Source organism: Novosphingobium sp. ERN07 (assembly GCF_012641335.1).
Taxonomy (GTDB): Bacteria; Pseudomonadota; Alphaproteobacteria; order Sphingomonadales; family Sphingomonadaceae; genus Novosphingobium.
Map to the genome: position 1 here is coordinate 1 of NZ_JABAID010000010.1, position 56,768 is coordinate 56,768.

54 protein-coding genes (1 of these 54 running past the window's edge) are annotated in these 56,768 nt (G+C 63.0%); 25 read left to right on the forward strand and 29 right to left on the reverse strand.

Annotated features, from left to right (window positions below; translation table 11 throughout):
* Positions 1-300: 300 nt before the first annotated feature.
* A complete protein-coding gene (locus HGI47_RS13760; RefSeq protein WP_240950189.1) occupies positions 301-1,440 on the reverse strand; it encodes an FAD-dependent monooxygenase in 1,140 nt (379 codons plus the stop codon).
* A gap of 347 nt (positions 1,441-1,787) precedes the next feature.
* Between HGI47_RS13760 and HGI47_RS13765 the strand changes: the two genes are divergently transcribed.
* The 3 genes from HGI47_RS13765 to HGI47_RS13775 all read left to right on the forward strand — a co-directional run bounded on the left by HGI47_RS13765 (position 1,788) and on the right by HGI47_RS13775 (position 6,089).
* Positions 1,788-4,082 carry a TonB-dependent receptor gene (locus HGI47_RS13765; protein ID WP_168853344.1) on the forward strand — a complete coding sequence of 765 codons (2,295 nt, stop codon included), beginning with the start codon at positions 1,788-1,790 and terminating at the stop codon, positions 4,080-4,082.
* Positions 4,083-4,151: 69 nt separating this feature from the next.
* The gene (locus HGI47_RS13770) at positions 4,152-5,069 is read left to right on the forward strand and encodes an NAD-dependent epimerase/dehydratase family protein (protein ID WP_168853345.1); all 918 of its coding nucleotides are present in this window, start codon (positions 4,152-4,154) and stop codon (positions 5,067-5,069) included.
* A gap of 15 nt (positions 5,070-5,084) precedes the next feature.
* Positions 5,085-6,089, forward strand: a complete 1,005-nt coding sequence (locus HGI47_RS13775) for a LysR family transcriptional regulator (RefSeq protein ID WP_240950190.1) — start codon at positions 5,085-5,087, stop codon at positions 6,087-6,089.
* Between the two features lies 1 nt (position 6,090).
* On the opposite strand, the gene HGI47_RS13780 is transcribed toward HGI47_RS13775, so the two are convergent.
* Positions 6,091-6,513: a helix-turn-helix domain-containing protein gene (locus tag HGI47_RS13780; RefSeq protein ID WP_168853346.1), complete on the reverse strand. Its 423-nt coding sequence runs from the start codon at positions 6,511-6,513 to the stop codon at positions 6,091-6,093.
* A 94-nt stretch (positions 6,514-6,607) separates the two neighbouring features.
* Between HGI47_RS13780 and HGI47_RS13785 the strand changes: the two genes are divergently transcribed.
* The 5 genes from HGI47_RS13785 to HGI47_RS13805 all read left to right on the forward strand — a co-directional run bounded on the left by HGI47_RS13785 (position 6,608) and on the right by HGI47_RS13805 (position 11,583).
* The gene (locus HGI47_RS13785) at positions 6,608-7,417 is read left to right on the forward strand and encodes an SDR family NAD(P)-dependent oxidoreductase (RefSeq protein WP_168853347.1); all 810 of its coding nucleotides are present in this window, start codon (positions 6,608-6,610) and stop codon (positions 7,415-7,417) included.
* A gap of 1 nt (position 7,418) precedes the next feature.
* Positions 7,419-9,005 carry an NAD(P)/FAD-dependent oxidoreductase gene (locus tag HGI47_RS13790; RefSeq protein WP_168853348.1) on the forward strand — a complete coding sequence of 529 codons (1,587 nt, stop codon included), beginning with the start codon at positions 7,419-7,421 and terminating at the stop codon, positions 9,003-9,005.
* Entirely contained in the window at positions 9,005-9,238 is a 234-nt protein-coding gene (locus HGI47_RS13795) for a hypothetical protein (protein ID WP_168853349.1), read from the forward strand. The genes HGI47_RS13790 and HGI47_RS13795 overlap by 1 nt, the downstream gene beginning before the upstream one ends.
* A 119-nt stretch (positions 9,239-9,357) precedes the next feature.
* Positions 9,358-10,380, forward strand: coding sequence for a VOC family protein (locus HGI47_RS13800; RefSeq protein ID WP_168853350.1), 1,023 nt, complete (start codon positions 9,358-9,360; stop codon positions 10,378-10,380).
* Between the two features lie 114 nt (positions 10,381-10,494).
* Positions 10,495-11,583, forward strand: a complete 1,089-nt coding sequence (locus HGI47_RS13805) for a VOC family protein (protein ID WP_168853351.1) — start codon at positions 10,495-10,497, stop codon at positions 11,581-11,583.
* A 26-nt stretch (positions 11,584-11,609) separates the two neighbouring features.
* Here HGI47_RS13805 and HGI47_RS13810 read toward each other — a convergent pair whose 3' ends face one another.
* From HGI47_RS13810 to hisD, 6 genes are read right to left on the reverse strand one after another with little or no spacing between them, the layout of a single operon-like run.
* The gene (locus HGI47_RS13810) at positions 11,610-12,635 is read right to left on the reverse strand and encodes an aromatic ring-hydroxylating dioxygenase subunit alpha (protein WP_168853352.1); all 1,026 of its coding nucleotides are present in this window, start codon (positions 12,633-12,635) and stop codon (positions 11,610-11,612) included.
* A 56-nt stretch (positions 12,636-12,691) separates the two neighbouring features.
* Positions 12,692-13,348: a TetR/AcrR family transcriptional regulator C-terminal domain-containing protein gene (locus HGI47_RS13815; protein WP_168853353.1), complete on the reverse strand. Its 657-nt coding sequence runs from the start codon at positions 13,346-13,348 to the stop codon at positions 12,692-12,694.
* Positions 13,349-13,388: 40 nt separating this feature from the next.
* Complete coding sequence (locus HGI47_RS13820; RefSeq protein ID WP_168853354.1) at positions 13,389-13,796, reverse strand: VOC family protein; 408 nt, start codon at positions 13,794-13,796, stop codon at positions 13,389-13,391.
* Positions 13,796-14,947 (reverse strand): alpha/beta hydrolase, encoded by a 1,152-nt coding sequence (locus tag HGI47_RS13825; RefSeq protein WP_168853355.1) that lies wholly within the window; start codon positions 14,945-14,947, stop codon positions 13,796-13,798. The genes HGI47_RS13820 and HGI47_RS13825 overlap by 1 nt, the downstream gene beginning before the upstream one ends.
* Before the next feature lie 11 nt (positions 14,948-14,958).
* Positions 14,959-15,717, reverse strand: a complete 759-nt coding sequence (locus HGI47_RS13830; protein WP_168853356.1) for an SDR family NAD(P)-dependent oxidoreductase — start codon at positions 15,715-15,717, stop codon at positions 14,959-14,961.
* Between the two features lie 27 nt (positions 15,718-15,744).
* On the reverse strand, positions 15,745-17,076 hold the full coding sequence (gene hisD / locus HGI47_RS13835; protein ID WP_168853357.1) for a histidinol dehydrogenase: 1,332 nt from the start codon (positions 17,074-17,076) through the stop codon (positions 15,745-15,747).
* Between the two features lie 162 nt (positions 17,077-17,238).
* On the opposite strand from hisD, the gene HGI47_RS13840 reads away from it, so the two are divergent.
* From HGI47_RS13840 to HGI47_RS13865, 6 genes are all read left to right on the forward strand, one after another.
* Positions 17,239-18,183: a fumarylacetoacetate hydrolase family protein gene (locus tag HGI47_RS13840; RefSeq protein ID WP_168853358.1), complete on the forward strand. Its 945-nt coding sequence runs from the start codon at positions 17,239-17,241 to the stop codon at positions 18,181-18,183.
* Positions 18,180-18,695, forward strand: a complete 516-nt coding sequence (locus HGI47_RS13845; protein ID WP_168853359.1) for a cupin domain-containing protein — start codon at positions 18,180-18,182, stop codon at positions 18,693-18,695. Before HGI47_RS13840 ends, HGI47_RS13845 begins: the two co-directional genes overlap by 4 nt.
* Positions 18,692-19,462: an SDR family NAD(P)-dependent oxidoreductase gene (locus tag HGI47_RS13850; protein ID WP_240950191.1), complete on the forward strand. Its 771-nt coding sequence runs from the start codon at positions 18,692-18,694 to the stop codon at positions 19,460-19,462. The genes HGI47_RS13845 and HGI47_RS13850 overlap by 4 nt, the downstream gene beginning before the upstream one ends.
* A 182-nt stretch (positions 19,463-19,644) precedes the next feature.
* A complete protein-coding gene (locus HGI47_RS13855; protein ID WP_168853361.1) occupies positions 19,645-20,874 on the forward strand; it encodes a class I SAM-dependent methyltransferase in 1,230 nt (409 codons plus the stop codon).
* The gene (locus tag HGI47_RS13860; protein ID WP_168853362.1) at positions 20,871-21,230 is read left to right on the forward strand and encodes a hypothetical protein; all 360 of its coding nucleotides are present in this window, start codon (positions 20,871-20,873) and stop codon (positions 21,228-21,230) included. Before HGI47_RS13855 ends, HGI47_RS13860 begins: the two co-directional genes overlap by 4 nt.
* A 45-nt stretch (positions 21,231-21,275) precedes the next feature.
* Entirely contained in the window at positions 21,276-21,953 is a 678-nt protein-coding gene (locus HGI47_RS13865) for a hypothetical protein (protein WP_206066206.1), read from the forward strand.
* Between the two features lie 64 nt (positions 21,954-22,017).
* Here HGI47_RS13865 and HGI47_RS13870 read toward each other — a convergent pair whose 3' ends face one another.
* The 11 genes from HGI47_RS13870 to HGI47_RS13920 all read right to left on the reverse strand — a co-directional run bounded on the left by HGI47_RS13870 (position 22,018) and on the right by HGI47_RS13920 (position 33,763).
* Positions 22,018-22,866 (reverse strand): MBL fold metallo-hydrolase, encoded by an 849-nt coding sequence (locus HGI47_RS13870; RefSeq protein ID WP_168853363.1) that lies wholly within the window; start codon positions 22,864-22,866, stop codon positions 22,018-22,020.
* A gap of 17 nt (positions 22,867-22,883) precedes the next feature.
* Positions 22,884-23,795 (reverse strand): DUF1838 family protein, encoded by a 912-nt coding sequence (locus tag HGI47_RS13875; RefSeq protein ID WP_168853364.1) that lies wholly within the window; start codon positions 23,793-23,795, stop codon positions 22,884-22,886.
* 27 nt (positions 23,796-23,822) lie between these two features.
* A complete protein-coding gene (locus HGI47_RS13880) occupies positions 23,823-25,031 on the reverse strand; it encodes a CaiB/BaiF CoA transferase family protein (protein ID WP_370521725.1) in 1,209 nt (402 codons plus the stop codon).
* On the reverse strand, positions 25,028-25,948 hold the full coding sequence (locus HGI47_RS13885) for a hydroxymethylglutaryl-CoA lyase (RefSeq protein WP_168853365.1): 921 nt from the start codon (positions 25,946-25,948) through the stop codon (positions 25,028-25,030). The genes HGI47_RS13880 and HGI47_RS13885 overlap by 4 nt, the downstream gene beginning before the upstream one ends.
* Entirely contained in the window at positions 25,945-26,550 is a 606-nt protein-coding gene (leuD, locus tag HGI47_RS13890) for a 3-isopropylmalate dehydratase small subunit (RefSeq protein ID WP_168853366.1), read from the reverse strand. Before leuD ends, HGI47_RS13885 begins: the two co-directional genes overlap by 4 nt.
* Positions 26,547-27,920, reverse strand: coding sequence for a 3-isopropylmalate dehydratase large subunit (locus HGI47_RS13895; RefSeq protein ID WP_168853367.1), 1,374 nt, complete (start codon positions 27,918-27,920; stop codon positions 26,547-26,549). Before HGI47_RS13895 ends, leuD begins: the two co-directional genes overlap by 4 nt.
* 46 nt (positions 27,921-27,966) lie before the next feature.
* The gene (locus tag HGI47_RS13900; protein WP_240950193.1) at positions 27,967-29,007 is read right to left on the reverse strand and encodes a zinc-binding dehydrogenase; all 1,041 of its coding nucleotides are present in this window, start codon (positions 29,005-29,007) and stop codon (positions 27,967-27,969) included.
* Positions 28,994-30,622, reverse strand: coding sequence for an FAD-binding oxidoreductase (locus HGI47_RS13905; RefSeq protein ID WP_168853368.1), 1,629 nt, complete (start codon positions 30,620-30,622; stop codon positions 28,994-28,996). Before HGI47_RS13905 ends, HGI47_RS13900 begins: the two co-directional genes overlap by 14 nt.
* 140 nt (positions 30,623-30,762) lie before the next feature.
* On the reverse strand, positions 30,763-32,157 hold the full coding sequence (locus HGI47_RS13910; RefSeq protein WP_168853369.1) for an FAD-dependent oxidoreductase: 1,395 nt from the start codon (positions 32,155-32,157) through the stop codon (positions 30,763-30,765).
* Positions 32,154-32,516, reverse strand: a complete 363-nt coding sequence (locus HGI47_RS13915; protein ID WP_168853370.1) for a nitrile hydratase subunit beta — start codon at positions 32,514-32,516, stop codon at positions 32,154-32,156. Before HGI47_RS13915 ends, HGI47_RS13910 begins: the two co-directional genes overlap by 4 nt.
* Positions 32,513-33,763, reverse strand: a complete 1,251-nt coding sequence (locus HGI47_RS13920) for a class I SAM-dependent methyltransferase (RefSeq protein WP_168853371.1) — start codon at positions 33,761-33,763, stop codon at positions 32,513-32,515. The genes HGI47_RS13915 and HGI47_RS13920 overlap by 4 nt, the downstream gene beginning before the upstream one ends.
* A gap of 90 nt (positions 33,764-33,853) precedes the next feature.
* On the opposite strand from HGI47_RS13920, the gene HGI47_RS13925 reads away from it, so the two are divergent.
* The 7 genes from HGI47_RS13925 (at position 33,854) to HGI47_RS13955 (ending at position 39,574) form a co-directional block, all read left to right on the forward strand.
* Complete coding sequence (locus HGI47_RS13925) at positions 33,854-34,162, forward strand: REDY-like protein HapK (protein WP_168853372.1); 309 nt, start codon at positions 33,854-33,856, stop codon at positions 34,160-34,162.
* Positions 34,159-34,980 (forward strand): SDR family NAD(P)-dependent oxidoreductase, encoded by an 822-nt coding sequence (locus tag HGI47_RS13930; RefSeq protein ID WP_168853373.1) that lies wholly within the window; start codon positions 34,159-34,161, stop codon positions 34,978-34,980. The genes HGI47_RS13925 and HGI47_RS13930 overlap by 4 nt, the downstream gene beginning before the upstream one ends.
* 1 nt (position 34,981) lies before the next feature.
* Positions 34,982-36,352, forward strand: coding sequence for an MmgE/PrpD family protein (locus HGI47_RS13935; protein ID WP_168853374.1), 1,371 nt, complete (start codon positions 34,982-34,984; stop codon positions 36,350-36,352).
* A gap of 70 nt (positions 36,353-36,422) precedes the next feature.
* Complete coding sequence (locus HGI47_RS13940; RefSeq protein WP_168853375.1) at positions 36,423-37,313, forward strand: VOC family protein; 891 nt, start codon at positions 36,423-36,425, stop codon at positions 37,311-37,313.
* On the forward strand, positions 37,313-38,155 hold the full coding sequence (locus tag HGI47_RS13945; protein WP_168853376.1) for an alpha/beta fold hydrolase: 843 nt from the start codon (positions 37,313-37,315) through the stop codon (positions 38,153-38,155). Before HGI47_RS13940 ends, HGI47_RS13945 begins: the two co-directional genes overlap by 1 nt.
* Before the next feature lie 3 nt (positions 38,156-38,158).
* Positions 38,159-38,821 (forward strand): hypothetical protein, encoded by a 663-nt coding sequence (locus tag HGI47_RS13950; protein ID WP_168853377.1) that lies wholly within the window; start codon positions 38,159-38,161, stop codon positions 38,819-38,821.
* Between the two features lie 24 nt (positions 38,822-38,845).
* Positions 38,846-39,574, forward strand: a complete 729-nt coding sequence (locus tag HGI47_RS13955) for a DUF3108 domain-containing protein (RefSeq protein WP_168853378.1) — start codon at positions 38,846-38,848, stop codon at positions 39,572-39,574.
* 62 nt (positions 39,575-39,636) lie between these two features.
* On the opposite strand, the gene HGI47_RS13960 is transcribed toward HGI47_RS13955, so the two are convergent.
* Genes HGI47_RS13960 through HGI47_RS13975 form a run of 4 tightly spaced genes read right to left on the reverse strand, consistent with a single transcriptional unit; the run spans position 39,637 to position 45,103 of the window.
* On the reverse strand, positions 39,637-40,461 hold the full coding sequence (locus HGI47_RS13960) for a cupin domain-containing protein (protein ID WP_168853379.1): 825 nt from the start codon (positions 40,459-40,461) through the stop codon (positions 39,637-39,639).
* Between the two features lie 18 nt (positions 40,462-40,479).
* Entirely contained in the window at positions 40,480-42,045 is a 1,566-nt protein-coding gene (locus tag HGI47_RS13965; RefSeq protein WP_168853380.1) for an FAD-binding oxidoreductase, read from the reverse strand.
* Positions 42,045-43,376 carry an MFS transporter gene (locus tag HGI47_RS13970; protein ID WP_168853381.1) on the reverse strand — a complete coding sequence of 444 codons (1,332 nt, stop codon included), beginning with the start codon at positions 43,374-43,376 and terminating at the stop codon, positions 42,045-42,047. The genes HGI47_RS13965 and HGI47_RS13970 overlap by 1 nt, the downstream gene beginning before the upstream one ends.
* Positions 43,373-45,103: an alpha/beta fold hydrolase gene (locus HGI47_RS13975; protein WP_168853382.1), complete on the reverse strand. Its 1,731-nt coding sequence runs from the start codon at positions 45,101-45,103 to the stop codon at positions 43,373-43,375. Before HGI47_RS13975 ends, HGI47_RS13970 begins: the two co-directional genes overlap by 4 nt.
* Before the next feature lie 105 nt (positions 45,104-45,208).
* On the opposite strand from HGI47_RS13975, the gene HGI47_RS13980 reads away from it, so the two are divergent.
* Entirely contained in the window at positions 45,209-46,480 is a 1,272-nt protein-coding gene (locus HGI47_RS13980; RefSeq protein WP_168853383.1) for an MFS transporter, read from the forward strand.
* Positions 46,477-47,370: a GntR family transcriptional regulator gene (locus HGI47_RS13985; protein ID WP_370521727.1), complete on the forward strand. Its 894-nt coding sequence runs from the start codon at positions 46,477-46,479 to the stop codon at positions 47,368-47,370. The genes HGI47_RS13980 and HGI47_RS13985 overlap by 4 nt, the downstream gene beginning before the upstream one ends.
* A gap of 49 nt (positions 47,371-47,419) precedes the next feature.
* Here HGI47_RS13985 and HGI47_RS13990 read toward each other — a convergent pair whose 3' ends face one another.
* The 6 genes from HGI47_RS13990 to HGI47_RS14015 form a co-directional block, all read right to left on the reverse strand.
* Positions 47,420-48,433, reverse strand: coding sequence for an NAD(P)-dependent alcohol dehydrogenase (locus HGI47_RS13990; RefSeq protein ID WP_168853384.1), 1,014 nt, complete (start codon positions 48,431-48,433; stop codon positions 47,420-47,422).
* Positions 48,430-49,344 (reverse strand): polysaccharide deacetylase family protein, encoded by a 915-nt coding sequence (locus HGI47_RS13995; RefSeq protein ID WP_168853385.1) that lies wholly within the window; start codon positions 49,342-49,344, stop codon positions 48,430-48,432. The genes HGI47_RS13990 and HGI47_RS13995 overlap by 4 nt, the downstream gene beginning before the upstream one ends.
* On the reverse strand, positions 49,341-50,228 hold the full coding sequence (locus HGI47_RS14000; RefSeq protein WP_168853386.1) for a polysaccharide deacetylase family protein: 888 nt from the start codon (positions 50,226-50,228) through the stop codon (positions 49,341-49,343). The genes HGI47_RS13995 and HGI47_RS14000 overlap by 4 nt, the downstream gene beginning before the upstream one ends.
* Positions 50,228-50,908, reverse strand: a complete 681-nt coding sequence (locus tag HGI47_RS14005) for an isochorismatase family protein (protein WP_168853387.1) — start codon at positions 50,906-50,908, stop codon at positions 50,228-50,230. Before HGI47_RS14005 ends, HGI47_RS14000 begins: the two co-directional genes overlap by 1 nt.
* Before the next feature lie 131 nt (positions 50,909-51,039).
* Positions 51,040-53,259, reverse strand: coding sequence for a TonB-dependent receptor (locus tag HGI47_RS14010; protein ID WP_168853388.1), 2,220 nt, complete (start codon positions 53,257-53,259; stop codon positions 51,040-51,042).
* A gap of 90 nt (positions 53,260-53,349) precedes the next feature.
* Entirely contained in the window at positions 53,350-54,573 is a 1,224-nt protein-coding gene (locus tag HGI47_RS14015; protein ID WP_168853389.1) for an MFS transporter, read from the reverse strand.
* A 230-nt stretch (positions 54,574-54,803) separates the two neighbouring features.
* Between HGI47_RS14015 and HGI47_RS14020 the strand changes: the two genes are divergently transcribed.
* Together HGI47_RS14020 and HGI47_RS14025 are read left to right on the forward strand one after the other, a co-directional pair.
* The gene (locus HGI47_RS14020; RefSeq protein WP_168853390.1) at positions 54,804-55,151 is read left to right on the forward strand and encodes a cytochrome c; all 348 of its coding nucleotides are present in this window, start codon (positions 54,804-54,806) and stop codon (positions 55,149-55,151) included.
* Positions 55,148-56,768 carry the 5' portion of an FAD-binding oxidoreductase gene (locus HGI47_RS14025; protein WP_168853391.1) on the forward strand. It continues 8 nt past the right edge of the window, so 1,621 of the gene's 1,629 nt are visible here — the first part of the coding sequence; its start codon is at positions 55,148-55,150; its stop codon lies off the right edge, out of view. Before HGI47_RS14020 ends, HGI47_RS14025 begins: the two co-directional genes overlap by 4 nt.

Below are 56,768 nucleotides of genomic sequence, written 5' to 3' on the forward strand. Positions count from 1 at the left end.
TTTAATCCCGTCGACGTGTTCGAAGCGTACCAAACGCTTAACCGTTGATCACGGTGATACGCGAACCCGCTTCACGCCAATTTGTCCACGCCACCTAGATTGTGCAAGGCAAGAAGTAACTCGTTGTGGAATGACCGCAACGGCCCCGCATCCAGAATGTCCGTTCACAACGCAATAACCGCGATAACTGACACTCCACCACCGCCGGCACCTACCCCCCGCGCCCTCACAACGCCCCCCACAAAAAAGGGAGCGGGCAATTGTGCCGCGCTCCCTTTTCTTCTCCCGTCCAAGGGAAAGTCAGAACGGCTGGTTTAGCCTGCTCAACGCGCCTTCGAGCATGTGGGCGTGGACTTTGGGGTCGCCGTGTTCGAGTTGCAGCTTGCCCACGGCCACGCTGGTTTCGATCACGTCGCGGCAGCGGTCGTAGCGGCGGTTTTGATAGGCGCTGAGCGCGGCTGCCACGTCTTCGGTGCGCGCGAGTTCTTCTGCCAGAACCACGCCGCTTTCTACCGCCATGCCCGCGCCCGATGCGAGGTGTGGGGTGGTGGCGTGGACGGCATCGCCCAGCAGCACGATGCGTCCGTTGAACCAGTCTTTCGGTTGCAGCACGGCGGCGAGCGGGCGGTAGTTGATCCAGTCTTCGCGGGTCATATTGTCGCGAATCCAGCCTGCGTTGCCGCCGAAATCCCCGAGCAAGCCCTTCAGCGTGACGAAGAGTTGCTCGTCCGTCATGAAGCTTTCGCGTTCTTCATGCGGGGTCAGCATCCACATGTACACCTTGTCGGGCGCGCAGGCGGTGATGCCGCAGGGGTTGGCGTGGCCGAGGAAAAATTCGCCCATATCAAGGCCGGGCGGCTTGGCGATGGAAATGCGCCAGCAGCCCTGGCCGGTGGGTTGCGCCGGTCCCATGTGCGGGAAGGCGATATCGCGCACCCGCGAATATACGCTGTCTGCCCCCACGACCAGATCGTAGCGGCCCGTGGTATCGTCGGAAAAGCGGACCTTTACGCCGTCCTCTTCGTTTTCCAGCGCGGTGACGGTCAGCCCCAGACGCACTGGGATGCCCAGTTCGCGCACCTTGTCCTGCATGATGTGGTGCAGCACCGGGCGCATGATGCCGCCGGTGGCGGGCAGGCCTTCTTCGATCACGGGTTCATCCAGATCGAGCATGTGCGTGCCATCATAGCGGAACAGGCGCGTCTTGCTGGTGATCGCGCCTTGCGCCTTGATCGCATCGAGCAGGCCCAGCCTGCGATAGGCGCGCAAGGTGGGACCGGTGATGGTGATCCCCGCGCCATAGACGCGCCATTCCGGGTCCAGATCGATCAGATCGACCTTGACCCCGCGCGTGGCAAGGCTGGTCGCCGCTGCCATGCCGCCAATCCCTCCGCCCACGACAAGCGCCGTTGCGATGCTGCTGATGCTCTCCCCAGTCATGGGCCAAGACCTAGCGATTGGAACGCTGCGCACAAATCCGAACGATGGATAGGAATCCATCCATACAAACGGCGGGAGTTCGCGGCCCGTGCGGACTAATGGAGATGGACCCGACGAGCGAGGGGCGCCTGGCGGGCTGGTTCCATAGGTCAACGCTATGGAGACATAGAGAGAATCCGCGTTTTCTTTTTTGTTGGGCCGCGCAATTTGCACGCTCTGGTCCAGCGTCGGCGCAGCAGTCGCGCAGGATCGATCAGGTTCATGCAGCATCGTGAGGCACGAAGCGCATGAGCAGACCAGTTTTTCGACCGGCAGTTGCAGGCGAATGTTTTTGGGGAGGAATGAGAATGAAGTTCGGCAAAACCCTTGGATTCGTGGCGTCCGCCAGTGCCGTGGCCGTGGCCACGCTTGGCCTTTCCGCCCAGGCCTTTGCGGCTGATGCTGCCGCTGAAGAGCAGGCCAGTGAAGGCGGCGATGCCGCGATCATCGTGACCGCCCGCAAGCGCGAAGAAAACCTGATCGACGTGCCGCTGCCCGTTACCGTGGCAACGCAGGCGCAGCTTCAGCGCGATCAGGTCTATTCGATCACCGATCTGCAGCGCACCACCGCATCGCTGGAAATCAGCCAGACCTCTGGCGGCGAAGTGAACGGCGGCGCACGTCTGCGCGGCCTTGGCACGGGCGTGTTCAATGCCAGCGTTTCGCCTTCGGTCGCCTTCGTGGTCGATCAGGTGCCGCAGGGCAACCTCACTTTCCCGCTGCTGTTCGATCTGGCGCAAGTCGAAGTGCTGCGCGGGCCGCAGGGCACGCTGTTCGGTCAGGGCGCATCGGCGGGCGTGATCAACATTACCACCGTTGCTCCTTCGACCGATGCTTTCGGCATTTCGGGCGGCGTGAACGTGGCCGACAAGGGCACTGCCGGTTCGGAAGTGAGCGAGTTGACCGTGCGCGGCGGCGTGAACGTGCCGCTCGGCGAAAAGGCGGCGCTGCGCATCGCGGGCCAGTTCAAGCGGGAAGCGGGTTTGCAGCGCAACACCTTCCTCGATCTGGACAACCGCACCAAGGAATACGGGCTGCGCGGCAAGCTGCTGCTGAAGCCTTCCGAAACGGTGACGATCAACCTCTCGGCAGAAATGACCGAACAGAAGGTCAACGGCTGGAACTTCTTCGCCATCGCCATCGCGCCCAACGGACGGCCCAACAGTGCCGCTTCGTCCGGGGCCTTTACCGCCACCGCCGGTTGCGACATTCCGGTGATCAACGAACGCGCCGAATATTACTGCGAAGACACGCAGGCCACGATGCGCAACAGCGCGCAGGGCTTTTCGGGCGTGGTCGATTTCGAACTGAACGACAATCTGTCGCTCACCTCGGTCACCGCATATCGTATGCTGGATCGTGAAACGGATACCGTGAACTTCTCGCGCCGCCTGACGGTGGCTGCGCGCAACGAGAATATCGAAAGCGAATCCAAGCAGTTCAGCCAGGAACTGCGCCTCGATTACCAGAACGATGGTCTGGACGTGCTGGTTGGCGCGCTCTATTCGAAGTTCGATCTGGAAACGACGCCGATCAACGGTGCCACGTTTGGCAACCCCACACTGGGTAATCGCACCGGCTTTTCGGTGTGCCATAATCTTGGTTTCTTCTGCGCGGTGCCCGTGTCGTTCAGCTATGAAGACACCAGCAACCGCATCTTCGCGCTGTTCACCGACGTGACGGTGCCGGTGTCGGATCAGGTCGATCTGTTTGGCGGTCTGCGCTATTCCAACTATCGCAACACCACCGGGGTGGGCGTGGATACGCTGACGGCAACCCGCACGGTCCAGATCAAGGACAACGACGTTTCGGGCCGCGTGGGCCTGAGCTTCAAGCCTACGCCGGATTCGACGATCTTTGTGTCCTATGCGCGCGGATACAAGCCGCCCGCCGTGGTGGTGCCGACCATCGCCACCGATCCGGTCGTGGTGCTGAAGCCTGAAAAGGCTGATGCCATCGAACTGGGTGCGAAGGTTCAGGTAGGCCGCGTGCAGCTTTCGGGCAACGCCTTCTGGAACAAGGTGGCGAACTTCCAGACGCAATCGAGCGTGTTCAACGCTTCGGGCGCGCTGATTTCGGTCACGCAGAACATCGACAAGGTGGTGTCGAAGGGCTTTGAACTGAACGCGATGGGCGCTGTGGTTCCCGGCCTGACCGTGAACGCCGGCTACCAGTTCAACGATGTGCGCTTCCCCACGGGCTTTGTCGGCAACGATGGCGTATCGCTTTCGGGCAAGCAGTTCATCAATGCGCCCAAGCACAAGTTCACCCTGTCGACCGAATATTCGACCCCGGTGAGCGGCAATCTGGAAGCGTTCATCAACGCCAATCTGGTGTACAAGAGCGCGGTTCTGCTAGGCCAGTATGGCAGCGATACGTTCCGCTATCCGGCGCACGAACTGATCAACGCAGGCTTCGGCGTGCGCGATGCCGATGGCAAGTGGAGCGCTTCGATCTTTGCCCGCAATCTGACCAAGGAACGCGAACCGACCGCCTATCTGGCAAGCGACTTTGCCGGTTCGTCGGATGGCGGCATCCGCGCATGGCCGGCAGCAGGCATCACCACCCGCGTGGTGGGCCTGACGGTCGACTTCAACTTCTGAAGATGAAATACGGGCGGCGTCTTTCGGGATTGCCGCCCGTATTGTAACTGAAATCCGGGGAGTTTTGCCGTGCGCGTAGTGATTACCGGAGCGGGTGGTTTCGTCGGGCGTGAGATTGTGCGCCTGCTGCTGGCGCGCGGCGATGCGGTGGTTGGCATCGATACGGCGGCGGGCGGGATACCGGCGGGGGCAAGGGCTATCGCGGGCGATCTCGGCGATGCGGCGGTGCGCGCGGCGGCGCTTGACGGGGGCTGCGATGCGCTGATCCATCTGGCCACGGTGCCGGGCGGTGCGGCAGAGGCCGACCCTGCGGCATCGCGACGGATCAATGTGGACGCGATGTATGACCTGCTGCTGGAAGCGGCGGAGGCCAATCCCGGTTTGCGCGTGGTCTATGCCAGTTCCATCGCGGTGTTCGGTGATCCGCTGCCCGCGCTGGTCGATGATGCGACGCCGCTTTCCCCCAAGATGATCTACGGCGGGCACAAGGCGATGATGGAACACGCGGTGGCGATGTTCTCCAATCGCGGGCTGATTGATGGCGTGACGGTGCGCCTGCCCGGCATTCTGGCGCGGCCAAAGGGACCGTCCGGCATGAAATCGGCCTTCATGTCAGACCTGTTCCACGCGCTGAAAGCGGGCGATGCGTTCACCTGCCCGGTATCGGTGGCGGGCACGATCTGGGCGCAATCGGTGGGGCAGTGCGCGCGCAATTTCGTTCATGCGCTGACCCTGGATACCGCACTGCTGCCGCCCACCCGCGCGGTGACGCTGCCTGCGCTGTGCGTGACGATGGGCGATCTGGCGGCGCAGATTGCGCAGGCCTGCGGCGTATCGCCAACTCTTGTGACATATGCGCCCGATGCCGCGCTGGAAGCGGCCTTTGCCGCGCAACCGCCCTTGCACACGCCAGCGGCGGAGCGCGCGGGTTTTGCACATGACGGCGATCTTGCTACACTCGTTGCCAGCGCACTCTCGACCATCTGAGAGGCGCAGGGAGACATGGCGATGCGGTTCGGGCGATTGGACCTTAACCTGCTGGTGGCGCTGGATGCGCTGCTCACAGAACGCAGCGTAAGCCTTGCGGCAGACCGGCTGTGCCTTTCGCAATCAGCCACGTCGAGCGCGCTGGGCCGGTTGCGCGAATACTTTGGCGATGAACTGCTGGTTGTCAAAGGCCGCAGCATGATCCTGACGGCGCGGGCAGAGGAACTGATCGAGCCGGTGCGCGCGGTGCTGGAACAGATCCGCACCACGGTTTCGGTCGCCCCGCCGTTTGATCCCGCCACGGCGGACCGCGTGGTGCGCATCATGGCGTCCGATTATTCCACCGAAGTGCTGCTGACCGGCGTGCTGGCCGATCTGGAAAAGACCGCGCCCAACATGCGGTTTGAAATTCAGCCGATGCACGATACCCCGATAGAGGCGATAGAGCGCGGCTATATCGATCTGCTGCTGACCATCGACTATGCGATATCGTCAGACCACCCCAGCCAGCTGTTGTTCGAGGATGATTACGTGGTGGTGGGGGACCGCAACAATCCCGCGCTGGCCGCGCCGATGACGCGCGACCTCTATTTCAGCCTTGGCCATGTGACCGCACGCTTTGGCAAGGCGCGCGTGCCCGCGTTCGAAGACTGGTTCGTGCGGCGGCAAAAGCAGCAGCGCCGGGTGGAAGTGGTCGCCCCGTCGTTCCTTTCGCTCCCCGGTCTGGTGGTGGGCACCAACCGCATCGCCACGATGCACCGCCGCATGGCCGAAATGGTGGTGCGCGCGCAGCCTTTGGTGATGCGCGAAATCCCGTTTGCCATTCCGCCGATCCGTGAATCGATCCAGTGGAATATCGCAAACACCAACGATCGCGCGCTGCGCTGGGTGGTGGAAAAGCTGGCCGCAGCGGCATCGGCGCACATACCCGGCGCAGATAACGTGGTGCCGCTGGACAAGGGCGATCTCAGCCGTAGCGAGATTGAGGTGGAGTACCGGATGAACCACCCGCAGCGGTAGTTCAGTCGTCTGCCCGGTCGAACCTCTCACGCGCATCGCGTATCTGCGGCGCGCGGGCGTTGATCCAGTCTATCAGATGGCGCGCCTGTGCGTGCAGGTCTTGGCCCAGCGGCGTCAGTGCATAGCTGACCTTGGGCGGCACGTCCGCCGTTACGGCGCGCGCTACAAAGCCATCGCGTTCCAGCGTGCGCAGTTTCAGCGTCAGCACGCGCTGCGAGATTGCCTGTTCCGATGACAGTTGCGCCAATGTGCGGCGCAGTTCGGCATGGCGGAACGCACCCGTGCCCAGCACCAGCAGGATCAGCGTGGACCAGCGATCCCCCAGCAGGCCCATGACCTCGCGCGCGGGATCATCGCGGTCCTTGCCGTGAAGCGCCATTTCGGCGGCCAGATCGGCCAGATCGGCCAGTTCGCGCTGTTGCATACGTCCCTGCATGGGCACAAAAAAGTGCCGTCTTCCGCTTTGCCCTGCCTGACTTATGACCCGGCGCAACGCAAGAACAAGGTGGGAGAGTGGCATGACCGGCGATGCAATCCGCATGGATGGCAAAGTGGCCATCGTTACCGGTGGCGCGGGCGGGATCGGCGCGGCCACGGCACGGCTGATCACGGCGCGCGGCGCGCAGGTGGTGATTGCCGATATCATGGCGGAGCGCGCGCAGGCGCTGGCCGCCGAACTGTCCGGCGCACTGGCCATCGCGCTCGATCTGGAACAGGAATCCTCGGTCGAGGCGATGATTGCGCAGACTGTGGCGCACTTTGGCAGGCTGGACGTGCTGCACAACAATGCCGCGCTGCTCGGCCCCGATATCGCGCAGGCCGATGGCGATGTGGAGCATATGGCGACCGCGCTGTGGGACCGGACCTATGCGGTGAACGTGCGCGGCACGATGATCGCCTGCCGCGCTGCATCGCCCCATCTGGTGAAGACGCACGGCAATATCGTCAACACCGTCAGCAATCTGGCGTTGCAGGGGCACCTGATCCAAGCCGCCTATTCCAGCAGCAAGGCCGCCGTGATCCAGATGACTCGCGCGATTGCCGCCAGCCACGGCAAGCAGGGCGTGCGCTGCAACGCGGTTGCGCCGGGGATGACGATGACGCCCGCGCTGCGCGAAGCCTTCCCCTCTGCGCTGCGGCAGGTGGTCGAGGATGAAACCCTGCGCGATCAATTGGGCGATCCGCAAGACATTGCCGAAGCCGTGGCGTTCCTGGCCAGCGATGCGGCGCGCAACATTACCGGGCAAGTGCTGGTCTGCGATGGTGGCGGCGCTTCCCACGTTCCCGGAATTTCAGGCTTCCGGTCGTTCTTTGCAGGAGAGCATTGAGATGAGCCAATATGATATCGCGGTTATGGGCGCGGGCCACAACGGCCTGACCGCCGCCGCATATATGGCCAAGGCTGGCAAAAAGGTGCTGGTGCTGGAACGCAAGCCGCATTTCGGCGGGGGCGTCTCCACGCGCGAACTGATCCAGCCCGGTTTCTGGCATGATGAACATTCCAACGTGCACATCATGATCCAGGGCAACCCGATGTTGCGCGATGATGAGCTGGGCCTGCTGTCCAAATTCGGGCTGGAATATATCTATCCCGATCTGGTCCACGTTTCGATCTGGGAAGATGGCACCGTCATCCGCAGCTACAAGGATCTGGACCGCACGTGCGAGGAACTGGCGCGGGTGTGCAGCGCCAAGGACGCCGAAGCCTATCGCAAGTTCGTGAAGATGAGCCAGACCGCGCTGCCGATGCTCGTCAGCGGGCTGTATTCGCCGCCGTTCCCGCTGGGCGCGTTCGTGGCGATGATGGACCAGTCTGACGAAGGGCGGTTCCTGCTCGACCTGATGCAGCGCACCGCGCTCGACATCGTGGACGCCTATTTCGACAGCGAAATGCTGAAGCTGCATATCGTGCGCATGGTCACCGAAAACCTGCAGATGCCCGATGAACTGGGCACCGGCATGGGCGCTTTCGTGATGCCGGGGATCGTCCACACCTATGGCTGTTCGATGCCCAAGGGCGGGTCGGGCGAATTGTCCAAGGCGCTTGTCCGCGCGATCGAGCATTTCGGCGGCGAAGTGCGCTGCAATGCTGAAGTTTCGCGCGTGATCGTTGAAGGCGGCAAGGCCGTGGGGCTGGAACTGACCGACGGGGAGACATTCATGGCGCGTGACGGCGTGATCGGCGCGATCCACCCGCATGTGCTGCGCAAGTTCGTGGGTGAAACGCCGGAGCCGGTGCTGGAACGGGCAGAGCGCGTCACGCAATCGACCTTCTCGATCAACCTCACGCACATGACGCTGAAAGAGCGGCTGCGCCTCAAGGTCGGCAACGATTGCAACGCGATGATGATCGAGCTGATGGACTTCTACAGCGTGCGCGACATGCTGCTGGAATACGACAAGCTACGGCGCGGGCAAGTGAGCGAGCGGCTGATCGCAGGGGGTGACAACACCATCTTCGATCCGTCGCGCGCGCCCGAAGGGGCAGGGGTGTTCTATGGCGTGAACTTCGCGCCCTATGATCTGCACCCCGGCGGCCCGGCATCATGGGAAGACCGAAAGCTGGAAGTGGCGGACAAGGCGCTGGCGCAATACCGCAAATTCTATGCGAACCTTGATAATGGCAACATCACGGGCCGCCTGATCCGTTCGCCCGTGGATCATGAGCGCGATAGCCCCGCCAGCTTCATCAAGGGTGATATCCACGGCTGCGCGCCGTTCTTCTACCAGTCTGCCGGGCATCGCCCGACGCCCGATCTGGGATCGTTCCGCGTGCCGGGGGTGGAGGGCCTCTATCTGGTCGGGCCGTTCATGCACCCCGGCGGCGGCGTGTTCGGCGCAGGCCGCGCCACGGCGATCCAGATGATGGACGATTTGGGGCTGGATTACGACAAGGTTTGCGGGAGGGCATTCTGATGCGCAATTCCAATAAGGTGCCTGTGGCCAAGATCCTCGACGCGCAGGACAAGGAACTGATGGCGATCCGCAAGCTGGAGCGCGATGGCAACGCGCTGGTCATCCGCGGCAAGATCTTCGGCGCGATGCCAATGGTGGCAAAGCTGACGCCGGAAGAGGCGCGCGCGGCGTTGAAGCTGATTGATTTCAGGACGTACCTGTTCCTGCTGACGATGCTGTTCCGCAAGAGTTGAAATCTATCGATCCCATGAATGCCAGAGCAGCAAAACAATTCATGGCCCGGATTTGCGCTGGATCAACAATCTGAATCGCGATCGCCCGCAATTGTCTCTCAACCCAAGGGAGACATTGCATGGCGATCATTGGCATCAGGCGGCTGACATGGATGGTGGAGGACGTGGCGGCTTGCGTCCGCTTCTTCACCGATTTCGGGCTGACGCTGATCGAAGCGGAGGCGGATTCCGCGCTGTTCGAAGCGGCGGATGGGTCGCAGGCGTTGTTCCTGCTCAAAGGCCACGCCCGCCTGCCACAAAACACCGCGCAGGCCACCAAGGGTGTGCACGAATGCGTGTGGGCGGTGGATGATGCGCAGGGGTTGGCGCGGCTTAAAGCGCGGCTTGAACCACTGGTGGCACTGACCACCGATGACGAAGGCATTGTCCATTTCATCACCCCGTTCGGGCAGGCCATTGCGCTTCAGGTGTGGCAACCGCGCGCGGTGTTTGGCGCGCCCACGCCGCAGAACACGGTGGGCCGCATCGCGCGGCTCAACCAACCGCGCAAATGGATCGACCGCGCGGTGCCCAAGCGCATCCACCATTGCGTGTGGACCTTCCCTGATGTGCAGGAAGCGGTTGATTTCTATCGCGATGTTCTGGGCTTCCGCATCACCGACATGCAAAAGGGCTTTGGCGTCTATATGCGCGCCGATGGCTGCTATGAACACCACAACGTGTTTCTGGCCGATGCCCACGCGCCGATGCCCGGCTTCAATGGCACGCTGAAATTCCACCACGCCAACTGGGAAGTCGAGGATGTCGACGAACTGATGGTGGCCAAGAACTACCTTGACCGGCGTGGCTATACTTATGGCGACTGGAACTGGGGTTTTGGCCGCCACCGGCTGACATCGGCCGCGTTCTTCTACATCCCCTGCCCGGCGGGCGGCGAGGCCGAATATGGCGCGGATTGCGATTGCGTGGACGATGGCTGGCGCCCGCGCATCTGGGACGGCGCGTTCGGCACCGCGATCTACATGACCAACCTGCCCGATTTCATGAAGGCGGAACCGAACTGGGACGTGACTTATGCCCGCCCCGACCAGCTTCACTATCACCCGGCAGATCCGGCCCCGCAGGCGGAAGCGGCGGAATAGCCGATCGATGCACGATCCATCCAGCCTGTCGATAGCGAGGATGCGGAAACATCGGTTTCCCCATCTTCGCAGGCTTGGGCATGGAAGGCTCCTGAAAGACTTTCGGGAGATCCCATGCCCCTTGCCAATACCACCGCCGTCCTTGGCGTCGAAAGCGTCCTGTTCGGCGTTGCCGACATTGCCGAACATACCCGCTTCTGGACCGATTTCGGCCTGTCGCTTGAAAGCAGCAGCGATAGCGAAAGCGTGTTCCGGCTTCCCTCTGGCAGCCGCGTTATCGTGTTGCGGCATGGCGATGCGCGGCTTCCGTCGCCTGATCCTTTCGCGGGCGACGGGGTGAAGGAAACCGTCTGGGGCGTCGATACGGCGGAAAATCTGGAAAAGATCGCCGCCAGCCTTGCCAGCGAAGTTGCGCTCACGCGCGATGCCGATGGCACCGTGCATTGCGTCTGCCCGGACGGACAGCCCATCGCCTTGCGCGTGTGGGACAAGCGGCAGGTCGTTTCGGAATCCAGTCCGGTCAACACCCCGTCCAACTGGCCGCGCTTCAACCAGCACCGTATCTGGCGCAAAAAGGCCATTCCCAAGACAATCAACCATGTCGTGTTCTTCAGCCCGGATTATGTGGGCAGCTTTGAATTCTATGAACGGCACATGGGCTTTCGCTATGTCGACCATTCAAAGGGCACCGGCATCTTTGCGCGGGCGGGCGGCACGTTTGAGCATCACTCGATCTTCTGGGTGAACTGCGATCTGCCGATTGCGCCCGACCACTTCAAGTTCATGCACATTGCGTTCGGCATGGACGATATCGATGAAGTGATGCTGGGCGCCAACATCATGGACAACAAGGGCTGGAAGAACACCACGATGAACACGAGCGGCGGCATTTCCCGCCACCGCATTTCCAGCGCCATATATTACTATTGCGAAATCCCCGGCCATGCGGGCGAGGCGGAATATCACGCGGACACCGATTATCTCGACGACAACTGGGTGCCGCGCGCGTGGGACTTCAAGTTCGGCTCGCTGCTGTGGTCACACAATGCGCCCGCGATCTTCCGGGGCGATGACATTCCGTGGGACATGGCCTTCGACCATGACCGCAAGAGCTTCGATCCGTTCCGCCGCGCAAAGCCCGGAAAACAGCCCATCGAAGGCGATCTGGCGAACCTGACGGCGGACGACGAACACGCGATCTGATGATCACACCGGGCGGGGTGGCGGGGTCAGCCCGCCCTCTGCTCCTTGGCGATCATCTGCTCAAGCATCCGCCGCGCGCGGGTGCCGCCCTGGTCGATGCCCAGCGACAGAGGCTTTTCCTTCCAGAAGTCTTTCCCGCGCACGTTGGCATAGGCGGCTTCGATCATCGGCTTGTCTTCCAGATCGAAAGCTTCTCCGAACAGCGCCAGCAGCATCGCGTCGGCCTCCGCGCTGTCCAGATCGTGATAGCGGGTGGAGGACCAGAAGTAGTGCGTGGTGTGCTCGTCCGCCGGGGTCAGGATGTGCGCCTGCGGCACTTCGAACCCGGCTTCGCGGCCCGCGCCGTGCGGAGCCACGCCCACATGCAGCCGCATCGATGCAGGTGCGTTCCAGCGCATGTCGAGCCAGTGATCAACCTTCGCTTCGGGCGGGAAAACGCCCTGCGCCACGGATGGCGGTGCGATATCGGGCATCCACCAGTTGGAATGGAGCGTATCGCCGTCCACTTGCACGCTGTGTTCGCCGCCGAAGATCACGCCTTGCCCGGCGAAGGTGCCCTTGTGGACGAATTCGATGTGCGAAAGGTCCAGCAGGTTATCGGTGCCATATTCGTAGTTCGCCTGCATCAGCGTGTATCCGCGCACGGTGCGGCTGTGCGGGGCATCGGGCACGAAGCCGAAGTCTGGGATCAGGGCCGGATCAGCGGCGCTGCCTTCGCCCAGCCATGCCCAGACGATGTCGTCGCGCTCTTCCACCGGAAAGACAGGAATGTCCGACCCCGCCGGAATCTTTTCTGCGAAGGGATTGCGCACGCACTTGCCATCCGGCCCGAAGCCGAGGCCGTGATAGCCGCAGACTACCATATCGCCATCGCGCGTGCCCTTTGACAGCGGCGCAAAGCGGTGCGGGCAGCGATCCAGCAGCGCGGCGATTGCGCCATCAGCGCGGCGATAGAGGAACAGCGGCTGGCCCGCGATGCGGCGCGCAAGGCCTGCGTCCCCGATCTCGTCAGCCCATCCGGCCATGTACCAGGCGTTGCGAAGGAAAGTCACAGCGCGTCCTCTCAATTATGTGTACCATTGGTACATATTCATGAGAGGGGCCGGGATCAAGCGTTTGGTGGCGGTGCGATCCCCGGCAAAACCAGCGCCAACGTGGCAGCGATACGGGCGTCGATGGCGTCATCTCCGGCCGCCTCGGCCATCCCCAGCAACGCCCGTTCATAAAGCCCGGCGCGGATCGCGTGGAGAAGCTGGTCTGCCGCGTCTGCGCAATCCAATTCAGCGCGCACCTGCAAGGGCTGGCGCGCGGCCAACAGGCCCGCGATGGCGTCCACGATCACGCGATGGCCGTGGGCATAGAAAGCCTCTGCCCCGCCAGCCCCCGATGGCGCGGCGCTGATCACCGCACGATAGAGCGCCAGCGATCCGGCAGAGAGATAGAACCGCAAGACCCCGGCCAAGGCCCGTGCCAGCGCCCCGTCCAGCGGTTCGGCCCGGCTTTCGTCGCTATCGAGGTTCAACGCCGCCATCGCACCCAGTGCTTCTTCGCGGATGGCGGCGGCGATCAATCCGTTGCGATCCCCGAAATACTTGGCCAACGTGGCCTTTGATCCGCCCGCCCGCCGCAGCACCTCGTTCACGCTGAAGCGATCAACGCCCACCGCCATGATCTGCGCTCGCGCATGGGCAACCATCGCCGCGCACCGCGCCTGCGCGGCCAGTTGCTTGGCAGAAAGGGGTGGCGGGCTATCTGAAAGAGGCATTGCCGGGATGATTGCCCGCAGCCCTGCGTCGGGGCAATGGTCAGGCGCCCGGTTCTTCCACAAATTCGATCAGGTTGCCCGCGCAGTCGCGAATGAAGCAGCCCTTGCCGAATGCCTCGCGCACCACAAAGGCCACGTCTGCGCCCTTCTGCTCCATCTCGGCCAGAAATGCGTCGAGGTCTTCCACGCGAAAGGCGACATGCTTGTTGCCGTGGGTTTTCAGATCACGCGGCACCGAACGGCGGTCTTCGGGAAGGGGGGCGGCCCCTTCCACCTCGAAAATCTCGAACCGCAGCGGGCCTTTGCGCACCATCGCGGTGTGGCTGCGTGCGGCTTCGATGTAGAAGCGCTTTTCCACTTCGAAGCCCAGCACGCGGCCATACCATTCTATCGCCGCGTCGAGCGATGGCACCGAAACGCCGCCGTGGTGAAAGGTGAAATCGGTCATCAGGCCATCTCGGCAAAGGTCTGCGCGCACCAGTCTGCGATGTAATCGCGCATCCCGGTGCCGTTGTCCGCGCCGCAATGCTCCACTTCGAAATCGGCCTTGGTAAAAATGCGCAACGTGCGCTTGGGGCTGTTCACGGCCTGATCGTAGGACATCTGTGCATTGAAAGCGGGGATTTGCCGGTCACCTTCGCCATGCGTGATCAGGAAGGGTACGCGGATCTTCTCCACCTGACCGTCCAGCGTGATCTGATCGGCATAGGTCAGGAAATCGGCCTGATTGTCGATGCCGAACACCCACATCACATGGTCCCAGTAATGCGGTACGGGGTTTTCGCCCTCGTTCGCCACGCGCTCCCGCTGGCGCTGGCCCCACACATGGTTCGCGCCCATCACCGCGCACAGCGCATAGCGTGGATCGTTGGCGGCAATGCGGGGGGCGTGATACCCGCCGAACGAAAGGCCGAAGATGCCGATCTGGCTGTGGATCACGTCGGCCCGCGTCAGCAGGTAATCGAAGGCCGGGCTGCCCCAGCGTTCCGCGTCATAAACCGCAGGCAGATTGCGCTTGCGGATTGCCTCACCCGTGCCCGGCTGATCAAGGAACAACGTGTTCATGCCGCGCGCCAGATTGACCGCGCCGTGGCCTGCCAGATTGACCTGTTCCTTCATGGAGTCCAGCCCGTTGACCGAAACCAGCGTCGGGCGCGGGGTGCCGCTGCCATCGTGGACGAAGATCGCCGGATAGCTCGATCCCTCATAGGGAATCTCAACCTTGTCCACGTGCAGCCCGCTGAGCGCGCTACCCTTGTGGTAGAGTTCAAGGCCCTTGTCATAAGCCGCCCAGCGGGGCGCATAATCGCGGCTCTGCAACCGTTCGGCACCAAGGTAATAGCCCGAAGCGCGCAGGTACTTGGCCCCGGCAGACAGGGCAAAGCCCTCGGCCTCATCCCGCGCGGCGTTGCGCGCCACCTGATCTGCCACCGCGATCCAGCTATCGAACAGTTGCGCCGATCCGGCATCGGCCCCGGCCTTGGCGGCTTCGCGCACCGGGCGGCACACTTCGTCCAGTTCGCCATGATTGCCCCCGGCAATCAGCGCCAGATTCATGCCAAGGTTCCAGACGTAGTTTCCGGGAAAGGGTTCGAACATCTTGGGATTTCCTATTCTGCGGTCCAGCCGCCATCCACGACAAGGCTGGTTCCGGTCATCAGGGCAGAGGCATCGGTGGCCAGAAACAGCACCGCGCCCATCAGGTCTTCCACTTTGCCAATGCGGCCCAGCTTGATCTTGGAAAGCACGCTGGCCTTGAAGGCGGCATCGGCAAACATCGGCTGCGTCAGCGGCGTTTCGATAAATGTGGGGGCGACAGTGTTAGACCGGATGCCGTGGGCTGCAAGGTCCAGTGCAAAGGCCTTGTTCATGCCTTCCAGTGCCCACTTGCTCGCACAGTAAAGGCTGCGGTCTGGCCCGCCCACGTGGCCCATCTGCGATCCCATGTGGATCAGCGAACCTTGCGTGCCTGTCTCGATCATCGCCTTCGCACAGGCCTGCGCCACAAAGAACGCAGCCTTCACATTCAGGCCCAGCACCGCGTCATAATCCGCTTCGCTTACTTCCCACATCGGCTTGGGCCGATTGGTCCCGGCGTTGTTGACAAGGACGTGAAACGGTTCGCGTTCGGCAAAGAACGCGGCGACAGCTTGGGTATCTGAAACGTCAAGCGTTGCCGCCTGCGCCCCATTGCCGATGGCCGCTGCCGCATCTTCGATCTCACCGGCAGAGCGTGCCACCAGCGTCACCGCAGCGCCTGCCTGCGCCAGCGCGGCAGCAGCGGCAAGGCCGATGCCGCGCCCCGCGCCGGTCACCACGGCGCGCTTCCCGTCGAGCCGGAACGATGGGGTTTGGGGCAGGTCAACCATGCCGTTCATCCTGAGCCTGTCGAAGGATCACGCCCGCGTCAGCTCGCTCGGCTCTACCTGCCCCGCATAGGGCACGTTGCGCCCGCCAAAGCGGCGCACGCGGATATTGGCCTGTTCGCCATGCCCGGCAAAGCCTTCCAGCGCGCAGAGGCGGCTGCAATATTCGCCCACCAGCGTCGATGCCTCGTCGGTCAACACCTTCTGGTAGGTGCAGGTCTTCAGGAACTTGCCTACCCACAGACCGCCGGTATAGCGCGCAGCCTTTTTCGTCGGCAGCGTATGATTGGTGCCGATCACCTTGTCGCCATAGGAAACGTTGGTGCGGTTCCCCAGGAACAGCGCACCGTAGTTGGTCATGTTGGTCAGGAAGTAATCGGGATTGGCGGTCATCACCTGCACGTGTTCGCTGGCGATATCGTCTGCGATGCGCACCATTTCCTCGTAGCTTTCGGCCACGATCACTTCGCCAAACGTCTCCCACGCCTTGCGGGCATGATCGGCGGTGGGCAGGATTTGCAGCAGGCGCTCGATCTCGGCCATCGTTTCGCGCGCGAACTTTTCGCTGTTGGTCAGCAGCACGCCGGGGCTGTCTGGCCCGTGTTCCACTTGCCCCAGAATGTCGGTCGCGGCCATTTCGGGGTCGCAGCCCACTTCGTCGGCAATGATCAGCGTTTCGGTGGGGCCGGCGAACAGATCGATGCCCACGCGGCCAAACAACTGGCGCTTGGCTTCGGCCACAAAGGCATTGCCGGGGCCGACAAGGATATCCACCGGATCGATGCTCTGCGTGCCGATGGCCATCGCGCCAATCGCCTGAATGCCGCCCAGCGCATAGATCGCATCGGCCCCGGCCAGCGCCTGCGCCGCCACGATGGCGCGCGCGGGCTTGCCCTGAAACGGCGGGGCACAGGTGATCACGCGCGGAACGCCTGCGACCTTGGCGGTGATGACGCTCATATGCGCCGATGCCAGCAGCGGATACTTGCCGCCGGGAACATAGCAGCCCGCGTTCTGGATCGGCAGATTCTTGTGACCCAGCACCACGCCGGGCATGGTTTCAACTTCCACGTCCACCATCGAAGCGCGCTGGATCTGCGCGAAGTTCTTCACCTGCGCCTGCGCGAATTCGATGTCCTTGCGCTCTTGCGGCGTCAGGCTTTCAACCGCAGCGTCGATTTCGGCCTGCGAAAGGCGGTAATCCTCGCGGTCCCAGCCATCGAACTTGATGCTCATATCGCGCAGGGCGGCATCGCCGCGCTTTTCGATATCGGCCAGCGCCGCTTCCACGATATCGCGGACCTTGCGGTCGGTTTCTGCCTTAACGTCTGCGGCTGCGCCGCGCTTGAGCCAAATGGCCATGAGTCTCCCCGCACGCTTGATTGCAATAGCCTCGCCATTGCAGCACCCTCCGCGCACCGACCATCGCATAGTATCGATGCGACGCTATCGACCGAATGCCTTTGTCCGGCAGATGCGGGGTGCCTACTGGCAGGGTGGAGTAATATCGGGAGAAGAACACAGATGCGTCTGGCAACCTTGCGCGATGGCACAAAGGACGGGCGGCTGGTGGTGGTATCGCCCGATGGCGCGGCTTGTGCGGCGGCGCCAGTTGGCACGATGCAGCAGGCTTTGGAGGATTGGATCGAAGTGGCGGGGCAGCTTGCCGCCATCGATACGTTTCCTGATGCACTCGATCCTGCGCAGATCATGGCCCCCTTGCCGCGCGCGTGGCAGTGGCTTGATGGCTCCGCCTTCCAGAGCCACGGCGATCTGATGGACGCGGTGCTGGGCATTACCAAGCCCAAGACTGACAAGCCGCTGATGTATCAGGGCACGTCAGACAAGTTCTATGGCCCGCGCGATGATGTGCGCTTCAACGATGAAACGCTGGGCATCGATTTCGAAGGCGAATTCGGCGTGATCGTCGATGCCGTGCCGATGGGCACGTCGGCGGCGGATGCGATGGCGCACATCCGTCTTGTCGTGCAGATCAACGACTGGTCGCTGCGCACGCTCGCCGGGCCGGAAATGAAGACCGGCTTCGGCTGGGTTCAGGCAAAGCCGCCCTGTGGGATGGCACCCTTTGCCGTCACCCCCGATGAACTGGGCGCAGACTGGCGCGATGGCCGGGTGTGCCTGAACCTCAATGTCGATTGGAACGGCCAGCGCTTTGGCGCGGCCAATGGCGAACCGATGGGCTACGGCTTCCACGAACTCGTCGCCCACGCCGCGCGCACGCGCGATCTGGTGGCGGGCACGGTGATCGGTTCGGGCACTGTTTCAAACGCCAATTTCCGCGATGTGGGATCATCGTGCATTGCCGAACGGCGCGGGATCGAAGTGATCGATGAAGGCGCGGCGCGGACTGATTTCATGGCCTTTGGCGATACGGTGCGGATGGAAGCGGTGGACGCCGCTGGCCGCGCGCCCTTTGGTGCAATCGAACAGAAAGTGGTGAAGGCATGACCAGCAGCGTTTCCGAATCCGGGCTTCCCCTCGTCCAGCGCGTTGTGACCGGGCACGATGAAAATGGCCGCGCGCGCTTCAAATCCGAAGACCTCAGCCCCACGCGCCTGATCCCCAGCGGTGATGCAGCCATGCTCACCATGTGGACCACGGCCACGGTCCCGGCGGACAACAACGACGAGACTGACGGCCGCGAACGCGATGCAGGCCTCACGCTTAATGGCGGGTCGGTGATCCGCATCTGTGATATGCTGCCGCATCAGGAAAGCCCGATGCACCGCACCAATTCCATCGATTACGGCATCGTCCTCAAAGGCGAAATCGAGCTGGAACTGGAAGACGGCGTGAAAACCACCGTGCGCGAAGGCGGCGTGATCGTGCAGCGCGGCACCAACCACTTGTGGCGAAATACCGCCGATGAAGTGTGCCGCATCGCCTTCATCCTTATCGAAGCGCCGGCCTATCTCCACAACGGGCAACCGCTGGCGGAAGACCGGCCAGAACATAAATGAGCACGCAAATGAGCGGCATGTTCGACCTGTCCGGCAAAGCGGCCATCGTTACCGGATCGACGCGCGGCATCGGGCGCGCCATTGCCGAAACGCTCATCGCGCAAGGCGCGCGCGTGGTCATTTCCAGCGAGGACGCAGGCGATACCGCGCGGGTCGCTGCCGAACTGGCAATGCCGGGATGCCCGTGCGACGTGACCGATGACTGCGCGCTGGCAAGGCTGGTCGATTTCGCCTGTGCCGAACTCGGCGGGCTGGACCTGCTGGTGTGCAACGCGGGGATCACCGGAAAGCCCGGACCCTTTGCCGATATCGACATGGACGATTACGCCCGCGTGATGGCGATCAACCTGCGCAGCCAGGTGGTGCTATGCAACCTTGCCTTGCCACACATCGCGGCGCGCGGGGGCGGGGCGGCGGTGCTGGTGGCCAGCCTTTCGGCCTTGCGCGGGAATGGGCGGATCAATGCCTATGCGCTGGCCAAGGCGGGCGTCGCGCAACTCGCCCGCAACCTTGCGGTGGAGTGGGGACCGCAGGGCGTGCGGGTGAATGCCGTGTCGCCCGGCTTCATCGCCACCGAACTTTCCAAACCGCTGTTGGACGATGCCAACTTCATGACGCGGCGCATGGCGATGACGCCGTTGCGACGGCCCGGCACCCCTGCCGAAGTGGCGGGCGCGGTGGCGTTTCTCGGCTCTGCCGCAGGGGCGTTCGTAACTGGCCATAACCTTGTGATTGATGGCGGCACGGTGATCACTGACGGCAGTTAGGTGCGCGTAGGTGCATCTAGGTGCACTTCGGAAATGACACTCCGAACCACTCTTTTGTTCTAACATTGATACAAATCAAGTCACGACCGGTTGCACCGTGTCAGGTTCCGAATCGCCGGGGGAGTGCGGCCATCGCGCTTCTCGTCTGGTGATCAGAAACCCCATGCAACCGAGGAGGGCTTATGAAAGACAGGCTACCGCCACCCTACACCGTATTGCAGCGACATCCGATGATGCCGCAGGCCAGCCACGACGAAGCGGCGCGGTTCAACTTCCTCACGCTGTTCAACCGCTATCTTTCCGCCGGGATCGGGCGCGGCAACCGGATCGCCTATGAAACGCGGGTGCTGCCCGCGTTCAAGGTGATCCACGGGCGCGAGCCGGAAAACCGCGAAGAAATCCGCGTGGCGATGAATCAGGATCCGTTCCACCGCATGTGGTCGGCGCTGAAGCGCAATTCGATGGAAATGCGCCAGCAGAACGGCCGTCAGATCGTGCTGCGTCAGTTGGATGAACTCGACGCGAAGGCAAAGGCCTTCAACGACGCTTCGGGCCTGCTAGAACTGGACGCCAGCGTGGAACAGCCGATCTATGCGGCCTGCGTCGATATCCACTGCCAGCCCGGCGGATACCACGGCGGTGAGCGCGATGGCGACGTGACGGTCGGCGCGAACTATGACGTTGGCCTTTTCGCCACGACCGGCGGCGCGCTGGGCAGCCTCAACGATGGCGGCGGGCAGGCCGTTGTCGGCTGGGTCAAGGCCAATCGGCCTGACTGGCAGCCCAAACGCATTCTCGATGTGGGTTGCACGGTGGGCCACAATGCCGTGCCTTTTGCGCAAGGGTTTCCCGACGCGGAAGTGACCGCAATCGACACGGCGGCGGCATCGCTGCGCTATGGTGCGGCGCGTGCGGCAGGGCTTGGGGTGACCAACATCCGCTTCGTGCAGGCCAGCGGCGAGGATCTTTCGCGCTTTCCCGACGATCATTTCGACTGGGTGCAGACCACGATGTTCCTGCACGAACTTTCAGCTGAATCGATGCCGAAGATTCTAGCCGAATGCCGCCGCGTGCTGAAACCCGGCGGCCTGCTGCTGCATGTCGAACAGCCGCAATATGGCCCGGACATGCAGCTCTATGAACAGTTCATCCGCGATTGGGACGCCTACAACAACAACGAACCGTTCTGGTCGGCCATGCACGGCGTGGACCTGAAAGGCGTGATGGAAGCAGCCGGATTCCCGATGGACCACCAATTTGTAACCGGTGTGCGAGCAGTTCCCGACAAAACCCTGTTCCCGGCATCGCCCGATGGGGAAGAGGAGGATTACGGACGCGCTGCCATCTGGAACGCCTACGGGGCCTGGAAGCCCACGGTAACCAGCGAAGCAGAAAAGGAGATTTCGGCATGACGCAGGAAATCGACTGGATCGCGCGTTCGGGCGCTCGCGCCAAGGGCGGACGGCCAGCCTTCTTTGATGAGATGGCGGTCGACCGGCTCTATTCGCTGGCGTTGTCGCTGACGGCCGAACTGGCCGCGACGCGGGAACGCCTTGATACTGTTGAACGGTTGCTGGAATCGCAAGGCTCCATCAGCCGGGATGCCATCGAAAACTTCAGGCCGGATATGGACGCCGGCGAGGAACGAGGCATCGCCATGAGGGCATACATTGCCCGCGTCATGCGCGGCTTCCAGCAGGAAGTCGAGGCCATGGAGAATCCCGATCCGCCGGTCACCGACTGGGTGGAGCGGCTTTCGAAAGGCTGACACGCAGTGGCTTAGTGGCGGCTTCCGCATTAAAGGGGAAAGTCGTTGATCGAAGAAGTGCTGGTACTGCGCTGGGTCCACATCATCGCAATGGTCTATTGGCTGGGCGGTGAATGGGGTGTCTTCCAGACAAGCTTTAACGTCATCAATCGCAAGCTCTCGATGGACGAGCGCAGGCGGCATATGGAAACCGCCTATCGCATCGACATTCTGGCGCGTACCGGCATCATTACGCTGCTGCCGCTGGGGCTGCACATGGGCAATATCTACGGATTGCAGCCCTATGGCGGCGGATACCTGACGGCGATGTGGATCTTCGTGGCGGGTTGGCTGGCGCTGTGCTGGTCGGCCTTCATCTTCCGCGAAACCGACCGTGGCGTGATGCTGACCAAGATCGACGAGAAGATCCGCTGGGTATTGATCCCGACGATCTTCGTGGTCGGCATTTCTTCGCTGCTGGGCCACGGGCCGCTTGAAGCAGGCGAAGGATCGCGCTGGTATGCCACCAAGCTGACGCTCTATGGCTTCACGCTGTGCATCGGCCTTGGCCTGCGCTGGATCATGCGCCTGTGGACGGTGCGTTTCCGCCGTCTGGCCGAAGGTCCGAACCCGGTAGAAGAAGCCGCGCTGGAACGTGAATTCCTCTATGGCCGCCTGATGGCCTATGTTTACTGGATCACGATTTCGGGCATCTGCTTCCTCGGAACGGTCAAGCCTTTCTGATTTGAGTGGTTTGATGCAGGAACAAGGGGGCGGTCCGGTTGGGCCGCCCTTTTTGCATTGGGCTTCAGGGGAGTTGGCTGTCCAGCAGCGCGCCGTATTTGTGGGATAGCGCAGCGCAGGCTCCGGGTGAGGCGAAGGCGTCGGCCTTTCCTTCCAGTGCGGCGGTCAGGCGGTCGTCCGCACCAGAGTGTTCGGGGTGGCCGGTCAGCAGGATATCGCAAGGGGCGGTATCGAGCCTTGCCAGCGTGCCGCGCATTCCGGCCACCAGCGCGGGGTTGGCGCGATAGGTATAGCTGCCGGTGGCCAGCGGATTGAGGCTCGCGGCGAAAAAGACCGTGCGGCAACGCCCAGCATCGCAGCTTTGCCATGAATAGCCCATGCTGCCCGGCGTATGTCCCGGCATGGCGTGGGCGATGATGGTGGTGGTGCCCATGCGGATGCGTTGCCCGTCGCTCAGTTCGCGCACCTTCGCTTGGCGCGGATAGGCGATGAGGGAGGAGCTTTGAGGATCATCTGCGCCACTTATGCCCCGGCGCATGGCGGCGGCGGTCCAGCGTGAGGCGCCGACGCGCGCGCCACTGGCACGGACCAAAGCGGCCGCGCCTCCTGCATGATCGTAATGCGCTTCGGTGACGAGGATCAGGCGGACCTTGCGCAGGTCAAGCCATAGCGCTGCGAAGTGGGCGGTTGTGGTGGCGAAGCTTTCCGGCAGGCCTGCGTCGATCAGCACCAGTCCTGCGCCAGTGTCGATCACGGCCTGCCGGATGCGGCGCGTGCCGATGTACCATGTGTTGTCTGATACCTGTGCAGGGCCTTGCGGCTGAAGCCAGCGGGGGGCATCCGTGCCTGTGATCGGACGGGTCAGCGGGTCGTCCCCTTCACTGGCCCCCAGAAGGAGGCCAGCGGCAAGCACGAGGCCTATTCCCCGGATCAATTGCGGTATTCTTCCTGTTTCAGCGTCAGCAGCTTCGCAGGATCGCGTGCGCCTTCGGGGTTTACGCGGGCGAGCATGGCCACCCAGTCCTTTGGCATAGCGGCATAGCTGGTTTCCTTGCGGCCAACGCTGCGCAGGCATTGCGTGCCCATGCCGGCAGGCATCTTCCACCAGCGGGCGTAGTCGGAAAGGTCGGTGCCATATCCCGTGGCGCTGGCACAGTGGACGCGCGGGTCGAGCGCTTCCTTGGCGGGGCTGGTGATCATCGTCATGTCATTCAGGCGGCGCGCAGGCAGGCCCGGTGTTTCGGTGTCTGCGGCGGTGTGCTGCTGGAAGGTGATCTGATCGCCCATGTGATAGAACAGTTCGGGCACGTGTTCGGCCTTGAAGGTGGTGTTGCCGATCTTGCCGTCGAAGATTAGGTCGTTTGCGGCACTGTAGCGCACCGTGGTTGGTCCGACCGGCACAAACGGAACGTCCACCATCTCGCCGGTCAGTGGATTGCGGAGTTGATCCGAGCGCTCGCTGGTGCCCGGCGCCGTGCGGAAGCCGAGTTCGTAGGAGGTCAGTTCCATGCTGCCGTCGGCCAGCGGATTGACCTTCATCACTGCGCCGAAGACAAGTTCGCACAGCGGGGTCAGCTTCGCCCCCTGCTGCGCATAGTTGCGGCCGCGGAACCACCAGTAGACGATGCCCGGATCGGTGCGCAGGCGCATACGCCGGATCATAGCGACGCGGGCTGCGGGGTCTGTGGGTATGCCTTCCTCGCGGGCGAGTTCTGCAGCAAAGGCAGGGGATGCGCCCAGCAGGCTGGACCCTGCGATGGCCGCGCCGGTCAGGCCTGCCCCTGTCAACATTGTGCGGCGGCTGAGCAGGAAGTTCTCGTCGCTGGTGTCGAAATCGGTCATCGGCTTATCCCCACGTTTTCTATTGTATCAGGCCGTCTCCACCGCGCCCTGTCCGATAAGATCGGCAATGCGTTCAGCGGGATAGCCCAGTTTTTGCAGGATGGCGTGCGCGTCTGCACCCGGCTTGGGCAGAGTGACCGGAGCGCCGGGCCGCTTGCCACCCATTTCCAGCGGAATGGTCGGCAGGCGGGTTTCCTTGCCATTGTCGAGGGTTACGTCTTCCAGCCCGCCTTCCGCCAGTTGCGGATCGTCGAACATGTCTTCGGGGCGGCCGATAGGGGCAAAGGGCAGGCCGGTGCCTTCAAGCTTTGCCACGATCTGATCGCGGGTCATCGTGGCCATCAGCGCGCGGACTTGCGGCATGATGCGGTCACGCGCCAGAACGCGGGCGTTATTGGTGCGCAGGTTTTCTTCGGCCCAGAGGTCATCAAGGCCGAACAGCGCGCAGAACTTTTCCCACAAGGTGTCGCTGACCACGCCGATGAAGACCGGTTCGTCCGCCGTTTCGAACACATCGTAGATGGCCCATGCGGAAATGCGCGCGGGCATCGGGGCAGCGGCTTTGCCGGTGACGGCGAACTGCGCCATGTGCTGCCCGACAAGGTAGATCGTGGTTTCGAACAGGCTGGCGACGACCTTCTGGCCCTTGCCGGTGCGGTGGCGTTCCTGCAGCGCGGCAAGGATGCCGATCACGCCGAACATGCCGCCGGTCACGTCAACCACGCTGGAGCCTGCGCGCAAGGGGCGACCCGGCGGGCCGGTCATATAGGCAAGGCCGCCCATCATCTGCGCCACTTCATCCAGTGCGGTGCGCTGTTCGTAAGGGCCGGGGAGGAAGCCCTTTTCCGAGCAGTAGACGAGGCCGGGGTTCGCGTCCGACAGCGTTTCATACGAAAGGCCGAGCCGGTCGAGCGCGCCGGGGCGGAAGTTTTCGACCAACACATCGGCGCTGGCGGCCAGATCGCGGGCGACGGCAAGACCTTCTGCCGATTTCAGATCGAGGCAGATCGATTGTTTGCCGCGATTGTACATCGGGAAATAGCCGGAGCCGGAACCCAGCAGGCGGCGCGTGGAATCGCCGCCGATGGGTTCGACGCGGATCACTTCGGCACCAAGGCCTGCAAGGATGTGGCCCACGGTCGGTCCCATGACCATGTGGGTAAATTCGATCACGCGGATGCCAGCGAGCGGAGTGGGGCCGTTGTTCTGGGCCTCGCGCTGTTCCAAAGAGGTCAACGGGCAATCCTTTCAGCGTAATCCATCATCGGGCCTGCATCGGGAGTGAAGCCGTAGAGCGGCTCTCCCGGCAGGGCTTCGACAAGGATTGACCGCACGGCGAGCAGCTTTTCGAGATCGATGCCGGTTTTGAGGCCCATCGCATTGAGCATGAGCACGAGGTCTTCGGTGACGAGATTGCCCGAAGCGCCCGGCGCATAAGGGCAGCCGCCAAGGCCCCCCAGCGAGGAATCGAGCGTGGTGATGCCCTCTTCCAGCCCGGCCAGCGCATTGGCGAGGCCGAGGCCGCGCGTGTTGTGCAGATGCAGCGTGGTCAGCTTGTCCGCGCCGACAGCGGCCTTGACCTTGCGCACAAGGCGACGGACTTGCGCCGGGTCGGCATAGCCGGTGGTATCGGACAGGCTGAATTCCAGCGCGCCCGCTTCTGCCGAGGCGACGGCGAGGCGGACCACCGCGTCTTCGGAAACCGCGCCTTCGATAGTGCAGCCGAACGCGGTGGAAAGGCCCACGGCAAAATGCGCGCCGGCTTCACGCGCGATGCGGGCGACTTCGGCAATCTCGGCCAACATGGCGGGATGGTCCTTGCGGACGTTGCGCAGCGAATGGGTTTCGGACATCGAAAACGGGATGGACAGGCCATGCACGCCTGCCTCAACCGCGCGGGCCGCACCCTTGGCGTTGGGGACGAGCGCGACGACATTCAGGCCGGGCAGGGTGCGGGCAAAGGCGACGAGTTCCGCGGTGTCGGCCATTTGCGGCAGGAGGCTGGATGGCACGAAGCTGCCCACTTCGATTTCACGCACGCCGGCGGCGGCTTCGGCGGCGATCCATGCCTTCTTGGCCTCGGTCGGCATGATCGCCTTGATCGATTGCAGCCCGTCGCGGGGGCCGACTTCGGATACGAGAATTTCGGTCATGCGGGATTTCCGGCGTAGATCCACGGACGGCGCGCGCGGTCGGCGGCGGTCCATGCGTCGATTTCGGGGAGGGATTTGAGCGTGAGCGCGATGGCGTCCAGCCCTTCGAGCAGCATGAGGCGCGGTTCGTCCTCAATGGTGAAGGTGTGGGTCTGGTTGCCGCAGCGCACGGTTTGCGTGGTGAGGTCCACGTCCAGCGACTGCCAGGCAAGGCTTTCCACGGCAGCGCGGTCCAGCGTGACCGGCAGAATATCGTTGCGGATGCAGTTGGCGCGGAAAATGGGGGCGAAGCTTTCCGCGATCACGCAGCGGATTCCGTATTCGGCCAGCGCCCAGACGGCATGTTCGCGGCTGGACCCGCAGCCGAAGTTTGCGCCGCCGAGCAGGATTTGCGCGCCCTTCGCCTCCGGCTGGTTTAGCGGGAAAGCGGGATCGGGCACGCGCGCGGCGACATCGGTATAACGCCACGGGGCGAACAGGCCGTCCGCCAGCCCGGTGCGCCCGGTGGTCTTCATCTCGCGGCTGGGGATAATTGCATCGGTATCGACGTTATCGCGCAGCAGCGGGACGGCGGTGGAGTGGAGCGTGGTGAACGGGGTCATCGTGCGAAATCTCGCGGATCGGCAATCGCGCCTGCAATCGCACTGGCGGCGACCGTTTCCGGGCTGGCGATGTGGGTGCGGATGCCGGGGCCTTGGCGGCCTTCGAAATTGCGGTTGGTGCTGCTGATGGTGCGGGCACCTTCGGTGAAGCTTTCGCCGCCTGCGAAGAAGCACAGCGAACAGCCGCTGGCGCGCCATTCGAAGCCGGCGTCAGTGAACACCTTGTCCAGCCCTTCGGCCTCTGCCGCGCGCTTTACGGCAGAGCTGCCGGGCACGACCAGCGCCTTGCGGATGGTGGGCGCGATGTGGCGGCCACGCAGCAGATCGGCGGCGCGGCGCAGGTCTGACAGGCGGGCATTGGTGCACGATCCGATGAAGGCAGCGTCGATGGGCGTGCCTGCCAGCTTTTGGCCCGCGTCCAGCCCGATATAGGCGTGGGCGCGTTCCGGCCCTTGGGGGACGGTGGCAGTAATGGCCATCGAGTGTTCGGGGCTGGTGCCCCAGCTTACCATCGGGGCGATGGTGGCTGCGTCGATCACGATTTCGTAGTCGAAGGTTGCGCCGTCGTCTGTTGTCAGTGTGGCCCAATAGGGATCGTTGAAAGCGGCGGGGGCGTGGCGGCGACCGACGAGATAGGCGAAGGTCTGTTCATCGGGCGCGATGATGGCGGTCATGGCCGAAAATTCGGTGGCCATGTTGCACAAGGTCATGCGGCCTTCGATGTCGAGCGCCGAAACAGCTTCTCCCGCAAACTCCACTACATGGCCCGCGCCGCCGCCTGCGCCGTGGGTGGCCAGCAGGTGCAACGCCATATCCTTGGGTGTGACGCCGGGGGCAAGCGTGCCGGTGAAAGTCACGCGCATGGTCTTTGGCCGGTCAAGCCGCAGGACGCCGGTGGCCATCGCATGTTCGGCTTCGCTGGAACCGATGCCCCATGCGAACGCGCCCAGCGCGCCCTGGGTGCAGGTGTGGCTATCGGGCGCGACCAGCGTGGCTCCGGGGAGTACAATGCCGAGTTCGGGCGAGATGACGTGGGTGATGCCCTGATCGGGGTCGTTCACGTCGAACAGCGTAATGCCTGCTTCGTGGGCGGCGGCGCGGGTTTCGGTGATGAAGGCGCTGCCGCCCTGCATCAAGGTGCCATCGCCGCGCCCGATGCGGGTATCGACGATGTGGTCCATCACGGCAAATACCCGCGCCGGGTCGCGCACCGGACGGCCGCTGGCGGCCAGCGATTTCAGCGCGGCGGCTCCGGTGCGTTCGTGCAGGAACACGCGGTCAATTGCGATCAGGTGCGCGCCGCCTGCGGTTTGGCCGACGTGGTGCGCATACCAGATCTTTTCGAAAAGCGTCTTGGGTGAAATTGTCATCGGCTATGCGGCCAGACGCGGGGCGCGGGGCACCCCGGCGACGGGCTTACTCCCCCTGATCCACGATATCGACCACGACCTTGCCCATCGACTTGCCCGAAAGCAGCCGTTCGATCCCGTCGTAGATGCCTTCCAGCCCCACATTGCGCTGGCTGTCGAAGGTCACGCGCAGCTTGCCATCCTGATAGAGCCGGAACAGCCGCTTGCGGGCATCGTCCCAATGGGGCGTGAGCAGGCCATTCATGAAGCCACGCACCGACGCGCCCTTGTAGTAGATCGAATGGGCGATGCGCGGGGCGGTGACCACTTCGGGTTTGCCTTCAAGGTCTGCCGCCGCGCCGCCCACGACGAGCCGCCCGTGGTTGGCAATGTTCGCAAGAAACGCATCGAAGATCGTGCCGCTGACGGTATCGATGGCAACGTCGATCCCGCCGGGATACTCCGCTGCCAGCACCGCGCCGACATCTTCGCTGCGGTAGTCGATCACCCGTTCTGCGCCGAGCGAGGAAACGAACGCGCATTTTTCCGCGCCGCCTGCCACGCCGATCACGCGGCAGCCTTTGAGGACGGCCAGTTGCACGAGCAGATGGCCCAGCCCGCCTGCGGCAGCGGACACGGCCACGGTTTCCCCCGTCCGGGCATCACCGATCTGTTCCAGCGCGACGAGCGCGGAAACGCCGGTGGACGCGAGGGCGAGGTATTCGCGCGTGGCGGCGGGGGCGGGTGCGAAGTTGGCAATGGCGGCGGTGTTTGCCTCACGATAGCCGCCGGTGAAGCGCACGGTGACAGCGGCATCGCCCACGGCATAGCCGGTCACGCCTTCGCCCACCGCCTCGACCACGCCGATGGCTTCGACGCCGGTGAACGTGGGAATGGCGATCTTCACGTAATCCACCGCATTGCGGGCGATCTGCGTGTCGAAGATGGCGTTCACGCCGCAGTGCAGGTTGCGCACGCGGATTTCGCCGCGTGCGGGTTCTGTGATTGGCAGTTCGACCACATCCGCACCTTCGCGGAAAGACGGTGCGATCCTTTCCAGCCGGATTGCGCGGTAGGTTTGCCCCCCCATCGTATCAGTTCCGTCCATCGCGGATCGGGAAGCCAAGGCAACCGGGGTTGAAGATGCCGCGCGGATCGACCACGGCCTTCACTGCATCAAGCACGTCCTTGAACGCTTCGTCGCGGCTTTCGCGATAGGCGGTATAGGCGCGGCCGATCTGGAAGTGGGCGGCGCCATACTTCTTGCAGATGGCCTTTACCTGTTCGCGCGCGGTGTTGACCACGGCGGTCGCATCCGGGTTAGGGCCAAGCTGCTTCAGGTTCTTGAGGTGTGCCGGTTCCACCATCGATTCATGAATCGGGCGATAGCCTTCGGGCCAGAAGAACACCGGTTCGATCACCAGCGCGGTGGTGGACAGCGATGAGAACAGGAAGCCGTTGAAAATGCCGTGCTTGTCGAACGTTTCCTGCATCGAATCGAAATAGGCGCGGATTTCGGCAAACATGGCGGGCGCGGTGGACAGCGAGGCCTGACCGTGAACCGGCACCCAGCTTTCGCCTTCGGGGCCAAGGATCGAGTTCGGCGCGGGGAAGGGCATTGCGCGGATGACCTTGGCGATGGAGTTTTCAATCTCCGCGCCTTCAAACCGGGCAGCAATTTCGCGCGCCTTGGCAATGTCTGCCGCCACCGCTTCCTTGCAGCGGCCCTCTGCGGTGATGTGCAGCGGGTATTCTTCTTCGGGGATGAAGTTGCGGCCACCGATGGCGATCTTGGCAGCTGCGAGCAGCCCCTTGCCGATGGACTTTTCCTTGGCGATGACTTTGCCCAGCGTCTTCACGTCGCTGGCCATCGACATGCGCTTCATGCGCACTTTCGTCAGGCCGGGGTCAAACCCGCAGGTTTCCGAAGCGATGCCCGCGCGGGTCATTTCGGCCAGAGCCTGCAGCATGATTTCGCCCGTCTTGAACGAGAACGAGACGGAATCTTCAAAGCCCGGCGTGCGGATCAGGCGTAGCGTCACTTCGGCCTTGATGCCCAGCGTGCCGGAATCGCCCATGAACAGGCCTGCCAGATCGGGGCCATAGTGGCGATAATGCGGGGTATCGCCATCGGGGCCGCGCGCGCCGGTGCGCAGGGTGCGGCCATCGGCAAGGACCATCGTGATGGCGACAACGCTCTCGCTCGACGTGCCATAGTGGCCTGCACCGAACATGGCATTAAGCTGCGACAAACCGCCGCCGATGGTGGAATAGATGCCCGACATCGGCCCCCAGAACGGGGTGCGAAGGCCGTGGGGTTTCAACGCTTCGTTCAGCGCCAACCAGGTGCAGCCCGCTTCGACCGTCACCGTCATGTCCTCGGGGCTGACGCGCAGCACGCGGTCCATGCGGCGCATGTCGAGCGTGATCGTGGTGTCGGTGGCAGGCGTATAGCTGCTGGTGTAGCTCATCCCCGCACCGCGCGGCGCGATGTCTACGCCCGCATCGTTGGCGGCGGTGACGACAGCGGACAGTTCCGCCGTGTTGGCAGGCGCGACCGAGAGCATGACGACATGATCGCCACGCGCCCAGATGTCTTCGCTGAACAGGCGCAACGTCGCTTCATCGGAGGTGACGTGATCCGCGCCGACGATGGCTTCCAGACGGGCGCGCAGGTCGGCAGGGGCAGTGGCGATCTTGGCAAGGGTCATGCTGTCAGACATTTCGATCTTCCGCTTTGCCGCGCAGTTGCTGAGTCTCTGGGCCGATTCAGGAGTGCGTCGGTTAATTGTTATATTTATATGTCAAATAAAGTTCCGGCGTGCAAATGGGCAATTTACCTATCCGCACGTCGGACGGATCATCATGCGTCAACCGCGTGCTGCGCCAGTGCGGCGGCGTTAAGCCCGGCAAGGCGGCCGAAGGTGACGGCCGTGGCAAGGCCCATTGCGGGCAGATAGCCCCAATGCGCCGGGCCTGAGACAGACCGCGCCGCGCCGCCGCCAGCAAACAGATTGGGCAGGGGCTTACCATCTTCGCGGAGCACGCGCGCGGTCCCATCGATCTGAAGCCCGCCCTGCGTGTGGAAGATCGCGCCGACGACCTTTACCGCCCGCAACGGCGCGACCGGTGGCTTGTCATCGCCCCATAGACGGCCCTGCGCATCGGGCTGGCCGCTGGCTTGCGCGGTGTGCGCCTGCGCCAAAGTTGCCGCCAGCATATCGGCAGGCACGCCGATCAGCGCGGCCAGTTCCTCTGGCGTATCGGCCTTTTTCGCGGCGTTCAGCGCGATGAGTTGCTGCATTTCGGGGATGTAATCGGTGACAGCTTCGATGCGCTGATCGAACACCACCCACACATGATCGCCGGGCTGGGCCAGCACGGGGTGGACCATCCCGGCGATATCCTCGACCTCGTTGGTGAAGCGGTTGCCTTCGATGTTTACCAGCACGCCGCCTTCGACCGGCACGCCCGGAGGCACCGGAATACCGTGCGGTTCGGTCAGCATGGCGTATCCCTGATAGGCGCTCATATCGCCGAGGCCCGCGCCAAGCTGCTGGCCGACAAAGATGCCTGTGCCTTGGCTGCCTTCGTGGCCATTGTTCCGCGCGTGGGCCACATCGGGCATGTGCTGCGCGACCATAGCGTGATTGGCGGCAAAGCCCCCGCAGGCAAGGATCAGCGTTTCGCAGCCGACCAGTTCTTGCGCGCCATCGGGGCGTTGCAGCGTAACGCCGTGGATGCGGCCAGTCTCATCGGCATGGACTTCGACCAGCTTCGCACCCAGCAGCACGTCAATGCCGGCATCGGCCATGCGGGCGTGGAGCAGGTCCACCATGTCCTGCCCGCCATGCCCGCGCCAGCCATGTACGCGGAATGTGGAATTGCCATAGACCGGGCGGAAGCCGGTATCCAGTTCCCACGGCAGATCGTGTGCTTCGACCATCCAATCTATCGTCGGCCCGGCATGATCGGCAATGGCGCGCGCCAGAACCGGGTCCGTTAGCCCCTTGGTCTTGGCCATGATATCTTCGAAATAGCGGTCCGCGCTGTCTTCGATGCCCAGCGCGGCCTGCGCCTTGGTCCCGGCGGCGCAGATCAGGCCCTGGCTCATGCCGGTGCTGCCCATTGGGCGTTCGTCCTGCTCCACCAACAGCACTTGCGCGCCTGCATCATGGGCGGAAAGCGCAGCGATGCAACCACAGGCCCCGCCGCCGATCACCAGAACCGGGATCGTATATTCGAAGGCGGGGATCATGCGTCGCTGGCCAATTCTTCGCCAACTTCGCCTGAAGCGACATCGACACCGCCGCCCATCGCCGCTTCGTTTTCCTGCTGCACGATGCGCAGGATGCGGGCGATGAATTCCTGATTCCACATCTGGCGCTCTGCCGAAGCGGCGCGATCAGGCACGAAAGCATCGATCTCGCCCGGTGTCAGCACGCCCTTTTCCAGCAGCAGGCGTTCCAGCGTATCGGTGCGCTGGCGGGCAACGGCCAGTTCCTGCGCCATAGCCATCGTGATGGCCAGAACTCGCTCGACTTGCGGTTCGAGGAAGTAGGGGCGCTTGCCAGCGGGCTTTGCGCCTGCTCCGGCGAGGGCGTCGGCAAAGCTCATGCCACGGCTCCGATCACATGCCATGCGGCCTTGCGGCCATAGTCTTCGGTGTCATCCTCTTCCGCATCGGGGAAGAGTTCGCGGTCCACCACGCCGGTCACACCGCCGTGGATCAGCTTGTCGCGTTCGAACCCTGCGGCCACCATCTCGGCGTCGAGGTCCATCTCGTGCATCCGGCTCCAGAAGGGTTCGTTGTTGTAGAACGCATCCCAATCGCGCATCGCCTGTTCAAACAGGGGCATTTCGGGCGCATATTGCGGCTGTTCCACATGCAGCACGATGCCCCCCGGCTTCAGCAACCGGCGCGTTTCGGCAAAGATCGCGCGCAGGGCCTTGGTCGACAGTTCGTGCAGGAACATCGTGGTCTGGATCCAGTCAAAGCTGGCATCCGGGTACATCGACAGGTCTTCGCCGCTGGCCTGAACGAAGCGGATGTTGTCCACCCCCAGTGACTTGGCGCGGGCAAGGCCATAGCGCAGCACGGGCGCGCCAAGATCGACAATGGTCATGTCCGCTTCGGGGAAGGCCTGCGCCAGCGGCAGCGAAGAATGGCCCACCGTGCCGCCGATTTCGAGGATCTTCTGCGGGCGGAAATCGGGGAGATTGCGCTTGACCCATTTGACCACGGCATGGCCGCCGCCATCGGAATACTTGCCCAGCAAACCGCCGGTGGTGACGAAGCCTGCGTGATCGTAATTCGCGCCGTTCACCGCATCGCCGGGGAAATATTCGGTGTGATAGCTGCCCGGCATACAGTGGTGATCCACCGCCGAGACATAGCGCGGGATCGGCAATGACGGATCGAGGCTGAGGCGCGGATCGCCATCGGTCAGGTCCGCCGCAATGGCATTCAGCCGCTCGCGTTGGCGCAGGGCGCTCCACCGGCCCGCCTGCTGGCGCTGTTCCATCGTCATGCGGCGCAGGGCAGACCATGTTTGAAACGCAGGGTCTTCCAGCAGGGCGCGGCGCGCTTCGTGGCGGTCTGCCATCGGGCGGCCATGCCTCGCTTCAAATTCGGGCACGACGCGCGAATCGTATGCGGCCTTCACGCCGGGCACCACGCGCGAAGCGAGATGCCGGTTCATCTGGGCGAGGAAGTTGATCCGCTCGATCTCGTCATGGCTGGTTTCCGGGAAAACCGCGTGGCGGCCAATCACGCGATAGTCCGGGGGACCATCATAGGCGGCGCTAGGATCGTTTGCAGCGGGGGGCTGGGGATTTCGCGAAGCGTTCACGGTCTTCCTCATTTGTTATATTCATATACTATATTGACGTTCCGCCAGAAGCAAGGTTCATGGAAGCAATTGACCGGCAGGCGGCAAAGCGAGGACCGACCCATGCATATTTTCGCAGTTTTCAATCTGAAGCCCGGCGTTTCGGAAGCGGACTACCTTGACTGGGCGCGCAGCGTCGATCTGCCCACCGTGAACGCCCTGCCGTCCATCGCCAGCTTCCGCGTGTTCCGCAGCACCGGCGTTATGGGCAGCGATGCCAAGCCGCCGTTCGGCTATATCGAAGTGCTGGATGTTGCCGACATGGCGCAGTTCGAAAAGGACGTCTCTACCGCCGCGATGGGGGAAGTTGCCGCAGCATTCAACAACATGGTCGAAGTCACCTTCATCACCAGCGAAGAGGTGACGGCGTGAAGTTCGCCGGCAAAGTAGCGGTCATTACCGGATCGGGCCGCAAGCAGGGCTTGGGCGAAGCAATCGCCCGTCGTCTGAGCGAAGAAGGCGCCGCCGTGGTCATCGCCGACATCGGCGGATCGCGCGATTCGGCCACGCCCGATGCGATGATCGGGGCCGAGGCGGAAATGCGCGAAGTGGCCGATTCGATGCCCGGCGCGGCGTCCACCTTTTCGTGCGACGTGCGTGACCCGGATCAGGTGCGGGCGCTGGCGGCTCATGCGGTTGCCACACATGGATCGCTGGATATCTGGGTGAACAACGCAGGCATCGGCTATATCATGAAGCCGCTGGGCGAAGTTTCCGCCGACGATTGGCGCGCGGTGATCGACGTGAATCTGACCGGCGCGTGGTTCGGGCTTCAGGCGGCTGCCGAAGTGATGATCGAACAGGGTAAGGGCGGGCGCATCGTCAACATCGCCAGCCAGGCCGCAAAGTCGGGCTTCATGCACGCGCAGGCCTATACCGCGTCAAAGCATGGGCTCGTCGGGCTGGTGCGCTCTGCCTCGATCGAGTTGGGCGCGCATGGCATCACGGTGAACAACGTGTGCCCCAACCACGTGACCACCGGCCTTGGCAAATGGCAGAATGAACACTTTGCCGCCGTGCAGGGCATCAGTGTTGAGCAGTATCTCAAGAACATGGCCGCGCGCATTCCGTTGGGCCGCCCCGGCCTGCCGGAAGATACTGCCAATGCCGTGGCGTTCCTGTGTTCGGCAGAGGCATCTTATATCACCGGTGAAAGCATGAACGTGTCTGGCGGCGAGGAGCCGCACTGACATGACGGATGGGGCAAACCCGGCGCATGTGCTGATCGACCACGCGCTATCGCTGCGCTGGGACGATCTGCCCGATGAGACGAAGGCGCGGGCCAAGACGTTCCTGCACGATTCGCTGGCCGTGGGTGTGGCGGGGCGCAATGCCGCCCACGCTGACGCCGTGCTGGGGATGGTGCAGGGCTGGGGTGCGGGCGATGTGGCATCGGTGCTGGGCAGGCCCGATGTGCGCCTGCCCGCGCCGTCTGCCGCGTTCATCAACGGCTTCCAGATTCACGGGCAGGAATATGACTGTGTGCATGAACCTGCCGTGCTGCACCCGATGGCGACCGTGCTGGCGGCTTTGCTGGCCGAGGCGCAGCGGGGCGAGCCGGTAACGGGGCAGCAGTTCCTGACCGCCATCGTGGCGGGCGTGGACGTTGCGGTGACACTGGGCATTGCCGCGCCCGATGCGCTGAAGTTCTTCCGCCCGGCAACGGCGGGTATATTCGGTTGCGTGGCGGCGATCGCCAGCCTTCGCGCAATGCCGCGTGATATGGCGCTGGATGCGTTCGGCCATGCGCTTGCGCTGGTTTCGGGCACGATGCAGGCGCATGTGGAGGGCAAGCCCGCGCTGCCGGTGCAGGTGGCCAATGCTGCGCGCAACAGCCTTGTCGCCATCGATCTGGCACGAGGCGGAATGCCGGGGGTGACGCGCCCGCTGGACGGGCCGTTCGGTTATTTCCCGCTGATGGAAGTGCGTGAGGCGCTGGCCCCCGCGCTGGCGCGATTGGGGCAGGGCCACCGCATTACCGAGGTAAGCTGGAAACCGTTCCCGACCGGGCGCGCCGGACACGGCGGGATCGTGGCGGTGCAGCAATTGCGCGACGAACAGCGCCTTGCCGCTGCCGATTTGGAAAGCCTTGAATATCATGCGCCGCCGTTGATCCACCGGCTTGTCGGGCGTCCGGCCAAGGCGGGGATGGAGCCGGGCTATGCGCGGCTGTGTATGCAATATCTGGCCGCCGTAACCCTGCTGCGCGGCAAGGTTACGCTGGGCGATTTCACCCGCGAATCGCTGGATGATCCGCAGGTGTTGGCGCTGGCCGCGAAGATCACGGTAGTTGCCGATGGTAATCCTGATCTGGCCGCTTTTGTGCCTGCGCGCGCGGTTGTGCGCACCGTGGATGGCCGGCTGCTGACGCAAGATGTGACCGCGCAATTGGGATCGCCGCAATGGCCCCTGTCGGAAACGCAGCATATGGCCAAAGCCTTGGGATGCCTGGAATTTGCAGGGCTTGAAGCCTGCCATGATGCGCTGGTCGCTGCCGTCGCAGCGCTGCCCAATGCAGACGACGCCATCGCCAGCCTGATCGCCAGCGGCGTGCTGTCATAAGCGCTTGCATTTGTATTATATCTATATCAAATAATCTCGACACCGCGTTCGGGATCAGCAGGGAATCGACATGACCTTATTGAAGTGCGCAACGCACGTTGTCAGCGATCTGGATGACGCCATCGCGCGGTATGAAAGCTGGATGGAATACCGCACGGTCGAACGCGGTGAAGTGCCTGCCGATCTTGCCGCAGCATGGAATGCCCCGGCCAGTGCAGGACGCGGCTATGCCGTGCTGCAACCGGCTTCGGGCGAGGACGTGTTCCTGCGCTTTGTCGAAGGCGATCCAGTACCCGAATATGCGCCGATCCGCACTTATGGCTGGGCCGCCATCGAGCTGTGCGTGACCGACGTTGAAGCCGTGAACGAAAAGATGCTGCAAAGCCCGTTTGAGGTGATTGGCCCGCCCAAGCCGTTGGACGGATTTGCCACGGTAAAGCCGATGCAGGTGCGCGGCGCTGATCAGGAAACGGTTTACCTCACGCAAATCCTGCAACCGGGACCGGGCACCGGCCTGCCTGAACCCAAGTCGCTGATCGACCGGCCTTTCATCATGGTTCTGGCCTGCCCGGACCTGCGCAAGACCGCGCAGTGGGTGAAGGACGTGTTGGGCCTGCCGATGATCGATCCGGTGGCGATCCGCTATTCCATGATCGAAAAGGCATTCGGCCTGCCCGAAACGGCGAAGACCGAACTGACCACGGCGCGTGGGAGCGGCCAAGTGTTTCTTGAACTGGACCAGTATCCAGATGCGGCAACCGAACGCCCGCGCCGTGAAGGCGCGCTGCCGCCCGGCGTTGCGATCACCACCATGCTCTATCCCGATTTCGACCGGCTTGAAGGCCATTGGGCCAGTGCACCGGTGGTGCGCGAAGGGGCGGTTTATAGCGGCAAGCGCAGCGGTGTGCTGGTGACGCCCGAAGGCGCGCTGCTGGAAGTGGTCGAAGGGGGAGAAATCTGATGGCGGCCCCTGCAATCAAGCGCGGCTTCGTGGACGTGCCGCACGGCCAGATGCACTATCGCTATGCCGGTGACAGCGGCGAGCCGCTGCTGATCCTGCACGCATCGCCCGGCAGTTCGCGCCAGCAGGTGAAGTTGATTGAGGATTTTGCTGCTGAAGCGCGCGTCTTTGCGCCCGACACACCGGGCAATGGCGATAGCGACGCGCTGTCTGATCAGGAACCGACGATCCCCGAACTCGCCGCCGCAACGCTGGCGTTCATGGATGCGGTTGGCCTGCAAAAGGCGCGCGTTTATGGTTCGCACACTGGCGCTGCTATCGCTGCCGAACTGGCGATCCTTGCGCCAAGCCGTGTGTCCGCACTGGTTCTCGATGGCGTCAGCCTGATGGAAGGCGAAGAGCTGGAAGAGATTCTGGCCACTTATGCCTTCCCGTTCGAACCCGATCTGGACGGGGCCTATCTGGCCCGCCTGTTCCAGTTCTGCCGCGATCAATATGTGTTCTTCCCGTGGTATCGCCGCACCCGTGCGGGCCGCCGCGATGGCGGGCTGGGAAGTGCGGCTGACCTCCACGCTTGGATCGTTGAAGTGATGAAGGCCAGCACGACCTATCACCTCAATTATCGCGCCGCATTCAAATGGCCTGCGGACAAGCGCATGGGCTTGATCGGGTGCCCGACGCTGGTGACCGCCGCGATCAACGATCCGCTCTACGATTCCAGCGTGGCGCTAGAAAAGCTGCTGGGCGATGGCGCGTTCGTTGAACTGCCGCGCCTTGATGCCGCCGAGTTCCGCACCGCGCGCAAGGCGGCGATGGACAGCTTCTTCGCCGGTAAGGCCTGAATCATGGACATCGGTCTTTCGCTGCTGACGCTGCTGCACCTGCTGATCCCGATCTACTGGCTGGGCGGTGATCTGGGCGCGTTTTACAGCTCGCGCTTCATGATCGATCCGGCCCGGTCTGTACCTGAACGGATGATGGCGCTGAAAATCCTCAACAATATCGATATGGCGCCGCGCACCACGCTGATCCTCGCGTTCCCTACTGGGTTTGGCCTTGCCGTGGCGAAGGGCTGGATCGATCTGCCCGGCTCTGCCGCGATCCTTGTCTGGGTGCTGGGCCTTGCATGGCTGGCGCTGGCGTGGACGGTCCATCTGAAGCACGGTCCTGCGGGCGCGGGATACAAGCGCGTGGACATTGCCGTGCGTTATGTTGTGCTGGCCGGGTTGATTGGCAGCGGTGTGGCGGGCCTTGCAGGCGCAATTGCGCTGCCACTGTTCATCTCGCTCAAGTTGCTGGCGCTGGCCACTTGCATTTCCATCGGTCTGCTGGTGCGCCGCCAACTGGTGCCGCTGTTCCCCGCGATCATCGCCCTGCGCGAAAATGGTCCGACGCCCGAAGGCGACAAAGCCATTGCCGGGGTCATCGCCATCACCCAGCCGACTGTGATGGTGCTGTGGGTTGTCGTGCTGATCGCCTGTTTCCTGGGCATTGCAACGCCCGTTTGATCCATAACGTAAGGGAGAATTCCATTGCAGAAGCATCGGACCATCACCGGCAAGGTTCTTTACACCTCGCGCAAACCGGGTCGTGAAGGCGAAGAGCGCGGGCGCGAAGAATTCACCTGGACGCACCACACCGATGGCAAGCGCACCCTGCGCGCGCGGTGCGAGATCGATGAACCGGCACCGACCGTTCACCGCGATATCGTGTACAGCCTTGATGAAAACGACCGCCCGATGGACTGCTTCGTGCGTCTGGTGATCGGTGATGAATTCATGGGGTCCGGCCTGTTCATCATCAACAAGGACACCGTGGAATGCGAAAGCTATGGCCCGTCCATTGGCCGCGTTTCACAGACGATGGCAATTGATGGCCCGTTCGATGGTTTTGGCACGCATCCCATCGTGGCGGACGCATACATCACGCGCAAGATGGATCGCAGCAAGGGACCGCACAAGCGCAAGTTCCCCTGCTTCCTGCCTTCGCCGGATCACCGTGGCGCTACTCCGCCGCTGATTGCGAAGTCGGAAATCAACCTTGCCTTCGTGGGCGAGGAAACGGTGACCGTTCCTGCAGGCACCTTCGATTGCTACAAGTATGAATTCTCGGACGAAGACGCCAGCATGATCTCCATCGGCGGCGAAGCGCACCCCCCCTATCAGGTGTGGGTGACGGCGGACGACGACTCGATCTTCGTGCAGGGCGGCGTCGGCGGTTACATGCAGACGTGGTACGAACTGGTTGAACTGAACCGCTGAGCCGATTCACCGGTTGGCAAGTTGGTGGTGCCCGCATCGAAAGGTGCGGGCACTTTTTCTGCTCACCAGATGGCTTGCGGTGCCAATTCCCGCGCCCATTCGGGCGGCGTGCCTTCGGGCAGGACCGGGCGATAGGGTGCACCCAGTGGCAGGGGTTTGTGCACATCGCTCCAATGCGTGACGACGGCATTCGCGCCCGGCGACCGCATGATTTGCAGAAAGCCATATTCCGAAACGTGCGGTCCGTGCAGGATGCCGGGCGGGCGGTAGAAATAAGCGCCTGCCCCCATGCGGCCTTCGGGCGCCCACATCGCGCCTTGCAGCATGAACATCTCTTCGGCGTGATCGTGCATTTCGGCCGGCAAGGTAGTGCCTTCTGCTGGAACGCCATGCGCCATGCCGGTCAGCAGGAACGTGCGCCCGCTATCGTTGGGGCCAAGCCGCAGCACCTTGCGGGCAAGGCGCAGGTGGATCAGTTTGGGGTCATAAGTCGAAACATCCCACGGCATGGCGGGGGTGTGGATCGCGATGGCTTCGGCAGTGCCCAACATACCGTTCGGATCGCCAGCGGCATGGCGGAACACCAGCAGCACCGCGCCTTGCGCCGTGTGGCGCGCACCAAGCCCGGACCCTTGCGGCAGGAAGCCATAGGCATGGGCGCGGCGATCCTCGCCATCGATGTCTATCGCCCCATCCAGCATGAAGAACTCTTCCGCGCCGTGATCGGGCGCATTGGCCGGGGCGCTATAGCCGGGTGGATAGTGCACGATCATGGTTGCCTCGTCCGACAGAGGATCGGCGTTCAGCACTTTTTCTTCTGCCCCATCGGCGCGAGAGGTCCAGCCCACGTTCTGCGCGTGGACGAATTCGATATGCGGACGGGCCATGCTGGTCCTTTGAAATGGTCAGGAAAGTTCGAGCGCGCCGGGGTTCATCAGCCCCTTGGGATCGACTGCCGCCTTCACCGCTTCCAGCAGTGCGCGCGGCGCAGGGCGCAGAACGGAGGCGTAAGGATAAGTCCGCCCAATCTGGTTCGACGCCGCGCCATGTTCGGCAAAAAGCGCGATCAGCTCTGCACGCACCTGCATCACAAGCGCGCGGGCATCAGGAGCGGCGGGCGGTTCGCTCAGGCGGTTTTCGCCTTGAAGAATATCGTGGTGCAGCGGCAGCCAGCTATCACGCCAGTTCATCACCGGCTCATAGCTGAAAGCGTGCGTGCCCATCACCGTCAGCAGGCGCGATACGATCACGCCCGCTGCATCGAGCGCTGGCTTGTGCCGGGCCAGCAGCGCCTCGATGGCGCTGGTGAGGCGCAGCGCCTCGCTATGCGGCACTTTGGCGTTGAGTGCGATCCAGCGGTCGGCCTGCGGGCCGACGACCATCGTCGAAATCGGATTGAACAGGTCTGCGCGGCCCGCGCGTGGGATGGAATCGGGCAGTTCGGACCCGCCGAACCGTGCGGCGATGTCCCGCGCGGCGGCCATGTCGGCAGCTACCGCCGCATCGCTGCGACCAGCCAGCACCAGGTGGAGCGAATGGCAGCCGTCCTCAATGAAAGACCGCCCTGCCAGCGCCAGCTTCGCCCCCGCTTTCAGGCCTTTCAGCAGCCCGCCTTCCTGCCCGATGACTTTCGCCAGCACTTTGGCATCGCGCGCAAGATCGGTGGGCGCGGCAAGGGCGATGCGCGTCTTGTCCGGGTCCATCAGATAGGCGTCTTCGGCAATGTCGGAACGGGCGACTCCGCATAGCGCGGCAATCCCGGCGGCCTGATCGCTGAACCCGAACGAGAGGTAGCCGTTGGCCTTTGGCGCGCGGATCAGGCGCAGGCTCACGCGGGCCTTGATGCCCAAAGCCCCAGCATCGTGTACGAAAAGCCCGGTCAGGTCCGGCCCGAAGGTGCGCATGAACGGCTTTGGCGCACGCTCAACCGCCAGTTGTCCGGTGTGGAGCAGCGTGCCATCAGCCAGCACCACTTCCATGCCTATCACCGCTTCGGCAGCAGAAACGTGCCGCGCCGTGCCAAGGAACAGCGCCCCGTTGGAAAGCCCGCCGCCCACCGTCGCGCGCGCGCCCGAAAACGTGCCGAAGAACGGCAAGCGCAGGCCCAACGGCTTCAGCGCTTCGTGAATCTGCCGCCATGTGACGCCAGCTTCCACCGTGATCACCATGTCTTCTTCGCTGATCGACACGATCTGGTTGAGCCGCGCAAGATCTACAGCGACAAAGCCGCGATCCGGCACGACATAGCCGCGAACATAGGTCAGCCCGCCGCCGCGCGGGGCCATCGGCATGCCCGCCGCGCCAATCAGGCGAACCGCCTCGGCCAGTGCATCGACGCTGGTTGGGCGGACCACCGCAAGGCAGGGCGCGCCTTCGTCGAGCAGGTCCGATCCGTGCAGGCGCAGGCTTTCGGTGTCGGTCAGAAGGCCTTCGGGGCCAAGCAGGGCGTGCAGATCGTCGTTCAGAGGCATCAGGCGGCCTTTGTATCAAGAGCGGCAGTCGCGGCGCGGAAGCTGCGGCGGCTGGCCATCAGGATAAGGAAAGCGGCAAGGCCGCAGCAGAAGAACACGCTGCCGAGCGACCACGCAATGCCATTGGGCTGCGTAAACACCGTGTCGGACAGGAAGCCGACGATGAAATTCCCCGCCGTCAGTGCGATCAGGCCCGATGCGATGGTCTGCAACGCCATGACTTGCGCCCGCAGCGCATTGGGCGTGATCTGGGCAAATCCGGTATAGACCGCCGACGTGTTCCAGTTCAGGAACAGCGCGTTGAGCGCATAGCCCAGCAGGGCCAGATTGCCGGTGGGCGCAAGGCAAGCCAGCGTGCCGAACACCACCATCGAAGCCGCGCAGCCCATTGCGCAAAGAACTGGAGCGTCGGCATAGCCACGCCGGTTCAGCCACGCCATGACCCAGCCGCTGTTCACGGCGGCAAAGACCGAGATTGGCAAACCCACCATGCCCAGAATCTTGCCGGTTTCTGCCGCGCTCCACCCATGCGCGCGGATGAAAAGCGCGGGAAACCAGCCGACGATGGCATAGACACAGACGAGGTTGAGCACCGATCCCAGCATGAACAGGCCAAAAGCACCGGGCCGTTCGATGAACAGGCGTAGCACCGGGCGCAGGCTGATTGGTTGGGTGGCCACGCTGCCGCCCTGCCGCGCAGGTTCGCGCGCGGTCAGGATCAGCACGAGTGCCAGAACCAACCCCGGCGCGCCGCACAGCACGAACACAACCTGCCAAGGCTGCATCGCCCCGAACAGGCCGGGCATTCCGGTTATCAGCCGCTCTGCCCAATCGAGGAACAGCCCCCCCAGCGCCATTGCCGCTGCCGTGCCCAGCGAACTGCCGGTCACGAACACACCGTAGGCCTTGGGACGCACGTCGGGCGAAAAGTAATCCGCGATCAATGATGTGGCGACCGGCACCAGCGCCGCTTCGCCCACGCCCACCAGCATCCGCGCGATGAACAGTTCGTGGAAATTGCTGGCGAAGGAGCAGCCGATGGTGGCCGCGCTCCACAGCATCAGCCCGCCGAACAGCAGTGTCACCCGTCGCCTGCGGTCTGACGCCATGCCCAGCGGCAGGCCCAGCACGCTGTAGACCACGCTGAACGCCATGCCTTGGAGCAGGCCGAACTGCGTATCGTTGATTTCCAGCGCGACCTTCAGCGGTTCGATCAGCAGCGCGATGGAAACGCGGTCAAGGATCGCCAGCGCATAGGCCAGCGTCAGCAGCGACAGGACATACCATGCGTAGGACCGGCGCGGCCAGGCGGGGGAGGGTATCGCGTTCAAACTGCCGAAACCTTTTCAGATGCGGCCTTTTCCGGCGCGCCGTGATCCGCACGAACAAGCGTGGCGTGCAGCGCAGCGGCGGCGGCTTTGCGGTCACTAGGCAGCATGAACGCGGTGCTGGCGGGCAGCAGGTCTATCAACTTTGCCGCTTGTGCGGTGGCAGGATCATCTCCCACCGCCACGAAAGTGCGCGGCTGAACCGATTGCCACAGCGCAGCGTCATGCACGGTCAGCCCTGCGGCAATGGCGCTCCCATAGGTTGTCCGCTGCTTGAGCATTCCGGTGAGCGCGCCATGCAGCACGTTGGCATCGGGCAGGTCGGGCGCGGGCCGGGCTGCATCCGGGGCGGCGGAATACCACGGCCATTGCACCGTGCCATCGCGCAGCATGTGCCAGAACTGGTGCAGGTGCGATCCGGCCAGCGCATCGAAAGCGACTGGTGGCAACAGGACTGCGTCAGTTGCAGCATCGAAAGGTGGTGCGCCAATCACCGTCAGAGTTGCCACCAGGCCGGGTCGGCGCGCGGCCATCATCGCACCGATGGGCGCGACAAGGCCAATCGCAAGAACATCGCACGGCTCAGGCTCCAGCCTGCCGATCAGTGCGGCCAGTGCATCGGCAATGGCCGCGGCACTCGTATCGGGCAGCGGATCGGAATCACCAAAGCCGGGCAGATCGGGCACGATCACCGGGCGATGCACGCGCATGGCTTCGGCCCAGTTCATGGCCTCCAGCGTGGATGGCCCGGCCAGGATCATCAGAGGGCGCTGTTCGCCTGTGCAGGGGCCGGAAAAGCGCTGCCAATGGATCTGGCTCTGGGCGAATGCGACATAGCCGCGTGCCGTGGTGTCTGATGCCGGGCGGGCGGGTGCCGGATCGCTGCTGCCGGTCGCCAGATTTTCCGCGATCCAGTTCGCCCATGCTGTGCGGTCTGTACCCAGCCTTTCCACCGAAAGCGCGGGGTTGGCGGCGCAAGGCACCTTGTCCAGATGGGGATAGAGCACATCGTCGGTCCGCGCGCCCACGATGGTGGGCACTTGCACGCTGTGCAGATCGTCCAGCGGGTTCCAGCGCATGGCGGCGGTGTAGGCATCGGCATAGTGCGGCCCGGCGCTGAACAGGTCTATGCCATAGTCTTCCATCCATTCGGGCGTGGGTGGTTCCATCGCGATGCGGTGTTCGGGGCGGGTTGAGAACCACGGAAACCAGCGCAGCATGTCGCGCGTGCGGCTCCACTCCGCGCTGAGGAAAGCGCCCGTCGGCTCTGGCGCGAAGGGGCGCATATAGGCGGCGATGAAATCGTCGGACGCAAGCTGATCGGGGATGGACAAGCCATCAAGCACCAACAGTGGCATCGTTCCGCCACGCGCAGCAAGGGCGAGCGCGATCTTGGCGCTGGTATGCGTGGCATAGACCGGCGCTTGGCGCAGCCCCAGTGCATCGAGCGCATCGCCCAGCGCACGGGCAAAATCGGGAATCGTCGGTTTATCCAGCCCGATGGGATCGGAATTGCCATAGCCCGGCGTATCCAGCGCAAAGACACGAAACCGCCTGCCGAGCACTTTCATCAAAGGCACGTGCAGCCGCGAAGACCGGGGGGAATCGTGCAGCAGAACCACTGCCGGGCCGCTGCCACAGCAGCGATAATGCACCAGCTTGCTGCCACCGCAAGCGGATGCGACGCTGACATAGCCGCGTGTGATATGGGGATTTGTGTCCGAAATCATGCGTGCTGCCTGCCCTGCGATGATTTGATATATGAATATGACTATTGATGTGCCATCATTTCGTCATTGTCCAGTCCCTTGAACGTCGCACGAACGGGAATCCGAATGGCCACAGCAGTCGAAAGCCGGTCCTCCATCGCGCCATTGCCCGCGCGTGACAGCAGTGCAGGCTGGGTGGTGGTGGCCGCATCGATGGTGGGGCTGGCAATGGGGTTAAGCCCGCTACCGTTCTACACCATCGGCATGTTCGCGCCCGAATTGCAGCAGGCGTTCGGCTGGAGCTTTGCCTCGCTGATGGGGTCCATCACCGTGCAATCGGTGGTGGTCATGGCCACCGGGCCAATGGCAGGCTTTGCGGTGGACCGTTACGGCGCAAAGCCGGTGGCGCTGATCTCGCTGGTGATGTTCGGGCTGACCTATATGAGCTTGGGCCTGAGCGGCGGGAACATCTGGATCTACTATGCCCAGTGGGTGATCATGTCGATCGTCGGCGCGGGCACGCTGACGGCCACGTGGATGCACACGGTCAACGGCTGGTTCGAAAAGCATCGCGGCCTTGCCATCGGCATTGCCAGCACTGGCACGGGCATCACCGGCTTTCTGGTCAAGCCCTTTGCGGCATGGCTGATCGGCACATATGGCTGGCGCACCGCGTTCTTCGTGATCGGAGCCTTGCCGATAGTGGTCGGCCTGCCAGTAGTCGCATTGTTCTTTCGGGAACGGCTGGCGCGGGGTGGGCGGCGTTCTGCCAAGAGCGCGGCAGAGCCTGAAGTAGAAGCGGGCATGACGCTGCACGCGGCGCTGCGCCATCGTCGGTTCTGGATCATGACCGTGGCCTTTCTGCTGATCGCCTTTGCGCTCACGGCTCCCACTCCCAATCTGGAAAACATCCTGCGCACGCAGAAATTCACCCTGCCGCAGATCGGTGCGATCACGGCCGGGTTCGGGCTTTCGGTCATCGCCGGGCGCGTTGCAGGCGGTTGGCTGCTCGACCGGTTCTGGGCGCCGGGCTGCGCCGTGGGCATCCTGATCCTGCCTGCCATCGGCAGTTTCCTGCTGTCACAGCCAAGCATCGGGGCAACGGAGGCGGCACTGGCGGTCATCTCGCTCGGCCTTGGTGCGGGGTTTGAATTCGATCTGCTTGCCTACCTGATCGCTCGCTATTTCGGTCGCCGCGCCTATGGCACGATCTATGGCAGCTTCTACACGGTGATCGCTTTCGGCGGCGGCATGGGGCCGGTGGTCTATGGCCGGGTGTTCGATTCCACTGGACGATATGACCTCGCGCTGATGACGGGCGTCGGCTGTCTCGTCGTCGGTTCGCTCACATTGTTGGCAATGGGGCGCTACCCCGATTGGAGAGGGGAACGGCGGTGAAGAGCCTGATCGAAGGCCTCGGCATCGGCTATGTGCTGGGGGAAAGTGATGCGCCCGCAGACTTGACTAAGCGCGGCCGACCTCCGAAGACCGGCGCGGCCGATCGACACATTGTTACCTCGTCGATACGCACGGCAAGCGGGGGAGGAATCGTGCTCGATCGTGAAGGGGCAGTACCGCTCTACCACCAGATTTACCTCAGCTTGCGTGACGAAATCCTGAGCGGCCAGCGCCCGTTTGGCAGCGTTCTGCCGACCGAGCAGGAGCTTTCCGAGCATTACAGCGTCTCGCGCATCACCGCGCGGCGCGTGCTGAACGATCTGGCCGACCAGCACTATGTCGAACGCCGCCGCCGTTTGGGCACGCGGGTGATCTTCAAATCTCCCGCCAAGCCGATTGAGGCGAATATCGATCAGGCAGTGGATAGCCTGATGGCGCTGGGCGAAGGGACGACGGTCAACGTCATTTCGGTGGAACGGCGCGCCGCAACTGATATCATCGCCAACGCCCTGCAGATCGATGAGGGGGCCGAGGTTATCCGCGCGGTGCGCGTGCGCTGCCTTGAAGGCACTCCGCTGGGCTATATCGTCAGCTATGTGCGGGGCGATCTGGCGCAAGTCATTTCGGAAAGCACGCTGCCGCGTGCGCCGCTGCTGAAACTGCTGGACGAAGCGGGCTTCCACGCGGAACGGGCTGAGCAGACCATCGGCGCAATGCTGGCCGATCCATCGCTGGTCGAAGCGCTCAATGTGGAGCCGATGTCGGCCATTCTGCGGATCACGCGCACGGTCTATGACCGCAACAACGTGCCGTTCCTGCGCACTTATGCGCATTACCGGTCAGACAGGTTCCACATCCGGCTGGATTTGCAGAACCCGACGTCGGCCTGAAAAATGGGGCTTGATTTGCGGGGCCGCATGTCACGGCCCCGCTAGGGTGTCACGAAACCTTGATCAGCACTTTGCCAAGGTGTGAACCGGACTTCAGATACTGGCAGGCATCCAGCGCCTGATCGAAATCGAACACGCGGTCTACCACGGGAGCAAAGCCGGTGGCTTCCATCGCGCGGATCATGCGGGCCAGCATGGCGCGGCTGCCTTCGGCAATGCCTTTCAGCGTGATGTTCTTGCCGATGATGCCGCCATAGTTGGGCAGCGGGCCGTCTGCCGAACCCACGCCGATGATGACGATGCGCGCGTTGACCGCGCAGGCGTTGATCGACTGGGGCAGGGTGTGCTGGCCACCGGTTTCCACCACGATATCCGCGCCGCGCCCGCCGGTCTGGCGTTGCAGTTCAGCGGCCCAGTCGGGGTGCGTGGAATAGTTGACGGTGTAGTCCGCGCCCAGCTTGCGCGCCTGTTCCAGCTTTTCGTCGCTGGACGATGTGATCGCCACGAATGCGCCATTAGCCTTGGCGATTTGCAACGCAGCCATCGCTACCCCACCGGTGCCAAGCGCCACCACAAGGTCACCTGCGCGCACCTGGCCAACCTCTACGACCGCGTGCCACGCCGTGAGCGTTGCGGCGGCGAGCGGGGCGGCCTGTTCATCGGTGATCGCGTCGGGAATCCTCACCAGTGCGGCGGCAGGCACCTTTACGTATTCGGCCATCCAGCCATCAAGGCTGGTGCCAAGGTCCGCGCCGAAATAACGCATTTCGAACGGGCCATCGATCCAGGAAACAAAGTGCGCCAGCGTCGCGCGGTCGCCCACGGCGATGCCCGAAACGCCTTCGCCCACGGAAACGACTTCGCCCACGCCTTCGGAAAAGGGAATACGGTCTTCGGCCTTCTTTGCACCATACCGGCCTTCAAGAATCTGCAGGTCGCGGTTGTTCAGGCACACGTAGCGGACTTTCAGTACCGCTTCGCCCGGCCCGGCGACCGGGTCGGGCCGTGTGGTCTGGTCCAGCGATTCAAGCCCGTTCTGGGGGCCGAGTTCATAGGCTTTCACATCTGGCTCCTGTAGGAATCGAGAATATCGCAACCGCGCGCAAACCACGTGGCCGGGCGGGCTTTCAGATCGGCCAGCAGACGCTCAAATGCGTCCATGCGATAGGGCAGGCCGATGATGTAGGGCGTAAGGTGCAGCGGCAACATACGCCCACCCTGTTGAGCAGCTTCGGCGGCCAGCCAATCGTGCGCATCCAGCATCTGCTCGGCATAGCTGTCTACCGATTGCTGCTGCACGTTAAGAATCTGCCGGTCGGACAGCTCATGGTTCAGCGGAAGGTTCACAAGCCCGTTCGCAAACGTCCACGGCACTTCGTCGTTGGCCCAGTCGCAACAGTATTCGATGCCCGCTTCCACCAGCAGATCGGGCGTGGCAAAGCTTTGCGAACGCGCGATGGAGTGCCACCCGCGCGGCGCTTTGCCCATCACGTCAGACAGCGCAGCGATGCTATCGCGGATCAGCGCGCGTTCGTCATCGACCGGCAGCGTAGAGGCGATGGTGCCGTTCATGTCGGTGGAATGGGCGATGATCTCGTGCCCGGCGTCCACGATATCGCGTATGACTGAAGGATAGCGCTGCGCGATGGCGCCGTTGGTGGCGACCGAAACCTGCACGCCCGCTTTGGCAAAAGCATCGAGCAACCGGTAGAACCCGATGCGCGTGCCATATTCGCGCGCGGTGTAGTGGCGGTAATCGGGGTAGGCCGTCTGCATGTGCCCCGGTGCGCGGAACGGCGTGTCCGATGGCGTGATCGGAAACCATTCAAGGCTGACGACAATACACGTCGCCACGCCTTTGCCATTGGGCCATGCCAACGGCTTGCGCGTGGGCAGGGCCGAATAGGCATAGAGATCGTGATCGTAGCCAAGGCGGCGGCGCGGATATTCGAGATAGCTGGGGTCGAGGCTCATACGGCTTCTCCCTTCTGTGCGGCCCGCCACGCATCCGCGATGTCTCCTGCGCGCGTGATCCAAGCGCGGCCATCGGCGGCGATGTGTCGCAGCACTTCCTCGAACGCGCCGATGCGGTGGGGCTGGCCGATCAGATAGGAATGCAGCGGAATGCACATGACCGTGCCGGATTGTTCATCGGCAAGCCGCTCGAACTGTCGGATCAGGGTCTGGGCATATTCGCGTGGGCTCATGTTGTAGATGAAGAACCCGTAGTGGTCGTTCACCTCAAGGCTGTAGGGCATTGATATCAGATCGCCGCTGGCGGTGTTCACGCGCTGGGGCTGATCGTCGTGATAGAGATCGCACGTGTAATCCAGCCCGTATTCGGCAATCAGGTCCAGCGTGCGGGGTGTGTGGGTGAGCGCAGGGGCCAGCCAGCCACGTATGGTCTGCCCGGTGGCATCGCGCACGGTGCGGATCGAATCCTCGATGATCGCGCGTTCCTGCGCCTCGTCCATGCCATAGGAATAGCGGGTGTTGTAAATCCCGTGGCTGAAGAACTCCCACCTGCGCGCATTGGCATCGGCCACCACATCGGGGTGATGCTGGCACAGCGCCACCGAAAGGCTCACCGACCCGGGAAAGCCGTGTTTGCTCATCACATCGGCCATGCGCCAGTGGCCCACGCGGTTGGCGTGATCGCGGTGGGAATAGCCGACGACATCCGGGTGCGGCTTGGCCCAAGACTTGCGATGCGGGTTCGCGGGTGGGTCTATCTCGTAATACTCAAGGTTGGGCGAAACCCACACCGCCACCTTCTTGCCGCCCGGCCAGGCGATAGGCTGGCGCCCGCGATAGGGTGCGAAGTCGTAAAGGCCGGGATCGCCAGCGCCCTCTTGCATCAGCGTGCCTCCAGCCAGTCGATCACGGTCTGCACCGGTTCGACATCGGCATACTTCAGTTGCAGGTCGGTCAGGTTGGCGAAGTGATAGCTTTCGTGCTTGTCGGCGCAGGTCTCGATCGGAACAATGGTGCGATAGCCGCGGCTCAAGCTGTCCACCGCCGTTGCGCGGATGCAGCCCGATGTTGAACCGCCGGTGATCACCACGGTATCGACCTTGTGCCACACCAGCAGGCTTTGCAGCGGCGTTTCGAAAAAGGCCGAAGGCATCCGCTTGGTATAGATCGTGTCGGCAGGATCGATCTCGCAGCGTTCGTCAAAGGCGTGGCGGTCGGACTCATACTTGATGTTCTGCAACGAATCCGGCGTGTTGGTCCGCGTGCCCCAGACGCCCGCATCGCTGGCATCTTCGACATAGGCAACGTGCGTCCAGATCACCGGCATCCCCTTTGCACGGGCAAGGCGGGATATGGTGTTGGTATGTTCGATCTGGCGCGGATCGGTTTCGTAGGCGGTCTTGTAGCGGTCGATCCGGGTATAGGCGTTCTGGAAATCGACATTCACGATGGCCAGCTTTTCCCCGAAGCCGAACTTGGTGCGGGCGGGATTGGCCATCACTTCATCGAAAATCTGGCGGGCGGTCTTGCTATCGCAAACCATCTTCGTGCCGATCACGCTCATTCCTGCCTGCTCCAACGTCCTTATGGGGTGCCGATGCCCGCAGAGGCCAAAAGCATCTGCGGGCATCGGTTTTCAAAGTAGCCACGACGGTGCGGGCAAGCCCCGGCCCGTCATGACTGGTCGCTTGTCGATCAGATCTTGAAACGGACCCTTGCGGTGTAGCGGCGCGGATCGCCGGGGAACAGCGAGAGGAAGTTTGCCGTCACGGTCTTCTGATCGGTCAGGTTCGAAACTTCGAGCGAGATCTTGTAGCTGTCGTCATCGGCGGTGAAGCTGAAGGCGGCATCCACATAATCTTCGGTCGTTGTCGTCGTGGTGTTCAGCACGGCCACCCAATAGGGCGAATTGTGCCGCCAGGTTGCGCTGGGGGTGAAGTAGCCGCCCAGACCGGGCGCGGCGATTTCATACGAAGCGCCGCTGCTCATCTGGAACTTGGGCACGCGAACCGGGGTCAGCGCGGTGCTCAGCGTTGTGGCCAAGGGCGAGATGTAAACATATTCGCCATGCATCAGCGAAGGGTTGGCAAAGAGGCTGAGATTGCCGAACTTTGCGGTCGCTTCCACTTCCACGCCGTAAACGTCGAGCGTGCCGGCGTTGAACGGCAGGCTGGCGATCACGCCCAACGAGTTGGGCACGCCCGCCGTCACCTGCAGGCCCTTGGTCTTGGCGTAATAGCCGGTCAGGTTGAAGCGCAGCTTGCGATCAAACAGTTCCGACTTCAGACCAGCTTCATAGGACCACGTTTTTTCGGGGTCGAACGTCACCGCGTTCTGCGGAGCAGCCGCCGTGCCGTTCCACCCGCCCGACTTGAAGCCGTTGGTGGCGGACGCAAAGACCATGATATCGGGCGTGAACTTGTAATCCACCGCGATGCGCGGGGTGAAGCGCTTCACCGTCTGTTCCAGCGGAATGCCGAATGCGGTTACCGCCGAGTCCCCATAGGACAGCGTAGGGAACTGCGTGGACTTGATGAAGTTGAGGTTCTTCTTTTCCCACGTATAGCGGCCGCCCAGCGTAAGCGTCAGCTTCTCGGTCGCGTGGAAATCGGCCTGCGCATAATAGGCAGCGGTTTCAACCTTGTGCTTGTACAGCGCGTCCTGAATCGGGCGGAACGCAGTTGTGCCGCCAGAGAAGCTGGTCTGCCGGTCGTCCGAGGTTTCCTTCAGATAGAACAGGCCGGTCACCAGATCCAGCTTGTCGCCGAACGAATAGTTCAGTTTCAGTTCGTGGCTGTGCTGTTCGTGAACGGCGTTGTCCACCAGTACGAACCCGGCATACTTGTTCACCGCCGAAGCATTGTATTCGTTGATGTAACCCTGATCCAGATGGCGGTAGCCGAAGATATAGGTCAGCGAACCGTCGCCAAGATCGTAGTTGATGTTGCCGCCGATCGCGTAATTTTCCGAAAGGTTGCAGTTGCCCTGTTCGGTCGTCAGCAGCGTGGTGACATTGTCGTCGGTGCAGCCGATCTGGCGCAGGCCCGATGCGCTTTCATAGAACACCGGCTGGGTCGTCTGCGTCTTCACATAAGGGTTGGAGCCGGGGATGTTGCGCAGGCCGGTGTAGGTGCTGGCATTGCTGGTGAATTCGGCGGACAGATCGACGGTGAGCGCGTCGGTCGGCAGGAAGCGCACGTCGCCACGAATGCCGTAGCTTTTTTCGCCGTTCAGCCATTCGCCGGTGGTGATGTTCTTCAGATAGCCGCGATCCTGCACCATGAAGGCCGAAACCTTGGTGCGCACCGCATCGCTCAGCGGCAGGTCGGCGCTCGCCTTGACGGTGTAGCGTTCATACGATCCACCGGTCATTTCCAGCTTCATGCCCGCCGTGTCCGAAGGCTTGCGCATGATCACGTTGATCGCGCCGCCCGTGGTGTTGCGGCCAAACAGCGTGCCCTGTGGGCCACGCAGCACTTCGACGCGCTGGGTATCGAAGAAGGCGTAGTTGTTGGCGTTCTGGCGCGCGATGTAAACATCGTCGACATAGGTCGTGACCGGCGCATCGAACGTGGCAGTCGATTGCGAATTGCCAAGGCCGCGCAGGTAATAGGCGTTGGCCGAAGCAAGACCCGCATTGTGCTGCGAGATCATGCCGGGCACGAACTTCGAAGTGCTGATGGTGTCCGACACGGCCAAGCGATCAAGCATCGCTTCGCTGAACGCGGACACCGTAACCGGCACAGCTTGCAGCTTTTCTGCGCGGCGCTGCGAGGTGACGACGATTTCTTCCAGACCCTTCGTTTCGGGCACGGACTCTTCTGCAGCCTGCGGCGCAGTCTGGGCGTGGGCGGGGATTGCTGCAAGGGCAATCGGAACGAGCATTGAACTTAGAAGCAGGTGGCGGCTGGTCATGTCATTCCCCTCATGAGTGGCATTCGGCCAGCGCCTATTGTTATAATGATATAAGAATATGTCAAATGAATGACTCAACAAAGGTAAGTGTCAGGAAAGTTTCGGATATTTCCCTAGAAATAGGAAGCCTGCAGCACAAAGCGGCAGCAGTGCGGCGGAAACCTGCAACGCTGGAGCAAAATCCTGGAAATGATCGCGAATCAACCCGAAGGCCAGCGGGGCAAAGCCTGCTCCGGTCGAGAAGCAGACATAGAAGATGCCATAGATCGCGGCATAGGATCGCAGCCCGAAGTAACGCGAGGTGAGATAGGCAACGACATCGTATTCGATGCCGAGCGCAAACCCTATCAGCAGGATGGCAAAGCGGGCCATCGCCGGGTCAAGTTGGCCCCCGGCAAGGATCAGGCACGAAATCGTCGGCATTCCCAACAGGACGAACGCTACGCCCGGTGCCCAGAAACGATCAAGCAGCCATCCGCCAACCAGACGCCCGCAGATGGACGCAAGGCCAATCAGCGGGGTCAGTGTCAGTATGGTCGCCTGATCGAGACCTCTATCCAGAAGGATCGGTTCAAGGTTGGGCACGGCCCCTGCCAGCGCGAAGGAAATCGGCACGAGAATCGCGGCGATCAGCCAGAAACGCCACTGCCGCACCGCTTCACCGCGCGTGAGGCCGGTGAGAGTCGACGGGATTTGCGCATCCACCGTGGGTTTCGCTTCCTGCGGTTCGCGAAACAGCAGAAGGGTGATCGGCAGCCCAATGACGAGCGGCAGCAGGCCCAGCGTGAAGTATCCCGCGCGCCAGCCATAATCTCCGATAACCCATGCCAACAGCGGCTTGCAGGTGATGCCGAACAGCCCTGTGCCGGTCATCGCCAGCCCCAGCGCCAGCCCACGATGCTTGTCGAACCAGCGATTGACCGTGCGGGTGAACGTGATCGGCAGCGTACCCGCGCCCAGTGTCGCCCCGATGGCCCATGTGGCGTAAAAGCGCGGTAGCGAGTTATCGAGCGTGGCCAGCGAGAGATAGGCAAGACCAAAGCAGACCAGCGAAGCGGATGCGACTGCCCGCGTGCCGATGCGTTCGCACAGAATGCCTGCCGCCGGTGCAGCAGCCACGACCACCACGGTAGTGATGGTCAACCCAGCCATGATCTCGCCCATCGACCATCCGAACTCGCGCGCCAGATGCGGGGCGAACACGCCTGCGGTGTAAAAAGGCATGGCCGCCAGCCCGCAGCCAATTCCCAGCATTGATGCCAGCAGGATGTGCCAACCCCGTCGAAATTCGCCTTCGCCCGTCAAATCCGTCACGCCGCCCGCCTCCAATACTCCAGCATAGACAGGAACAGGTGGCACCGGCGAAGCACAGCCGCCCGCTAGCGCCATCCGCAGGTCGGATAGGGAAACGGTGCAGATCGTGCCGCACTTGCGTTTCACACCGTGGCACGCTGCGCAAGGCTGGCCGTGGAAGCGCGTTCGGTCAGCCGCTAGTTTTGTCCCAACAACCAGCGGTCAAAAACGCCGCGGGCCGGAGGGAAAAGATGCCGGATACGACAGGTGCAACGCACAAGGGCCACGCCTTTGTCGCGGCGATCATACTGATTTCAACCGCCGTGCCTGCGCTGGCCGCGCAGAAGCTGGGCGAAGTGCAAGGCACGCGCACGCCTGATGCCATCTACGCCAAGACCTGCGGCTACTGTCACGGTCGCAACGTGGGGCCGATCATCCTTGGCCGCGCCATCCCTGCCGAAACTGTGAAATACATCGTCCGCCACGGCCAGAACGGAATGCCTGCCTTTCGCCCGACCGAAGTGACGCCTGCGGAACTCGATGCGCTGGCAACGTGGGTGGAAAAGAGCGCGGCGCGCAAGCAGGAGCATGGGCAATGAGTGAACTCAATCTTGACCGTCGCGGCCTGCTCGGCGCGGGCATCCTTGGAGCGGCCAGCCTTGGCCTTGGCACAGGTTCCAGCGCACAAAACCCTGCCCCGCTCGCCCCGCACATGACCAAGGCGGACTTTGCCGGCGCGATGAAGGCGTTTCGCGGCGTCGTGGGCGCGGAATGGGTGTTTGGCGATGAAGAGGCGGTCGCGCCCTATGCCAAGGTCTATGTGCCCGATCCGCTGAACCGCCACGTTCCCATCGGCGCAGTTTGCCCTGAAAATGTGGAACAGGTGCAGGAAATCGTCCGCATCGCCAACACATACAAGCAACCGCTCTGGCCTGTCTCCACCGGCAAGAACATGGGTTATGGCATGACCGCGCCCGCCACGCCGGGGCAAGTCGTGCTCGATCTGAAGCGCATGAACCGCATCCTTGAAGTAGATGCAGACCTTGGCACCTGCCTGCTGGAACCGGGCGTCACTTATCAGCAACTCAAGGACTATCTGGTAGAGAACAACATTCCGCTGTGGATCGATGTGCCCACCGTCGGCCCCATCGCCTCACCGGTCGGCAACACGCTCGATCGCGGGGTGGGCTACACGCCCTATGGCGAACACTTCATGTTCCAGTGCGGCATGGAAGTGTGCCTGCCCGATGGCCAGTTGATGCGCACCGGCATGGGATCGATCAAGGGCAGCACCGCATGGCAGGCGTTCAAGTGGGGCTATGGACCATACCTTGATGGTCTGTTCACCCAGTCGAACTTCGGCGTGGTCACCAAGATGGGCCTGTGGTTGATGCCAAAGCCGCCGGTCTACAAGCCGTTCATGGTGCGCCACGCCGAAATGGGTGATGTGCCGCGCATCATCGAAGCCATGCGTCCACTGCGCGTCTCAAACCTCGTCGCCAACTGCAACCTGATGATGAGCGCGTCCTATCAGCTCGCCATGTTCAAGCGCCGCAACGAAATCGTGCCCGATGGCGCGATGCTGGATGAAGCCTCGCTGAAAAAGGCGGCGAAGGCCAATGGCCTTGGCATGTGGAACACCTACTTCGCGCTCTACGGCACCGAACAGACCGTGGCAGGTGTGGAGCCAATCATCCGCGCCAGCCTGACCGCAAGCGGTGGCGAAGTGCTGACGGCGGCGGAGATGGGCGACAATCCGTGGTTCCACCATCATGCCACGCTGATGGAAGGCGGGCTGAACCTTGACGAAATCGGCCTGCTGCGCTGGCGTGGGGCGGGCGGGGGCCTTGCATGGTTTGCGCCGGTTGCCGCCGCGCGCGGCGTAGAGGCGGAACGGCAGACCCTGCTGGCCAAGGAAATCGTGGAGAAGTGGGGCTTTGACTATACCGCCGCCTACGCCATCGGCTGGCGCGATCTGCACCACATCCTTGCGCTGTTGTTCGACAAGTCGGACGCTGAACAGGAGAAGAAGGCCGACGCCTGCTACCGCGAACTCGTCACGCGGTTCGGCGAACAGGGCTGGGCTAGCTACCGTACCGGGGTCAATTCGATGGATCTAGTGGCGCAGCAATATGGCGCGGTGAACCGCGAATTCAACGCGAAGATCAAGCACGCGATCGACCCCAACGGCATTCTTGCCCCCGGCAAATCAGGGA

Coding starts and splice junctions, on each gene's coding strand:
- HGI47_RS13900 (WP_240950193.1), bottom strand. CDS start 29,007: ATGGACGGAACTGATACGATGGGGGGGCAAACCTACCGCGCAATCCGG.
- HGI47_RS13840 (WP_168853358.1), top strand. CDS start 17,239: ATGCGTCTGGCAACCTTGCGCGATGGCACAAAGGACGGGCGGCTGGTG.
- HGI47_RS13800 (WP_168853350.1), top strand. CDS start 9,358: ATGGCGATCATTGGCATCAGGCGGCTGACATGGATGGTGGAGGACGTG.
- HGI47_RS13945 (WP_168853376.1), top strand. CDS start 37,313: ATGGCGGCCCCTGCAATCAAGCGCGGCTTCGTGGACGTGCCGCACGGC.
- HGI47_RS13875 (WP_168853364.1), bottom strand. CDS start 23,795: ATGACCGATTTCGACACCAGCGACGAGAACTTCCTGCTCAGCCGCCGC.
- hisD (WP_168853357.1), bottom strand. CDS start 17,076: ATGGCCATTTGGCTCAAGCGCGGCGCAGCCGCAGACGTTAAGGCAGAA.
- HGI47_RS13960 (WP_168853379.1), bottom strand. CDS start 40,461: ATGGCCCGTCCGCATATCGAATTCGTCCACGCGCAGAACGTGGGCTGG.
- HGI47_RS13860 (WP_168853362.1), top strand. CDS start 20,871: ATGACGCAGGAAATCGACTGGATCGCGCGTTCGGGCGCTCGCGCCAAG.
- leuD (WP_168853366.1), bottom strand. CDS start 26,550: ATGACCCCGTTCACCACGCTCCACTCCACCGCCGTCCCGCTGCTGCGC.
- HGI47_RS13925 (WP_168853372.1), top strand. CDS start 33,854: ATGCATATTTTCGCAGTTTTCAATCTGAAGCCCGGCGTTTCGGAAGCG.
- HGI47_RS14020 (WP_168853390.1), top strand. CDS start 54,804: ATGCCGGATACGACAGGTGCAACGCACAAGGGCCACGCCTTTGTCGCG.
- HGI47_RS13845 (WP_168853359.1), top strand. CDS start 18,180: ATGACCAGCAGCGTTTCCGAATCCGGGCTTCCCCTCGTCCAGCGCGTT.
- HGI47_RS13950 (WP_168853377.1), top strand. CDS start 38,159: ATGGACATCGGTCTTTCGCTGCTGACGCTGCTGCACCTGCTGATCCCG.
- HGI47_RS13940 (WP_168853375.1), top strand. CDS start 36,423: ATGACCTTATTGAAGTGCGCAACGCACGTTGTCAGCGATCTGGATGAC.
- HGI47_RS13915 (WP_168853370.1), bottom strand. CDS start 32,516: ATGAGCTTTGCCGACGCCCTCGCCGGAGCAGGCGCAAAGCCCGCTGGC.
- HGI47_RS13815 (WP_168853353.1), bottom strand. CDS start 13,348: ATGCCTCTTTCAGATAGCCCGCCACCCCTTTCTGCCAAGCAACTGGCC.
- HGI47_RS13795 (WP_168853349.1), top strand. CDS start 9,005: ATGCGCAATTCCAATAAGGTGCCTGTGGCCAAGATCCTCGACGCGCAG.
- HGI47_RS13850 (WP_240950191.1), top strand. CDS start 18,692: ATGAGCACGCAAATGAGCGGCATGTTCGACCTGTCCGGCAAAGCGGCC.
- HGI47_RS13920 (WP_168853371.1), bottom strand. CDS start 33,763: ATGAGGAAGACCGTGAACGCTTCGCGAAATCCCCAGCCCCCCGCTGCA.
- HGI47_RS13965 (WP_168853380.1), bottom strand. CDS start 42,045: ATGCCTCTGAACGACGATCTGCACGCCCTGCTTGGCCCCGAAGGCCTT.
- HGI47_RS13765 (WP_168853344.1), top strand. CDS start 1,788: ATGAAGTTCGGCAAAACCCTTGGATTCGTGGCGTCCGCCAGTGCCGTG.
- HGI47_RS13855 (WP_168853361.1), top strand. CDS start 19,645: ATGAAAGACAGGCTACCGCCACCCTACACCGTATTGCAGCGACATCCG.
- HGI47_RS13780 (WP_168853346.1), bottom strand. CDS start 6,513: ATGCAACAGCGCGAACTGGCCGATCTGGCCGATCTGGCCGCCGAAATG.
- HGI47_RS13905 (WP_168853368.1), bottom strand. CDS start 30,622: ATGTCTGACAGCATGACCCTTGCCAAGATCGCCACTGCCCCTGCCGAC.
- HGI47_RS13895 (WP_168853367.1), bottom strand. CDS start 27,920: ATGACAATTTCACCCAAGACGCTTTTCGAAAAGATCTGGTATGCGCAC.
- HGI47_RS13775 (WP_240950190.1), top strand. CDS start 5,085: ATGGCGATGCGGTTCGGGCGATTGGACCTTAACCTGCTGGTGGCGCTG.
- HGI47_RS13935 (WP_168853374.1), top strand. CDS start 34,982: ATGACGGATGGGGCAAACCCGGCGCATGTGCTGATCGACCACGCGCTA.
- HGI47_RS13910 (WP_168853369.1), bottom strand. CDS start 32,157: ATGATCCCCGCCTTCGAATATACGATCCCGGTTCTGGTGATCGGCGGC.
- HGI47_RS13825 (WP_168853355.1), bottom strand. CDS start 14,947: ATGTTCGAACCCTTTCCCGGAAACTACGTCTGGAACCTTGGCATGAAT.
- HGI47_RS13995 (WP_168853385.1), bottom strand. CDS start 49,344: ATGAGCCTCGACCCCAGCTATCTCGAATATCCGCGCCGCCGCCTTGGC.
- HGI47_RS14010 (WP_168853388.1), bottom strand. CDS start 53,259: ATGACCAGCCGCCACCTGCTTCTAAGTTCAATGCTCGTTCCGATTGCC.
- HGI47_RS13760 (WP_240950189.1), bottom strand. CDS start 1,440: ATGACTGGGGAGAGCATCAGCAGCATCGCAACGGCGCTTGTCGTGGGC.
- HGI47_RS14005 (WP_168853387.1), bottom strand. CDS start 50,908: ATGAGCGTGATCGGCACGAAGATGGTTTGCGATAGCAAGACCGCCCGC.
- HGI47_RS13790 (WP_168853348.1), top strand. CDS start 7,419: ATGAGCCAATATGATATCGCGGTTATGGGCGCGGGCCACAACGGCCTG.
- HGI47_RS13980 (WP_168853383.1), top strand. CDS start 45,209: ATGGCCACAGCAGTCGAAAGCCGGTCCTCCATCGCGCCATTGCCCGCG.
- HGI47_RS13975 (WP_168853382.1), bottom strand. CDS start 45,103: ATGATTTCGGACACAAATCCCCATATCACACGCGGCTATGTCAGCGTC.
- HGI47_RS13785 (WP_168853347.1), top strand. CDS start 6,608: ATGACCGGCGATGCAATCCGCATGGATGGCAAAGTGGCCATCGTTACC.
- HGI47_RS13820 (WP_168853354.1), bottom strand. CDS start 13,796: ATGACCGATTTCACCTTTCACCACGGCGGCGTTTCGGTGCCATCGCTC.
- HGI47_RS14000 (WP_168853386.1), bottom strand. CDS start 50,228: ATGCAAGAGGGCGCTGGCGATCCCGGCCTTTACGACTTCGCACCCTAT.
- HGI47_RS13805 (WP_168853351.1), top strand. CDS start 10,495: ATGCCCCTTGCCAATACCACCGCCGTCCTTGGCGTCGAAAGCGTCCTG.
- HGI47_RS13830 (WP_168853356.1), bottom strand. CDS start 15,717: ATGGTTGACCTGCCCCAAACCCCATCGTTCCGGCTCGACGGGAAGCGC.
- HGI47_RS13885 (WP_168853365.1), bottom strand. CDS start 25,948: ATGACCGAAATTCTCGTATCCGAAGTCGGCCCCCGCGACGGGCTGCAA.